This is a genomic window from Ruegeria sp. CDSB022, assembly GCF_059611145.1.
Genome location: NZ_JBXWOZ010000006.1, coordinates 112498 through 168246, shown reverse-complemented (window position 1 = coordinate 168246; position 55749 = coordinate 112498). Strand labels below are relative to the sequence as shown.

Sequence of the window (55749 nt, the reverse complement as noted above, 5' to 3'; positions counted from 1 at the left end):
TTCGTTCAGTCGATCCAATGAGTCAAATCACATGATCAATATTGTTCCATTCATATGTGGATGAAACGCACAGAAATATTTTGTTTCCATACCTTTAGTAACCTCAACTTTGGCGCTGACACCGTTTGGGATCTCCCCAGTGTCCCATCCGAACTCATCGGCTGTGGCCGTATGTGGTGCCAGATCTTCATTGGTCCATTGAATGGTATCACCAACAGACACGTTCAGAAGCTTTGGCGTGAATGCGAATGCTTTGATCCTAACTTCGTGGACTACGGGTTCTGCCGCCCGGGCTCGCGTTCGGGTTAAAGCGAGAGCGGCCGCCGATGCGACCGCTCCAACCATTATGCGACGGCGTGAATGGGCTTTTCCCATCACTGCAGTGCCTCGACCATCATTTCGGCGTGGCCTTCATGGGCTTTAAAGATCTCAAGTCCCTGCTCGAACAGAGCCTTCACCTCGGCATTGTCGATATTGGGGATCATTGTGTTCTCCACCAGATCATTCACCGCCTGGTGATAGGCCAATTCATTGGCTGCATAAGCGGCATCAAACTCTGCTCCACGCAGCTTGACGAAGCCATCGATGATCTCTTCGGCATTGGCATTCAGCGTTTGGCTGAACGCATTGTCCTGCGCTGACACGCCCAGTTTTTCGAGCAGGCCCAAGGCCGCTTCATTCACGGCAGTATGGTCGCGGATCATCGTGTTTGCGAATTCATGGATGTCGGGGTTCGACGACAAAGCTAGCGCCAGATAGGCATACCGAATGTCGATGTTATCGGCCGTATAGGCAATGTGAGCGTATTCGAGATCGCTCATCTCGGCGACGTCCTGCGCAGAGGCTTGAGCGCCAGTCATGGAAAGTGCCACAGCAAATGCGGAAATCAGTTTCTTCATTTTGGAGACTCCACTGAGTGTTACGATGGCAATAGGAGTAATCCGAACCGGGAAGTGAGATATATGCGGGAACGTTCGATTTTCTGTGCAGATCGTTCAAGCTGCTGTACAAAAACGCCAAATAATGCCATGAAAATGCATGCTTGATTTGCTTAGCGATATCCTTACGAAACTGTCTGTTCAAGGCGCGCTCTATTTTCGAACTTCGTTGACCACCCCTTGGGGGATTGAAGTTCCCAAGTTCAATAACGTCGCCCGATTTCATTTTGCTCATAGGGGCAATTGCCTGATCGAAGTTGAAGGATATGAAAAAGTGGTGGGGCTGGAGCAGGGCGATCTGTTGATTGTTCCGCATGGCGCGTCACACAAGTTGTACTGCGCGGCTGAAACAAGAGATGCAGTTTTGCCGCTGGACACGGTAATCGAGCGGTCGGGATACACTGGAACTGGGGTTCTGGTTTACGGCGGCGACGGCGATGAACGTGACACGCAACTTATCTGCGGCCATTTTTCATTCGACCCTCATGCAAAACACATACTGTTGGAACGCCTTCCACCGATCATTCACCTAAGGAATTACGGGGAATCCGCTGGAAAATGGATGGAGGCGACACTGCGCATGATCGGAGATGAGGCCGGGGGTCTTCGCCTCGGTGGCGATCTCATTGCTTTGAAGATGTCAGAAGCCATTCTTGCGCAGGCAATACGTTCGTTTGTGGAAAGTGACGAATCCTCGAGGTGGGGCTTGAACGGATTCTCTGATCACCATCTGGCTCGGGCTCTTGACGCGTTTCACAAGGATCCAAGCGCATCCTGGACGATAGAAACAATGGCGCGCATTGCAGGCATGTCACGAACAAACTTTGCGGTTCAGTTTCAGAAAAAGATGGCGATGTCGCCAATGCAATACGTAACAGCTTGGCGGCTGGAGATCGCGAAACGCTGTCTTACTGACCCATCAAGTTCTGTTTCGGATGCGGCAGAACGCGCTGGATACGCATCGGATTCTGCTTTTGCACGCGTTTTCAAGAGGGAAATTGGGCTCTCACCTGCCGGCTTCCGTCGGCAGATCACATTATCATCGGCGCAATAAACCGGACGGGATCTGTTGCGAAGTTTTAACTTGCCACAGTGATATCTTTGTACCGGCGGACTAAGCCGCCAGCTCCGTAAATTGCCGAAACGGACAGACACCGGGCGTGATTTGCCCTTTGCGGATTATGTGCACCACTTCTATTCCGTCGAGCGTTTTGCCGTGGTTGTCGACGGCTGGGTAAAGATAGACCCACGCGCCTTTCCCCTTGATGTTGATCACACCATTCACGCTATAATAGGTATTGACAATACCTATTATAGCACACAGATAGTGAGGCGTATCGTTAAGGTAGATCCGATGACTCGTACCATGCCAATTCGGCCACATATGTTTGACATCACAGCGGATGAAATCGCGACTTTGGTCAACCAGTTCTATGCGCGCATCAGAGTGCATCCTGATCTGGGGCCGGTATTTGACAGGGCAATCGAAGATTGGCCGGAACACGAAGAAAAGATCGCAGCCTTTTGGCGCGGCGCCATTCTACGAGAGGCAGGCTATTCGGGTAACCCGATGCAGGTTCACCTGGCGAACTCTGAAATCCTACCAGAACATTTTCGCCTGTGGCTCGACCTGTTCGAAGACACCGCAAAAAAAGCCCTTAAACCTGCAACCGCCGAAGCGTTCTCTCATTTGGCCACCAGGATCGGTAAGGGCTTGTCATTCGGAATTGAGAACTTTCGTCGTGAGGCTGACACTCCACCGGTGTTGTCATGACGGTCTCTGTCTATACCAAAGCTCAGGTCATCTCTGATCCTCCCGCACGCGTTGTCAAACGTTGGCTGCAGGCGGGCTGGGGCGACGTGAAACGCAACCCGGGATATTCCTTGCTTTACGGTGGTTCACTCGTAGTTCTGGGGTGGATTTGCATTGCGGCCCTGATGCTCAACGATCTTGGTTGGGTTTTGTTGCCTTTGCTAGCTGGCGGCGTTTTGGTCGGACCACTTGCAACGATTGGTCTTTATTCCGTAGCAAGCGGTAAAACAGGGCTCAGAGCGGCCACGGGTCAGATTACGTTGGTGGGCGTCATACTGATGGTTTTTGCTCTCATCTGGATTCGCGCGGCCACAGTTATGTTCGCCATAGTCTACGGGCTGCGCCCATTCTCAAGCTTCGCAGATACGCTGCTTTTGCTGATTACTACGCCATCAGGATGGGCGCTGTTAATCGCAGGATCATTGGTTGGCGGGCTGTTTGCGGCATTAGGGTTTGCGGTGTCAGCGTTTTCATTGCCAATGCTGATCGACCGCAAGATCGATGGCTTCTCGGCTATGGGGCTCAGTTTCAACGCCACCACTCACAACTTCAAGCTTTGCTTGTGCTGGGGAGCCATCATCACTCTTTTGACTTTGGTTGGAATACTGTCCGGGCTACTGGGTTTGGTCGTGGTGTTCCCATTGCTCGGGTACGCGACCTGGCATGCTTATGCCGAGCTTTTTCATGGAGATGCATAAATGACTGAAGCGCTTCCAAAAGGCGTGGTGCACTATGCGACCTCGCGGTTCACGCATGAGACATTGCCAGAAAAGCTGCGCAAAGATCACAGCACCAAAGCGGGTGTTTGGGGTCAATTGGCTGTGCAACATGGGCAACTTCTACTGAGCCGGGATGACAAGGGTGATCTGGTTCTGGGCGTTGGGGCCACTGCTGTGTTCGCGCCACAGGAAACTCATTCGGTGAACCCGATTGGCGAAGTTGAGTTTGAAGTACGCTTCCACCGGCAGGAGGCGCCCGATGCAGCGTGAGAGTTTTCTTGAGGATGCTGCCGTCCTGTGTGCCCTTGCTTTGATCTTTGTCGGTGGCGTAGCCATACTTGGCTGGGGGGTTCCTACCGCCTACGTGCTGCACGGTTGGTTGATCGCAATAGCCGCTGGTTGGGGGTTGATGTGGATGATCAACCGTTTGAGCGAGGCCCCAAAGGACATCCCTTTAGAATACAATGACAAGGTCATTCGGTTTGGTGTCATCGCCGCGCTGATTTGGGCAATCATAGGGTTCACGGTTGGCGATATCCTCGCCTGGCAGTTGGCGTTTCCAGCACTGAACGGTGATATGTTCTGGTCGAACTTCGGCCGGTTGCGCCCGGTTCATACATCTGCCGTGATTTTTGGTTTTGGTGGCAACGCGTTAATCGCGACGTCGTTTTATGTGGTCCAACGTACCTCGCGCGCCAGATTGGCCAGTGAATCGCTGCCCTGGATGGTGTTCTGGGGGTACAATCTGTTCATGGTCCTTGCGGCGACCGGCTACCCCTTGGGGATCACCCAATCGAAGGAATATGCCGAACCGGAATGGTATATGGATCTGGTTTTGCTGATCGTCTGGGTTGGTTATCTAGGTCTGTACCTAAAGACGCTCTCTCGCCGGGCCGAACCGCATATATATGTGGCTAACTGGTACTACCTGGCCTTCATCGTCGTCATCGCGATGCTGCATACGGTGAACAACCTCTCGGTTCCGGTTTCCATTGCCTATCCCAAAAGCTACTCGCTGTTTTCCGGCACACAGGATGCAATGACGCAATGGTGGTATGGGCACAATGCTGTTGGCTTCCTGCTGACCGCCGGGTTCCTAGGGATGCTGTATTACTTCTTGCCCAAAGCTGTGAACCGGCCAATCTACTCTTACCGAATGTCAATTGTTGGCTTCTGGGGGATCACCTTTCTGTATCTTTGGGCTGGCTCACATCACCTTCACTACACGGCGCTACCGGACTGGGTTCAGTACCTTGGCATGACCATGTCGATCATCCTGCTGGTCCCCAGCTGGGCCTCTGTGTTCAACGGAATCCTTACGATCAACGGGGCTTGGGATAAGGTCCGGACGGATCCGGCGGTCCGGTTTATGATGGTCGCGATTCTGTTCTACGGACTGTCGACATTCGAAGGGTCGTTCATGGCGATCCGTCCGGTCAATTCGCTGAGCCACTACACGGATTGGACCGTCGGCCACGTACATGCCGGCGCGTTGGGCTGGGTCGCCTTCATCACCTTTGGTGCCATGTATAAAATGGTGCCCTGGATTTGGAAACGAGATGGCGTGTATTCATTGCGGCTGGAGGCATGGCACTTCTGGCTCGCCCTGAGCGGGACGCTGATTTACGTCGGCGCAATGTGGAACAGTGGCATCACACAATCGCTGATGTGGCAGACCTATGATGCGGATGGTGCGTTTCTTTATTCCTTCCTCGACAGTGTGATCGCAATGCATCCTTACTATGTCGCCCGTGCGATCGGGGGGCTGCTGTATCTGATCGGAGCGTGCATCGGTGCATACAACATCTACATGACGGTCAGTGGGCCGCGGCAAACCGAGACCAGGCAATCCGGACCTTTGGTCCAGCCGGCGGAGTAGCAGCCCATGAGTACACAACACCAAAAGCTCGAACGCCACTCACTTGGCTTTGCCATGGCCATCCTGCTGGTTGCATCAATCGGTGGCATTGTTGAAATCGCCCCTTTGTTCACCATCGAAAACACGGTGGAAGAAGTCGACGGTATGCGGCCCTACACTCCGCTGGAACTGGCCGGGCGCGATATTTATGTGCGCGAGGGCTGCTATGCCTGCCACAGTCAAATGATCCGCACCCTACGGTCGGATATCGAACGCTATGGGCACTACAGCCTCGCCGCCGAAAGCATGTATGACCACCCGTTCCAATGGGGCTCGAAACGTACAGGGCCGGACTTGGCGCGAGTTGGCGGTAAATACTCTGACGCATGGCATGTGGTGCATCTGGAAGCGCCACGAGAGCTGGTGGAAGGCTCGATCATGCCTGGTTATGCGTTTTTGTCTGACGCGCGGCTGGAAACAGGCCACCTGCCTGCCTCTTTAAGAGCCCTTAGCCGCGCCGGGGTGCCTTACACAGATGCTCAGATCGAAAATGCGGAAAAGGATGCTGCATGGCAAGCAGATGCCGAGCAATATTATGAAGGTGAACTGCAAGAAAGTTACGGTGAAAACGTTCAGGTCAGGGATTACGACGGGCACCCGAGTGAGTTGACGGAAATGGATGCCCTTGTGGCCTATCTGCAGGTTCTTGGCACATTGGCCGATCTGGATTCGGTAGATCACGAGGAGATTAATCGATGACACATGATACCGTTCTTGTCTTCTCCAAGACCTGGGGTGCAATCTACCTGCTGGTCGTCTTCCTTGCCGCAGTTGTCTGGACCTACTGGCCCTCACGGCGAAAAGTCTACGATGACGCTGCGCAATCTCCGCTGGACCATCAGGAGGATCAGCCGTGGCGCTAAAGGGAAAGGATCCGGTTTCCGGTACTGATCTGACCGGCCACGAGTGGGACGGTATCAAAGAGTTGGACACACCTGTTCCCTGGGCGGCCCGATGGGCTTTGTGGATCAGTATCATCATCGCAGCACTGTTTTGGGTGTTCTACCCATCCTTCCCAGGTGCGCGCGACTATGCAAAAGGGCTGTTGGGGTATTCATCCCGATTAGAGGTTGTTGCAGAACTTCAGCAAGCGAATGCTGATCGTGAAATGACATTTGCGCCTTTTGCGTCACAGGATCTCGAAGAACTGGCCGCAGACCCAACACTGGAGGCAAGGTATAGAGCGTCGATTTCCAAGCTTTACGCTGACAATTGTGCCGCTTGTCACCGGAATGATCTGAAAGGGCAGCCTGGTTTTCCCAATCTGGTAGACGGACATTGGCTGTGGTCAGGCGCACCAGAAGAGGTTGAGGCGACCATACGCTATGGGATCAATGCGCAGCATGACGATACACGGATTGCACAGATGCTGGCGTTTGGCGCAGACGGCATGATCGAAAAGCAGCAGGTTGAAGAGGTTACAGAATTTGTCTTGGCCCTCTCTGGAAAGCAGCATGATGCGACGGCGGCTGGCACCGGTAGATTGATCTTCGAAGAAAACTGTGCGGCCTGTCATGGCGATGACGGGCGCGGGGGCTATGAAATCGGCGCGCCCGATCTGGGTGATGAACGCTGGATCTATGGAGGCGACCGGGATGAGATTTACCATAGCATTTATCACGGTCGGCAAGGTGTGATGCCTGCGTGGGAAGGACGTCTGAGCGACGCCCAGATTCGAATGCTCACGTTGTATCTACTGTGGAATGCAGAAGATGCACCAAGTTGAAGAAAATCCACGATTCCGAAGGGCAATGTATCTGATGATACTGGTCCTTCTTGTCGGCTACATCGGGTTCAAGGCATGGCACCTTTCCATGGCTTTCGAGGCATGGGAAGGGCAGGCGATTGAAAAGGCTGTGCCTGGCGCGGCCAAGTAACAATCAAATTATTATAGGACTACAGTTTGCGTATTAATCGCTTGATGCCAGCGCATGACTGACTTCCAACGCTCGGATCAGGTTTTTCATGCCACGGTTTCCTTCCAATACGTCCTGTAAAGTCTTGGTGTCCAAGGCAGCAAAAAACGCCTCCTGAGCTTCGTTCAGAATTGGCAACAATCCACAAGCGGGCGTCATTACGCAACAGCCGCCGTCTTCCTTCATGCATTCCACCAAAGGTGTGCCGCGTTCGGATTTTCGTAGTAGGCCGCCAATCGATATCGCATTGGGAGGTAGGGCCATACGCATGCCACCGTTGCGCCCACGCATGGATTCTACATAGCCCTCGTGTGTAAGCCACTGCGAGATCTTGGCCAGGTGATTAAAGGGCAAGTTTTGCATAGCCGCGATCTCACGCGTCGACATCAACCCTTCTTCGTGGGTGGCAAGATGGATCAGGATGCGCAGGGCATAGTCGGAGAACTTGGTAATTTGCATAGTTATTCTTCCCATAAAAAATAGGCTTTGAAAATGCCTATTTTATTGACATCTTTTTCTTACCTTTATATTAGGTATTTATAATACCTAATATGGGAGATGGCTCATGCAGCCCGTTGTGTTATTGATCTCTCTGATCCTGATGGCAGTGCTGTCACTTGTCTTCTGGTTGGCCGTGCGGGCTTCTGATGGGCCGGAACCCGGACCCAAGGCCAACTCGAAACGTTCGGGCTTGATCTGGGCAATGACGATTGTCGGCGTAATTGTTGCGGTTGGCACATTGCGACCGTGGCCACATGCCGTAGCCAGCACAGACGACGCCTTGACCGTCTCTATCACCAGCGGGCAGTGGTGGTGGGATATCGACACCGTCGAGATTCCCGTTGGAATACCCATAAATTTTAGCGCCACGACCGAAGACGTTACCCACGGATTGGGCATTTACACCTCAGACCTTCGCCTTCTGACGCAGGTCCAGGTGATCCCGGGCTACACAACCGAAGTCACGTATACGTTCGATGATCCGGGCTCCTACCAAATCCTGTGCATGGAGTTCTGCGGAGTGGCGCATCAGGACATGGTCAACGAATTCGAAGTCGTCGCGGTGGAGGACTGAATGAGCACTGCATCTGAACCTTTTGCGGGGAAATCAATCGCCGCTGAACCTCAAACCGGAGCAGTCAAGCTCACGATGATCCTTTCAGGCGTGGTTTTTGCCTTGATGATGGTCTTTGGCCTGATCATGCGCGCCGCGCAGGGTCAATGGATCGAAGTGGATCCGGCATTGTTCTATCAGCTCCTGACGGCCCATGGTGCCGGAATGGTCGGTACAGCGGCGCTGTCTGGCGCCGCGATCATGTGGTATTTTTGCGGACGTCACATTGTCCTGACAGCTGTAATTTTCTGGGCTTTCCTTGCCCTGTTCCTGTTGGGTGTTGTCCTGATCCTAGGCTCGATCTTCATCGGCGGATATGGCGGCGCATGGACATTCCTGTTTCCCTTGCCCGCGATGTCCGGCGGAGCGTGGGAAGCGGATGCAGCTGCAACGTTTATGCTGGGTTATGTTTCAATTGGCATTGGTTTTCTGCTTTATTACCTCGAGCTTGGCCGCCAGATCCATGCCCGCTATGGCAATCTTGTCCGGGCGCTAGGTTGGAATCTGATCCTCGGACGTGAGGACGACAATCCTCCACCACCAACCATCGTTGCAGCGGCGGCGGTGACCATATTCAATTCGATCGGGATCATCCTGGGCGCAGCGGTTTTGGTGGCAAGCCTTGTCCATCTTCTGGTACCGGGATTTGAAGTAAATGCGCTGCTGGCCAAGAACCTGATCTATTTCTTTGGCCACGTTTTCATCAATGCCTCGATCTATATGGCGGTGACTGCGGTTTATGAAATCCTGCCGGAATACACCGGCAAGCCTTGGAAAACGAACCGACTGTTTGCGATAGCCTGGAATGCCGTACTGATATTCGTGATGGCTGTATACTGGCACCATCTGCTTCAGGATGTGGTCATGCCACCCTGGATGCTGGTGGTCGGGCAATTGGTCTCGTACTTCAGCGGCATTCCCCTCATAGCGGTCACGGCATTCTCTGCTTTCCTCTACGTGCGCGGCTCAAAAATGACCTGGGATCTGACGTCCTCGCTGCTGGTTCTGTCCGTGGCAGGCTGGGCGGTTGGCTCAATCCCCGCGTCGATCGATGGAATGATCAGCGTGAACAAGGTGATGCACAACACTATGTGGGTCCCGGGGCATTTCCATACCTACCTGCTGCTGGGCGAGGTGGCGATGGCCTTTGGTTTCATGGCCTGGCTGGTACGTGGCAAAACGATCGCCCAGATGAGCGGGTTGGACCGTGTCGCCTTTGTGACCTACCTCGCGGGTGCCGCAGGGTTTGTGACAGTGTTTCTGTTCTCTGGCGCGGCTTCGATTCCCCGCCGTTGGGCGGTACACTACGAAGAATGGCTGACCCATGACCGCATTGGCACTTTGTTCAGCGTGCTTGTTGTGTTGGGAACGTTGCTCTTTGTTCTGCGCTTTGTGCTGCGTCTTGGGCGGAGTGACAGCTGATGATGGTCCGCGCTCTTCCTTCGGTTCTTGTCGCAAGCATAGGCATGGGAACACTCTGGCATGCCACTGACGGAGTGCAGGCATTCACTAGCGAAGCCGCGCGGAGACTGGATGTGGAACGCGCTCCACGTCCAGTTCCAGCCCTGCAACTGGAAGATATGTCAGGTCAGTTGCTGCCTCTGTCGCCGCAAGGGCAAGAGGTGGTTCTGGTCGAGTTCATCTACACTGTCTGTGGCGACATCTGTCAGATTGCAGCAGCGGATTTTGCCGAGATCCGGGATCAACTGGAGCTGCGTGAAGTGCCCGTCCGGATGATCTCGGTCAGCTTCGATCCTGAGCGGGATACTCCAGAGCAGATGGCGACTTACGGAGAGGTTCATGAAACGGACGGCAAAATGTGGACCATCGCGCGGCCGAGGTCAGAAGATTTACCGGCATTGTTGAAGCTGTTTGACGTGACCGTCATCCCGGATGAATGGGGTGGGTTTCAGCACAATGCCGCAATCCATGTGATTCACAGAGACGGCCGCTTTTCGGCGGTGTTTGACACTGATGCGATTGACGCTGTTCTGACCCATTTGGAGGAGCACAGCTCATGAAGTTGCTTTGCCTTGCATTACTCGCGGCTGCCGAAGCTGTCGCACTTCGTTATGCGGTCATTGAAAGCCCGATCCAGCATGACTTGGTTCAGATGCCATTGCTGGTTCTTGCCGGGGTCTTGATCGTTTGGAACAGGCAGGTTCGGCGCGAATGGGCGGTTCCATTGCTCCTTGTCGCCTTAACCGTCTTTCTGTTCTGGATGCTTCCGCGAAATGTCGATTGGGCGCTGACATCGACGGGCGAAATTGCCAAATACCTAAGCTTGCCACTGTTGTTGGGCGTTCCTCTAAGGGTGTCCTGGCCCAGGCTGGGCCCGGTCCTGAGGGGGTTTCTGAAGGCGAATGCGCTGTCGATGCTGGGCGTGTTGGGATTTCTGTACACGCATGCACCTGTCAGGATCTGCAACTCCTATCTGGTCTCGGCTCAGAAGGATCTGGGCATGGCCTTTCTCTACCTCGCTGCTGGCTTGGCCTGTCTCTGGGCTATCCCGATCCTGTTTGGAATTCCAAGGGGCCAAAGGTCGAACGCGACCGGCTGCGCAAGCTGTGGAGTGTAATACGAAATGACCTATGCTGACACAGTCATTGGGTTCGCAGAACTGGCGCAAAAGAAAGGCGTCAACCTGCGAGCAGATCCAATTGCCTTTCTGATCCTCGCTGTGAAAGCAGGTGCGTTTGTTGGGGCGGGCATCTTGCTGATCTTTTCTGTTGGGCAAGGCGTGGACCCATCCATCCGTCCCATCGTCATGGGGGTTAGCTTCGGTATCGCCTTGACCCTTGTGGTCTTTGCAGGGGCCGAGCTGTTCACCGGTCACACCATGTACATGATGCATGGATTGCTGGCCAAAAGTACTGCGTGGTCGGATGTGCTGCGGTGCTGGTTCGTCAGTTGGGCAGGAAATCTGATCGGGGCCATATTGTTGACGTTGCTGTTCGTCGTAGGCGGTGGCGGACTTATCCTGGGAGCAGGAGAAGACGCTTTGCTTTACAAGGTAGCCGCCAAGAAGATGCACGGCACCGAGTTGGAGCTGTTCGCCAAAGCGATCCTGTGCAATTGGCTGGTTTGTCTCGCCTTGTGGTGTTCGGCGCGCGCAAAAGACGATGTTACCAAATGCATCGTCATCTTCTGGTGCCTGTATGCATTTATCGCCGCCGAGTTTGAACACAGCGTTGCGAACATGACCGTATTTTCACTGGCGCTGCTCTCTGATCATCCCGACAGCATCACTCTGGCTGGAGCCGCCCACAATTTGACGTATGTCACCTTGGGCAACGCATTCGCCGGTGCCGGGATCATGGGCTACGGCTATTGGCGAGCAGCGTCGAAACCCACGGTCAAGGGTGTCGCGACGCCCGCGTCAACCAGACATCCTGTCTAGTGAGGGCGTGATCATGCGCGTGATACAACTTGCCAATATCCCCGTCTCCAAAGACCGATAAGCAAATGCCGGGCCTGTGTCTGGGGCCGAGCAACTCAAAAAGGTAGGATCACTCACAATCTCCAACTGGATGTATTCGCTGGAAATCGCATACTTTCTTGTTAGGGTGCAGCCGGTGCAGAATTCAATCTGCAGCCGTTTGCACAGCGTTTATTGGAGCTGCCATTTGATCATTCCATTTCATGTGCGAGAGATGCTGCGGCGCATCAAAATGCGATATGATGTTGAACGCACGCCACTGCAGATGGCCCCAAGCGATGAAGTGTTTTCGCCTTTACGCTCCTCTCGCAAGGCTGACCGTAAGACAATTGCGCGGTTCTGGGATCATCTAAAGCCCAAGGCAAGCGGCGCAGATCAGGCATTGATTGCGGATCCTGCAACAGTCGAGGCATCTGAAACCTACAGCGCCAATATTGAAAACTTCATTGGAACTGTGAAAGTGCCAGTTGGCATCGTCGGGCCTTTGCGCTTGAACGGTATGAACGCCAACGGGGATTTTTATGTGCCTCTGGCGACGACTGAGGCCGCGCTTGTTGCCTCTTATGCGCGGGGGGCCTTTGCAGCTGGCCGGTCTGGTGGGGTCAGCACAGCTGTTTTGTATGAAGGTGTTTTGCGTACGCCGGCCTTTGTGTTCGAAAGCCTTTTGCAGGCCGGTCAGTTCGTGGATTGGGTGGTCAGCAATGTCGATGAACTCCAGGCGGCGGCTGATGCCACAACCGGGCATGGTAAACTTGTCTCGCTGGAGCCTTTCATAGACACAAATATCGTCTTTCTGATTTGCCGCTACACCACAGGTGATGCGGCCGGTCAGAACATGGTAACTATTGCAACGGATGCGCTGTGCTGCACCATCACCAAAGACTGTCCAGTTCCAATTGAGAACTGGTATATTGAGGGAAATTTTTCAGGCGACAAAAAAGCCTCGGCGCTTGGATTGGTAACGGGTCGTGGCCGAAAGGTTAGCGCGTCGGTAACCTTGCCTGCGGACGTCGTGGAAAAGACGCTTGGCACCACCGTGGATGCCATGCTGGCTTATGGTCGGGTCGCCAATCTTGGGTCACATCTGTCGGGTCAGCTTGGAGCTCAGGCCCATTATGCCAATGGGCTTGCGGCCTTTTACATAGCAACTGGGCAGGACGCGGCCTGTGTCGCTGAAAGCGCGATGGGGGTGACGCGGATGGAGCCCAGAGGGGATGATCTTTTCTGCTCGGTGACGCTCCCGAACATCCTTGTCGGCTCCGTGGGCGGTGGTACCGGTTTGCCCAGCCAGTCTGCGGCACTGAACATTCTGGGATTGAAAGGCGCCGGCCACGGCACGGCGCTGGCCGAAGTGGCTGCCGCCATATGCCTGTGCGGAGAAATATCGATTGTCGCTGCAATCGCTGCGGGGCATTTCACGCGAGCCCATGAAAGTTTGGCCCGCCAAAGATGACTTTGCTGGCTCGACTGTGGATATATCAATCCGAACGCTTCCCACTGAAGAAAACCGTTCCGCTTTTGCTGGTGTTTTCAGCAGCAAGTATCTGCGTATCGGCCCGGCTCGCTGATCGACCATTGCCCGAGTGGTCTGCCTTTGTGGTGGGGTTCGTACTGGCGATGGCGCTGTTTTTCCAGATGCGCGTTTGCGACGAATTCAAGGATGCCGAGGACGACCGCCGCTACCGGCCCGAGCGACCGATACCCCGAGGGCTGGTGTCCCCGGCTGAGGTGCTTGTCCTTGGCTTGCTGACCCTACCCATGGCCGCCGCCGCTGCATGGTTTTGGTACCTCCCGGTTCTGTGGTGCCTTTTTTTGGTTTGGGTATGGCTGGCGGCAATGACGGCCGAGTTCGGGGTGCCAACCTGGTTAAAGGCGCGCCCAGTTCTTTATCTCGTCAGTCATATGGCGATCATGCCGCTGATCGACTTGCTGCTGACCAGCATCGAATGGCTTCCGGCCGGAGGGGCCGCATCAAAGCTGTGGTTGTTTCTAGCGTTGTCTTTCGTGAATGGCTGCGTTCTTGAGATCGGTCGCAAGCTATGGTCGCCCGAAAACGAAATTGACGGGGTGGACACCTATTCCGATCTTTGGGGGTATCGCCGCGCCGCTATCATTTGGCTGTGCTGCGTTGTGCTGTCATTCGTGTTTCTGGTTGGCACGGGGTTTGCGTCTGGAGCTGGTTGGTTAACCGTATTGGTCGGGGCCGCTGCGTTCGTACCTTGTGGTCTTGCGGCACGCAGCTATGTGAAGGCTCCAACACCCAAGGCACAGGACAGGATGGACGCAATCGCGGGACTATGGGTATTTTTCTGCTATGCCACTGCGGGCTTTCTGCCGTTCCTGATCGGAGGCTTTAGATGACCCTTATCATCAATCAATCCGATGCGACTGACCCAACAGTGGTCGGAGGAAAAGCCGCTGCGCTATCAAACCTCGCTCGTCGCGGATTCAATCCACCTGCGTTTTTTGTTATCACCGATGCCGCATTCCGTGCAGGTAAGACAGGGCCTGTCGCAGCACGTGGGTTGAGTAAGGCGCTTGGCGCTGCATTGGATGCGTTGGGTCCGGCGTATTATGCAGTGCGTAGTTCCGGTCGGGCCGAAGATGGTGTCGAACACAGCCATGCAGGTCAGTTTGATACGGTTTTGAATGTCACCGGTAGCAAGGTCATACAGGCGGCAAAACAGGTTTGGCAATCGGGGTTTGCGGATACAATCGCCACTTATCGCTCGGTCAAATCCGGGGGCGAGGCAGAAGCGCCCGCGATAATCGTACAGCGCATGATTGATGCGACGACCGCGGGTGTTGCTTTTTCGGCCGATCCAGTGACCGGGCAGCGAAACACCGTTGTCGTGTCTGCCATCAAAGGTTTAGGCGATGCGCTGGTAGCAGGTGAGGTTGATGGTGAGGATTGGATTATTGATCAAGCCAAACAGCCCGAGTGCGCGCAAACCACGCCTCAGGTTTTGACACCGGATCAGGTGCTGCAGGTCGCGATGCTGGCGCGCAAAGCGGAAGAGGCTTTTGGCGTCCCCCAAGACATCGAATGGGCGTTCGATGCGGATGGGCTGCACATTCTTCAGGCTCGGCCGATTACGACCGAGCTGCGACCAGTGGCGGTGCCGGATGATGTACTTACCATTTTTGACAATTCGAACATCGTCGAAAGCTATCCGGGCATGGTCAGTCCACTGACCTATTCTTTTGCCCTGCACGTCTACTCACGGGTTTATCGCGCTTTTGTGCGGCTTCTGGGCGTTTCGAATAAAACTGTCGCGCAGAACTCAGCCATATTCGACAATTTTCTTGGGCGTATTGATGGGCGTGTCTACTACAATCTGGTCAACTGGTATCGGGCGCTGGCGTTGCTGCCGGGGTTCTCGCTGAATCGCGATTACATGGAAACGATGATGGGTGTGTCCGAACCCATGCCCCGCGAGATCACAGATAGCATTGGGCCTGCTCCTGCCAGAGGTGCGAGCAAGATACTGGAATACGCCAAACTAGCGACGGTAGCGGGCAGTCTGATCTGGCAGGCCGTGCGTTTGCCGCGCACGCGGCGTAAATTCTATGTCAGGCTGAACGATGTTCTGGACCGTGGTCTGGACATAGAAGCTGCGAATGCAACCGAACTGGCCGCCGAGTATCGTCAGATCGAAAGCACCCTACTGGATCGCTGGGATGCGCCGCTTATCAATGATTTCCTTTGCATGATCGCGTTTGGGGCATCGCGCAACTTGCTGCTCAAGTGGTTGGGTGAAGACGGGCTGTTGCTGCATAACGACGTCATGATTGGTCAGGGTGATATCGTCTCAGCCGAACCGGCGCAGCGTATTGCCCGCATGGCCGGCTTGGTCCGCAAGGCCGGGATTGCTGATCAGCTAGGCGCGAAATGCCGGTTGGAAACCCTTGCTCCTTACCCTGAGATTGAAGCCGAGGTTCGGTCATATCTCGATAAATTCGGGGATCGATGCACTGAGGAGTTGAAGCTGGAGAGCATTCCGCTGCGCGATGATCCCACCAGCCTATTGATGGCCGTCGCAGCCAGTGCCGCCCGTCCTGAGGGTAAGCGACACATCGGCACCGAGCCGGATTGGAAAACCCTGTTTCCCGGCAATCCGCTGAAACGCTACCTATCCAAATGGTTCGTAGGCTGGGCCAAGGGCCGCGTACGTGACCGTGAAAACCTGCGCTTTGAACGCACACGTATCTTTGGCCATGCCAGACGTGTTTTTCTGGGAATTGGTCGAGAGTTTTCGGCAAGGGGGCTGCTTGCAGAACCCCGCGACGTATTTCATCTGACGACGTATGAAGTCTTGGGAGCCGTCGAAGGGTTCAGCCTATCGCCTGATCTGAAAACCATAGTCGCGCAGCGTCAGCGCGAAGAATCCGCTGCGTCCCAGCGTCCGGATCCGCCAGAACGTATAGAAATTCGAGGTCCCGCCATTGCTCCGATTTGGGCGGATATAGAAGAGGTCGACAGCGATCCGGAGCGGATTAAATCCGGCACCGGCTGTTCAGCTGGACAGGTTATCGCAAAGGCCCGTGTGATCCGTGACCCGCGGACTGAGGCGCTGCAACCTGGTGACATCCTCGTGGCGCGTCACACCGATCCGGGCTGGATCGCAGTATTTTCGAACGCCTCGGCCATTGTTGTGGAACGGGGGTCACTTTTGTCGCATTCCGCAATAGTGGCGCGAGAGTTGGGAATCCCATGTGTGGTCGGTCTGAAAGGGGCCACTCAATGGATCAAGGATGGCGAAACTCTGTCGGTCGACGGGGCAAGTGGCAAGGTGGAACGGTGCGATGGGGCATAGTGAAATCGAGGGCAAGGCTGATTTTGATCACATCCGCTATGCACAGCTGTGGGAAGATGCAGACGTTTTGACCGACGCGCTGGGCGATTGTGCCGGGGGAACGCTGGTATCCATCTGCTCGGCCGGGGATAATGCGCTGGCTATGTTGACACTCGATCCAGCGAAAGTTGTGGTTGTCGATTTGTCGCCAGCACAAATCGCCTGCCTAAAGCTACGAATTGGCGCTTTCCAGACCCTGACACATCCCGAGTTTCTGGAGCTGACAGGATCGCAGCCCAGCAAGAGGAGAGCAGCACTGCTGGCGCGAGCTTTGCACGATACCGACCCTGAAACCCGAACCTTCTGGAGTGGTTTTGTCCCTGACGTGGAACGTTACGGGGCAGGCGGGGTTGGCAAGTTCGAGCGGTATTTTCGCATCTTCCGCACCCGGCTTTTGCCGTTTGTGCATTCCCGACGTACGATTGATGACGTTTTTACGCCCCGGTCACCTGAGGCGCGCGAGGTTTTTTTCGATACGCGCTTTGACACCTTCAGATGGCGGCTGTTGTTGAATGTGTTCTTTTCCCGCTTTGTGATGGGGCGCATGGGCCGCGATAAGGCGTTTTTCGATCACGTCGAGGGCAGCCCGGCCCAGCATGTGGCTCGTCGCATTCGCCATGCGGGCGTTGATACCGACCCGTCACAGAATCCCTATTTGCACTGGATTCTGAAAGGCACGCACGGAGACGCGTTGCCGATGGCATGGCGGCCCGAGCATTTTGATACGATCCGCACCCGCTTGGATCGTCTCGATATCCGTCCGGGATCATTAGAGGCTTTTGTCTCGACCGGTGAAAAAGCCAACGGGTTCAACCTGTCTGACATTTTCGAATACATGTCGCCCGATGTATTCGAGCAAGTCTATGGCTCGATCCTGTCAGCTGCCGCGCCCAAGGCACGTCTCGTGTATTGGAACATGATGGCACCGCGCCGCGTGCCTGCGCGATACAGGAGCGAAGTTGAAACACATCGGACGACTGAGGATCGACTGAAGTCACGCGACATGGCGTTTTTCTACTCGGATTTCGTCGTGGAAGAGGTGCTTTCGTGAGCATCCAGGCCCAGATCTTACTGGCCTTGGCGTCTGTTGCGGCCCTGTTGGGATTGATGGCAGTTGTCCGATGGCTGGCGCAAAAGGTCGGCTTGAGCGCAGAAGTGCAACGTAAACTGATGCATGTTGGAACCGGACTCTTTACACTGGTTCTGCCGTGGATTTTTCCGGAACGCTGGCCAATATACATGTTAATCGGGGTAACGCTGATCGTCATGCTGATCTTGCGCCTGCCCCGGTTCTCACAAGGTCTGGGCGCAACCCTACACAGCGTCGAGCGCACGTCATACGGCGATTTCCTGTTGGCGCTATCCGTTGGGCTTTGCTTGTTGCTGGCCGGGGAAAACACCCTGTATTATGTGCTTCCGATCGCCGTTTTAACTCTGGCTGATGCTGCAGCCGCACTTGCCGGGACCACGTACGGCACCAAACGCTATGTGGTCGAAGATGGCGAAAAAAGCCTAGAAGGGTCAGTGGTGTTTTTTGTCGTAACGCTATTGGTTGCGATCATCTGCTTCTTGTTTTCGTCGAAACTCCCACCGTCCAACATCATGATGCTGTGCCTTATGGTTGCGGCCTTTGGCACATTGGTCGAGGCACAAAGCTGGCGGGGGTTTGACAACTTGTTCCTGCCGCTTGGCTTGCTGATTTTTTTGAAAGTTCACTACTACAGCTCCTTGGCAGAGCTGGCGTTGCTGGCCATTTTGTTCTTTGCCGCACTTGCCAGTTTTGGGGTGGTGGGAACCAAGCTGGGCCTGACCAAACATACGACCCGTGTGTATGTTGTTGCGGTTTTCCTGCTGCTAGCGACCGCGAAACTGCAAAATACAGTACTGCCGATCATGGTTCTCGCGGCACACGGCTGGGCGCGTACTGCTTCTCCTTGTGACAGTAAGTTCCCCGATTTGGACATCGTAGCCGCCTTGGGGCTAATAGGGTTCGGCTGGCTTGCAGCGGGAAATGCAACGGGATGGGATGCAATATCCTTTTTTGGACTGAGTGCAATGGGGTTGGCCATGGGGCTCACAGCTGTGGCGCTGCGTGCCATTCCTATTGCGATACCGATTGCTGCCGCCGTCCTGTTTCTAATCCGTACCTGGGCGGTTTCCCTGAATTCTGTCCAATCAAACTGGGCCGAGCCTTTGACCGCGCTCTCACTTGTATCACTCGCATTTATGGCGATTGTGCCTTTGGTGCTTCCGCATTTGCTCCAAAAGAACCGCGTTTCGAGGCTCACGCTTTTGGCGCTGTTACCTCCGCTTGCCTATTACATCTGGTCCGTAGCAAGGTCTATTGACGGCGGGATTGTTGCTGGAGTTGTATCATGACGAAAGAAAACATTCAGACCAAAGGCGCCAAACTATCTGTTTATCTGCAGGGCCCTGATTGGGATGGTGCCCCAGCGGCAACAATAGGCGACTTCTCGTGCGAGACCCCAGAGGCCGGTCTGGAGTTACTACAAACGGCTATTGGACGGGTCCGGTACGCTGGGGTTGATCGGATTATTGGACCTATGTCTGGTGATACATGGCACAGTTATCGGTTTGTATCGGACAGTGATGGATCAGCACCCTTTTTAATGGAGCCGACGCACAAGTCACATGAGCCCGATGTGTTTAGGGCGGCAGGATTTGCCGCCATCAGCAAGTATTTCTCGGCGCGAGTATCATTGGCGCAAACGGCCAATTCGTCTTTAGCTGCAGTTGATGGGTTCGACGTAGAACCCTGGGACGGAACCAACCCTGAGGAGTTGTTCCGGCAGGTGTATCAACTATCTGTCGAGGCTTTTTCCCGAAACGCTTTCTATAAACCTATTTCTGAGCGCGATTTTCTTGCAATGTATATGCCTGTCGTTCCGATGTTGAAGCGCGAGCTTATCTTTTTTGCCCGCCGTCCCGACAGCTCATTAGCGGGCTTTCTGTTTGGTATTCCGAACTATGCTGAAGGCCCAAAACCAACAGCCGCGATCCTGAAAACTTATGCAAGCCTTGAGCGTGGTGCGGGTCGCCATTTGGCCAGTCATTTCCACAAGTCTGCTCTGAAGCTAGGCTTTGTTTCCGCTATCCACGCGCTGATCCATGATGACAACCAATCCGCGGATCGCAGTGTTGTTGAAGGGGCCACCGTATTTCGACGGTACAACCTGTTAGGACTGCGCCTGGATGACTAACTTGTTGGATCAATTTGCCGTAGCGGTTGATAGACACCCGGACCGGACGGCCATTGTTGAAGGCAGCGGTCGCGAGGTCACCTTTCGTGATGTGCAGATACGCGCGCAGCAAATGGCTAGAAAGTGGAGACGTAAGGGGATTGGGCGCGGCGACCGCGTTCTTCTGGCGATGCCGGTCAACGCTGATCTCTACGCTAGTCTTGCGGCCTTGTGGTCGTTGGGCGCAACGGTGGTTTTGCCTGAACCCACGATGGGACTCGCGGGGCTGCGTCATGCAGCGAGAACGACCCGACCCAAGGCTTTTTGCGCTTCGGGTTATTTTGCGTTGCTCAGGTTTGTTGTGCCGGAACTCTTGAGGCTCCGCCTTTTGCTACCAGGCACCGCCCGGGGTGACCTGAGCGTCGCGCCTGTTCAAGACGGTGACACGGCGCTCATTTCCTTTACATCCGGCACTACAGGTCAGGCCAAGGCCATCCCCCGCAGCCACGCGTTTCTGATGGCACAACATGATGCCATTGCGCCGCTTCTGGACAGTGATGCAGTTGAACGGGATCTGGTAGCGTTTCCGGTGTTCACCCTGATCAACCTGGCGGCTGGGCGCACGACAGTTCTGCCGAATTGGAGAATGAGCAATCTGGATCGACTATCCTCCGAACAGTTTGCGGGCTGGATATCGAAGCAGCAAGTGACCCGTCTTTTGATCCCTCCGTCGTTGTGCGAAAAACTTGCACAGCGTAAAGATACGGGCCGGCTGCACACAGTCTTCACCGGCGGCGGTCCGGTATTCCCTGACCTGATTGAAAGGCTTCTCGCTAATTCCGGTCTGGACGTGGTCTGTGTCTATGGGTCAACCGAAGCTGAACCGATTGCGCATCTTGATGCGCGGGAAATCACCGAAGTTGATCAACTTGAAATGGCGGCGGGCAAGGGGCTTCTTGTTGGGCATCCGGTTTCGCAAATCAAACTCCGAATTCAGGACGATGAAGTTCAGGTGGCGGGCGATCATGTAAATGATGGCTATCTTGATCTCGCACACTCCAAGGAAAACAAAATCAAAGACGGCACTACGATTTGGCATCGAACCGGCGACGCGGGTCGGTTAGATGATCAGGGGCGTTTGTGGCTGTGGGGCAGACTGGGGAGCGATGTGACAACCCCGACTGGTCAAACCTTTCCTTTTGCAATCGAAGTAGCTGTCCGGCAATGGCCGAGCGTGACGAACAGCGCGCTCATGAGCGTCGATGGGAGCCCGACTTTATGCATTGAAGGTGACGCGGATCAGCTTTCAAACTGGAATAGCCTGGCGCAGGAATTCGGTGTTGCCAATGTGACCCATGTGAAAAAAATGCCTATGGACAAACGGCACAGATCCAAAGTTGATCGGAAAAAACTCACCCACTTATTGGGTTATTAAATCACAGAATTTTCACCTTAAGAGCTCTAACGGAAAACCGTAGTCGAGCACACTTTTTGCCTTCCAACCGAAAGGCAGGAAAGTCCGGGTGCTTATGAAAAACCAGTGCCAGCATAGCTGCTCGCTGCATGAATGACCATTTCTCCCACTGCAAGTTGGCTGTGAGAAAACGCAAGGGACAGGTTGGGCTCATTTGAGACATTCATCGCAGCGTCGATGAGGGGTTGCTGTTCGTTCTGGGTTAGAAATGCTTGGGTTTCGGTCAGAATTGAATGAATCAAACCCAACCGTCACAGTTGGACTAGAAATGTGATGAACGTTCGACGTCAGAAGGCGCCTCAATGTAGGGCATCAGCCGAATTTGATCTTTGGGTGGCGTTGTTGATGGCTTAAAAAACATCACATTGGCACATTGCGATGTCATCAGGAGGAGGCACCCACGTCATCAGCAAAGCCTATCCCAACCTTGGCTGGTCTCGTTCTAGGCCTTTCCGTTCAAATATCGCGTCATATCCGGAGCGGCCATAAGCGTCTGAATGAAAGTCCCGAAATGTTCAAGCGACCCTGCGCGCGGGTCGCTGTCGCGCCATGCCAGTCTGATAGAACGGCCAAAGATCCCATCAGCAATGGGATGTGTCGTTGCCAAGCCGCCGAAACGATCAGGGCCACTCACAGACAATGCCGGAAACAGCGCACAACCCTCTCCGAGTGCGACCATTTGCCGGAGCATTTCAAAGCTGCTCGCCACCCGCTGTCCAGGTCGGTCAATCCGGTCGCAAAATGCTACGGTCTGATCCCTTAGGCAGTGCTCTTGAGAAAGCAGAACGAGCTGAGAGGACAGAACCTTGGACCAGCGAACTTTCTCATTGGGTCTGAAGTTCAGATCCTTGGGGCAGGCAAAAACAAATGGTTCGTGAAACAACGGAAGCGCTCTCAGTACAGGCTGTTTCGGGGCCGTCGCAATCAGTGCAGCGTCCAGCGTCCTCCTGACGAGCATCTCTTCAAGAACGTGAGTGGGTTCTTCGAACAATGACAACTGGAGATTGGGGTACGCATTTTTGAGAGACTTGAGGATAAGCGGCAGCAAGTAAGGCCCAAGTGTTGGAAGTACCCCAAATTTCAACTCTCCCTCCAGATTGTCACTTAGGCTCAGCGACAATTCCAGCAGTTCACGGGCCTCTGTCAGAAGGATTTCTGCTTTTTGCAGAACTATCTGTCCATTTTGCGTCAACGAAATATGCCGTCCGTGGCGTTCGAATATCGAAAAGCCAAGGCGCGCCTCCAGCTTGGATACCTGTTGGCTGATTGCAGGTTGTGAAACCCCACAGATATCAGCCGCCCGGCCAAAATGACCTTCTTCGGCAATGCTTTGAATGTACTCAAGATCTCTGAGTGAAAGGCCGGCGACTGAGGTTCTTCTAACCATGCATCACCTCTGATTATCGATCGGATAATTTATATAAGTTGGAGTAACTTGGCGGATTTCGGTTTTCTCCTTTTCATACCAACACAGGAGATTGACATGACGAGCAAATCGAAGCTGACCACCGCATTTGGCGCGCCAGTGCCTGACAACCAACACACACTGACGGCGGGGCCGCGTGGACCTGCGCTGCTTCAAGATGTTTGGTTTCTCGAGAAGATGGCCCACTTTGATCGCGAGGTGATCCCCGAACGTCGGATGCATGCCAAAGGATCCGGCGCTTACGGCACATTCAAAGTGACCCATGACATCACCCAGTAAACGCGTGCCAAAATGTTTACTGATGTTGGCAAGAAGACGGATCTCTTCCTGCGGTTCTCGACCGTTGCAGGGGAACGCGGCGCAGCGGATGCAGAACGGGATATCCGCGGCTTCGCTATCAAGTTTTATGCGGAAGAGGGCAACTGGGATCTTGTGGGCAACAACACCCCTGTGTTCTTCCTTCGCGATCCGCTGAAGTTTCCCGATCTCAACCATGCCGTCAAACGCGATCCGCGGACGAACATGCGCAGTGCGGATAGCAATTGGGATTTCTGGACCAGCCTTCCCGAAGCCTTGCTTCAGGTGACGATTGTTATGTCTGACCGGGGGATTCCGGCCACCTACAGACACATGCACGGCTTTGGCAGCCACACGTTCAGCTTTATCAACTCGGACAACGAGCGGTTCTGGGTCAAATTCCATTTCAAAACGCAACAGGGGATAAAAAACCTCACCGACGAGGAAGCAGCACAGATCATCTCCGGTGACCGTGAAAGCCACCAGCGTGATCTTTTTGACGCAATTGAAAACGGCGATTTTCCTAAATGGACGCTTTATGTCCAAGTCATGCCGGAGAAGGATGCGGGTACATATCACCTCAACCCGTTTGATCTGACCAAGGTTTGGCCACATGGGGATTATCCGTTGATTGAGGTTGGCGAGCTGGAATTGAACCGGAACCCTGAGAACTACTTTGCCGAGGTTGAACAAGCAGCCTTCGCCCCCTCTACAATCGTGCCTGGTATCAGCTTTTCGCCGGACAAGATGTTGCAAGGACGTTTGTTTTCTTATGGTGACACTCAGCGGTATCGGTTGAGTGTCAACCATTCCCAGATCCCTGTGAATGCGCCTCGTTGCCCGTATCATTCCTACCATCGGGATGGCGCGATGAGGGTCGACGGCAATGCCGGATCTCGGATTGGCTATGATTCCAACATGCATGGCGAATGGTCCGAGCAACCGGATTTCTCTGAACCACCTTTGTCCATCGAAGGTGCTGCGGATCATTGGAACCACTGCGAGGATGATGACTACTTCTCGCAGCCTGGTGATTTGTTCCGCTTGATGACGCCAGAGCAGCAAGAAGTACTGTTCGAAAACACTGCCAGCGCAATCGGGGTTGCACAAAGAGAAATTCAGATCCGCCACATATCGAACTGTCTCAAGGCAGATCCTGCATATGGTGCCGGTGTAGCAAGGGCTCTTGGTTTGACCGATGAAAGTGGGTTCCCCGCGTAAAGACAACTGGCAAGCCCCCGATCTTCGGGGGCTTGCCTGATACTGCGGGGTATTCGACGGCGGGCACCGTTTGGTGTGATCGAGTATTCCGTCGCTGCGTGTGGCTAAACAGCCTTTTGGCGACGACCTTGGGGAAAGACGGTTTCCATACGCGGGCGCATTGGCCGGCTCACACATTGCAGCTACCTGATGCGCCTTCGTTTTGATTGACGGTGGCGGGATTGCTTGTGACCGATGCGGCCCCTCGTGTCAGAAGACTGCCAATCTCAGACCCCAATTGCAGTTCTGAGACCTGTCCAAGGTGATGCACAACGATCCGTCCCGACTGATCCAACAAGACAAGGCTTGGTGTACCGCGCATGCGAAAGCGGGACATCGTGTTTGGCAATTGCCCCACCCCCTGCCTGTCCACGCCGACAGGGAAGGTGATGCGATATTCATGCAGGAAGGCTTTCAGAGACACCGGTGTCATGGCGTCGTGATGCTCGAACACAGTATGCAAGCCAATCACGGCTACCTTTTCTTCAGGAAACGTTTTTTGAATTGATTGCACCAAGGGAATACCATGCAGGACGCATCCCGGGCACAACATTTGAAATGCCTCAATAACAACAACCCGTCCCCTTAGACCACCTAAGGTTAGGGGTGTGTCTGTGTTAAACCATTCCGAAACGTCTAGTTCTGGTGTTTGCATTTTCATTGCCCTCAATAACACGCAGCCGTCTTGGGTTCGGCGGCTGCGTAGTCGAATGTCAGTGAAGCTTCCCCGGCAGGCTCAGGTCGCCGGATGCGACGTCGAAAACATCTGTGACGCACAGCAAGGGCGCATGGATGTTAGCGTTCACTCGCAATGCAGAAGTGACACCATCGTAAGCGACACCATCCAGTTCTACTTTGCTGGCAAAGCCGGCATTCACCGAGATTTCGGGCCCGTCGAACAAAGGCGTAAACCCAGGGCTGTCCAGAAAGATCGGGAACCCAGGCCATGTCGCAGGTAGCTTGGGCGAGGAACCCTCGGGGATGTCACGTACGGCAAGCGCGTCGGGTCCGCACGCTTCGGTCGGGGTCAACACAACCCAGTGGCTGTGCCATTCGATGCCGTCATTCGCCGGATCTCCGTCGCCGTTCTCGTCAAAAAGCGGTGTGTCATCAAAATCTGGATGACTGGTTGCGGCCATTGCAAGGATGCCTGTGCCGCCTTCGAACCCAACGACCGAAGGGTCCAAAGAAGTAGGCCAGACATATGACCAGACATCTGATCCACCAACCTCTCCGGTTGCCACCGGAACCGAGGCGCCAGCCGCTCCATTCGTTGTCATGTGAAAAGTGACCGTGTTTCCATTGCGATGCGCATGCGCTGCCAGAATGTCAAAGTCCACGACTTTACTGGCGTCCGGCGAAGATATGATGGCGCCATCTTGATGGATGGCATGGTTCCCATCTGCAAGAGCTGTGCTGCCGATGACCAAGGCCAGAGTGGAAGTGAGCATTAAGAGTTTCATGGGTGCCTCCAGTTAAAAGATAGCGAGTCGCTACTATAATGAAAAATATATTGCAACAATAATTTCGAGTCGCTACTAAAAGTGTTATGAACACAGAACATCGCATACGCACTCTGATCAACCGTCTGGCCCGTATTGATGGTTCCGAAGTATGGGCGGGAGATTTGAACCCGACTCAGAGGATGGCGCTCGAGTACATCGCAGAGGCGAACATGTTTTCGCGCTCGCCGTCGCAAGTTGCAGAGTATATCGGAACAACCCGTGGAACGATGTCACAAACGCTCAAGGCTTTGACGCGCAAGGGCTATGTAGAAGAGCATCGCAAAGAGCTTGATCAACGGTCGATCTCTTATGACCTGACCAAGGAAGGGGTCAAAATTGTACGTCAGCCGAACCCTGTTGCACAGGCAATTGGAGATATGCCCGTAGAAAACCAAGTCATGCTTGAACAGGGTCTGATGCAAAGCCTCAGTCTGGCTCTGGCCGCAAATGGAGGCCGATCATTCGGCCAATGCAAATCCTGCACATACCATGATACCACGACGGAAAACGGTTTCTGCAAACTGTTGGGTGTATCATTGGACGTCGGTGAAAAAGACAAGATCTGTATCGAGCACGAGGAAGCCAGATGAACCATTTTGATTTATCGGCGAACATCGACGGCATATTTGTCGGAGCGGTCAAAGATTGTTGGGAAGGCAAACCTCCATCGGCCATTCAAAAAGACAGGGTGGACGGGCGGCAGTTGATTACCTCGCTCGGATTTTCCGAGGATGCACAGGCAGATTTGACCGTGCATGGAGGCGAAGACAAAGCCATCCATCATTATGCTTTTGATCACTACTCGGCTTGGCAAGCAGAGGGCCTAATAGCACCCGGCACACTGCCAGTGGCGTTCGGTGAGAACATTTCAACAACGGGGCTGACCGAGGAAAACCTCTGCATTGGCGACATCCTGTCACTGGGTACGGCGGTTGTTCAAATCAGTCAGGGGCGGCAACCGTGCTGGAAACTCGGGCTACATACGGGGCACAAGGAAATGCCTTACCAGTTTCAGAAGACGGGCCGAACCGGATGGTACTATCGTGTGCTCGAACCTGGCGAAGTTGGTTCCGGTGATCGGATTACCTTGGTTGAAAGGTTAAATCCCAATTGGTCTGTATTGGCCGTCACACGTGCAAGGTTGACTCGTCGCATTCTGCCAGAAGATGCCGAGGTGTTGTCTCAGATGAAAGAACTGGCTCAAAGTTGGCGACAAGCGTTCTGCCGAATGGCGGAAGGCAACGCCATAGAGGATACATCGGCGAGACTAGGTGCCTGAGGCATTCTATGAAGCATTTAAGCCGTGATTAGCGATAACGCACCTTCCTCGAACCGAAAACAATCGAGAATACGAAAGCAGCCAGCCGCCAAATATCAATCCTTTGGCAAACCGAACTCAATTGAGACATAAGCCTTAGCTTCGATGAAAGTTAGTAGCCTTGGGGCAGAACTACTTTACGTTAGGGTCAGAATTGAATGACGCAAACTGCTCATTGCTTGAGGACACCCTCTGATGGGCATGTTTCTCATATCACGTCGCGGCGAGGTCACCCGCCGCTTGAGCAAGAATCCAGTCAATCCCACGCAGAAAATCGTTTATTGTCAGGGGGTTGTTTTCTCCGCTCGAGGCTGAGAGCACAAACCCATGTGCATAGTCGATCAGCACGTGAACAAGAACATCACCGCCATCGCTGTTTTCGAGTTGGTCCGTGCTGACCTTTAATTCCTCGGCCACGTTCATGAGGTCCGCGCTCATGAGCGTTACATCGTCTAGGATTGCACGGAGTAGATTGGCGTTCTTCAAAGCACAACCATAGTAAGTCGCCATAATGCAGCGGGCGCGTTTGACCGGGTTGCCACCATTCACTCCATCCAAGACGCCTGCAAAGGCAAGTTCTACCAGATCGGACAATAGTTGCTTCTTGCTACCTGCGTGATAGGTCACGGCCATCGGAGTGACGTCAAGCTGATCGGCAAGTATGCGAAACGATAGCGCATCAACACCTTTGCTTTGGGCGATCGGCAATGCGGCCTGCAGGATCACTTGCTTCGAAAGGCGCTGTGCAGCCTTTGACGGTCGTCCTGGTGGAGAAGCTTTCGTCACTTGGTTTTCAGTCTGTAATCGAGATCTACCAGACCGGAGGAAAAGCTGCTAACCGAAACCAATTCCAGATCAACGTCACCTTCTGTTTCACCAAAGATCCGAATGCCTTCACCGATCAGAATGGGAACCAAGGTAATCCGCATGTCCTCAATCAGCCCGGCTTTGAGGAAGGATTGGATGATTGCACCGCCATCCACATAAACTCGATTGTAACCACGCGCGCCAAAATCCTCCATCAAATCAGTGGGTGTTTTGTCTGAAACTTCAACTCTATCGCGCAGTTCATCTGGAATGCCTGAGGGTTTCATTGAGCGACTGAGAACCACCACCGGTTTCTTGTAAGGCCACTCCCCAAATCCCAGAACTGTCCGGTACGATCCGGACCCCATCACGATCACGTCGACGCTACTCTGAAACGCGGCAAACCCGTGATCTTCGTCTGCAGTGGGTTGCTTTTCCAACCAGTCCAGCCTGTGATCTGGCCTTGCGACAAAACCGTCTAGGCTCATTGCCATCATGATATGTCCTGTGGGCATCCTCTGGCTCCCTGTAATTTATTTATATGCCGTATAATAACGGCTCTGAGGATACTCAAGGGGAAGGAATGTTACGATTGACCCAGAATCCAGTCCAAGAAGGACTGTACTGCGCCGGTTGGTGCGGAGCTATGCGGTTGAACCAAAAAATACCCATAGTCGGGCAGATCGGTTTCCGACAACCGAAACAGTCTTTCAGCATTTAGATCGTCTCGAACCAGATCATCCATCAAAGCTATTCCCTGTCCGTCGATGACTGCTTGCGCCCGGACATTTGGGTCAGGAACGATTAGCGCATCTCTCCTTGATTGTCGGGGAAGCTTTGCGACGTTCAGCCAATCAGACCAGGCGTTGCTGTCATCACGATCTCTCAGCAGCGTAAGATGCGATATTGCCTCTTTCATTCCTAATTCTATCACTAGGTCAGCTGCCGCCCGGTCACCCACAGGATAGGGCGGCATGGGCATGAACGGAGTAACGGTGCCGCCGATCCAATTCCCGCTACCCCACCTGATTGCAAGATCCACATCCTGCATCTCAGCTTCTGAAAACTCGATCATCGGTTGAATGCGAATCTGCACGTCCGGGTGGCTTTGCATGAATGACATCAGGCGTGGCGATAGCCAGCGCGCAGCGAAATAGGTCGAGACGCCAACGGTTAGAGAACGCGTTGAAATCCCCTTTAATGCATGAATTTCAGCTTCGATTTCTTCGTATCGGGTCTGGCAGATCGCGAGCAGTTTTAATCCTTCACCAGTGAGTGTGACACCACGCGATGTGCGCTGGAACAGGATCATCCCAAGATCGGCTTCAAGCGTTTTGATCTGATAGCTGATGGCGCCCTTTGTCATATTGAGCGCCGATGCTGCCGTCGAGAAGCTGGAATAACGAGCAATCTCGGCAAATAGCCTGAGTAAGTCATGGTGATGAAATCGGGTACTCATATTCTTAGTGTACAAATTTTCTAAACGCTAAGAGTAGTTTTTTTCGATTTTCAAACATGTTTTTAAGGTCGACAACCGCATTCAAGCTCGTGGAGCGATGAAATGAAGTTGGAATCGTTGAACGCAAAAGCAGAAACACCGACACCGGCGGGGCACCGCGGCCGCGCGCGCAGACGCCGCTTGGCCCGTAGTATTGCCCCTTCTGAGAGCACACCGTTCACGGGTCGCAGGATACCTGCATACAATCTACTAAGTGAAACGGTATTGGCCCGGATCGAAGATCAAGCCGACTGGATTCTAAGAAAAATTGGCGTCGAGTTTCGGGGGGATCGAACGGCACTGGATCACTTCGCCCAAACGGGTGCCCGCATCGATGGCGAACGCGTGCGGTTTGAACCGGGTCATGTCCGTGCGCTTTGCGCTACGGCCCCAAGTGAATTTCAGTTGCATGGCCGAGACCCGGTCAGAACGGTGACACTTGGCGGTGACAACGTTGTGCTGATGCCGGGATACGGCTCTCCCTTTGTCAGCGATCTGGTGAAGGGCCGACGATATTCGACGCTGAAGGATTTCCGCAATTTCGTCAAACTGGCCTACAGTGCGGCTGCCTTGCATCATTCCGGCGGCACGGTTGTCGAACCGACAGATGTGCCGGTGAATAAACGGCATTTGGACATGATGCTGGCGCATCTGACACTCTCAACCAAGCCCTTTATGGGCTCTGTTACGGCACCCGAGCGCGTGCGTGACAGTATCGAGATGGCACGCCTCGTCTTTGGACGCGACTTCATGGAGCACCACGCGGTGATGCAGGCCAATATCAACGTCAATTCGCCATTGATTTATGATGATACCATGTCAACGGCTCTGCGTATCTATGCGGAGGCAGGCCAATGTGTCTGCGTCTCCCCTGCGATTTTCGCGGGTGCCATGGGGCCGCTTTCGCCGGCGGCTGTGGCGGCGCAAACTCTGGCAGAAGCGATGGTTGGCATTGCGCTTGCGCAACTGGTGCGCCCCGGTTGTCCGGTGGTGTTCGGCTCGTTCCACTCCACAATGAACTTGCGCACGGGCGCTCTAACCTTTGGATCGCCCGAGGCGAACATGACCACGATGGCGCTGACACAATTGGGACGAAGGCTTGGCGTACCTGTGCGCTCTGGCGGTGGGCAGATCACCGCCTCCAATGCGCCAGATGGGCAAGCGATGCAGGACAGCACCGGTGCCATGTGGTCCACGCTTTTGTCCGGAGCCCATCAGGTCTGGCATGCGGCAGGCTGGCTCGAAGGTGGGCTTGTGATGTCCTACGAGAAATTCATCATGGATCTCGACCACTGTGGCGCGATGCTGAAACTGCTGCAGGGCTTCCAAACGAATGAGGAGGCATTTGGCCGTGATGCCTATTTTGAAACGGGCCCGGGCGAAAATTTCCTGTCGACCAAACACACGCTGCGCCACTATGCGGCAGCAAATTATGAGCCACAAATTTCTGACGCAGGGCCATTCGAGACTTGGTCTGAAAATGGTGCTCTCACGTCAGATCAACGCGCCACCGCGCGGTGGCATCAGATGTTGAACGATTACCAGCGTCCTGAAATGAAACCCGGCATACAAGCCGCGCTTGAAGACTTCGTGTCAGAACGCAAAGCGCGAATGCCGGATGAATGGTACTAGAACGGAATACCCAATACCTAAGAACTCTGCCGGGATTGCCAACTTGCTTGAGCAAGATTGAAGAACGTCGGCGCCTATGTCGTCAGGAGGACATTTCGCGGGCATAGCTGATCCAAAACTGGAAGGCATCTGATCGGGCATGGTGGTATAAAGCTGAAGTAAGTTGATAGCGGGGAGACGGGAGCTGATGGTGATCTGGTCATGGGCAACCAGAAATCTCTGAGTCTGCCAGAGTGACTTGTCGGGACCGATGATCTTTTCGCGTTTTCGGGTTGATTGGTGGGATCCTTCAATCCGGTTACTTAGACCCTTGTGCACTGCGCAGTGCTGGGCTCAGGTTTTGGAAGACACTGAACAATTTCAAAATTTGATTTCGAGAACGAACTCACTTCGGTGTTTCCAGTCGCCTTTGTTCTCGCTCTTTTCTTGTCTTCGCATTGAGACCGGCTCGGGCCTATTCAGCAATTTCGTTGATCAATCGTGTCTCGAGAAGTTGACCGTTCTGGTATAGGATCGGGTAAGCAATCGATGCAATATGACTGTTGAACTCCCGGAAAGCCCGCAATGTCTCTAGATGAATATCACTGGTTTCGAAGCTTTCCGTTGTTCCATGCTGCAACCGGCGCAGGTGACGCTTGCGGCTTTCACGTTCCACGCGTTTGATTTCGGTTTTCTCAAGGCTGAGAAGCCGGGCGCTTTCCAGATCGTCTGAAACAAGTACATTTGATGCCAGTTTCATGTTTGCAAGAATACCTTCATGCATCTGAACAAGTTCGGACCAGCCATCTTGCGAAAAGCTTGAGCCTTTGGCCCGCATTTCACCGGCCAATACAGTCAGGCGTTTGGCAACAACGTCACCCGCCGTTTCAAGCCTGATCGCAAACTCCATAAGGTCGCGTGCGGTTTTAGCATCGTGTTTTTCATATAGCTCAGGGGGTATCGCGGCGACGAAGGCTCGAATACCCGAGAGGCACCGGTTTACGTCCTCGTCAATGGCCTGAACTGACCGGATCTGTTCTTTGTCTCCGCTGCGGTAAAGTTCAAGAGCAGGACGGAACATGGTTTCGAGAAGGTCGCTCATCCGCAGCAGCTCACGCTTGAGGCTCGGCAAGGCCTGATTGGGATTTGCCACATCTTCCATGTCCAATGCGCTGACCGGTTGTGCGGGTTGCGACTTCTGTACTTTCTGCTGGTCTGGCAAGAGCCTTTCGAGCAAGTTCTGCCAGTGTCCACAAAACGGAAGGGCTAAAACCAAAAGCGACAGGTTGAAAGCAAGATGCACGTTGACTAGCATTTGCCCCCCTTGCGGGTCGCCCAAAAGCCCGGTTCGTAGGGCAAAATTAGCTGCAAACAAACTAGCCAACGCCCAACTGCCTCGCAGCGCCAAATTTGCATAGGGTATTCGTCGGGCAGTCACTGGCATTCCTCGGGTTAGCCATACCGGAATGAAGGCCGAGCCAAAGTTCGCGCCAAAAACCAAAGACATTCCGGCGGCAAATGGGATCGCTCCAATTTGCACAAGTGTCACACACATAAGGATGGCCGCAACCGAGGAATGCATGACGAAGGCTAAGGCACTCCCGACAAGAAATGCAGTGATATAGTCGCGCGACAAGTAATCCGCGACTGTGGGTAAAAATGCACTGTCCCGAATTGGGTCCATCGCCTCACGAAGGAACCGAAGTGAGATCAGGATAAAGGCAACGCCCATCAGAATGCGCCCTAGTTGTCGGGCTTTTTTGGCTTCGGTCTTGACGAATAGATAGCCTCCAATCGCCAGCAGCATTGGAATAAGCCAGTCCAACCGGAACGTAAGAATCTGGATGATCAGTGCTGAACCTAGATCGCCTCCGAGCACAATCGCCAGACCGGCAGGAAAACTCAACATTCCACTGGCAGCAAACCCAGAGGTCAACAGCGCCACTGCCGCCGAACTTTGCAGTACAACCGCCATCATCAGACCCACAAGTGAGGCCTGCAGGTAACTGTGCTGTCGCGTCAAAACGCGCTGGAACGACGCTCCATAGCTGCGCTCAATTCCAGTGCGTACCATTCGAACTGCAAAAAGTAGCAACATCGTCGCGCCAGCAAGGCTGATTAAAAAGCTGACTATCGCCATGCTCTACCTCACTCCCAGGGTTTGCTTGGAATAACAGGGTGCGCTGCAATCCTGCCAACCAACGACCGGAGACCGACCCGGTGATTTTGCGGACGAGTAATTTCGATAAAACGCTCAGCGCCCGAGTTTGCTGAAAAAAATCGGACGCGCCTGTTCCACCGGGAAAACGCATTCACTTTCTTGGTGGTAGGCAGTGGCCCTTGGCGCCATAATTGAGAATTGATCTCCACGTCCATTGACCACTGTTTTCCTGGAAGCAGAGAGAGCAACGGCGTGTTTTGCTCTAAAGGTATGGCCACAAAGATTAACATTCGTCCTTAATCGCGTTGACAACAATGTCGATTGCACAGTCGAGATCCTTGCGCGTGATCGTTAGCGGCGGTGACAATGTAAGCACACACCCCTGACTGATTTTGTAGCTTAGGCCAGCTTCCAAACAAGCATAATAGATCCGCTCGGCTCGTGCATTTCCAGGTGTCTTGTCGGCACGGTCATCGACAATTTCGACACCAAACATCAGACCACGGCCGCGAATGTCACCGACGATCGGGATATTCTGAAGCTCACCCATCAGACGATCCATAGCGTGCTCGCCCAACTCAGCCGCCCGGTCAACCAACCCCTCATCTTCGATGATTTGTATTGTGGTAAGCGCGGCGCGTGCAGTCACCGGGTTTTTTTCGTGTGTATAATGTCCAATGGCAAAGTCTCCGCAGACGTCCAGTTTGGTTCGCGCGATACAAGCTGCAATCGGCAGGATGCCTCCGCCAAGTGCCTTACCCAAGGTGACGATGTCAGGGATAATCTCGTCATGCTCAAAGGCAAACATCTTGCCGGTCTTTCCAAGCCCCGTGGGAATCTCGTCCATGATCAAGAGAGCCCCGTGACGATTACACGCCTCCCGCACAGCTTTCCAGAAGCCCGGTGGCGGCACATAAGGCACCGCGCGCATAGGCTCAGCGATGACCGCAGCTACGTCTCCCTCGCGTTCTAGAACGAACTCGACCATTTTTGCACAAGCCAACCCACAGGTATCTGGGCCGGCGTGATTGTACGGGCATCGGTAACAGGCAAAAGGTGCCACGTGCTCTGCACCCGGGAGAAGCGGGCCGGCTATATGGCTGCGAAATGTCGCCTCGCCGCCGACGCTTGCGGCGCCAAAACCGGCACCGTGGAAGGCATCCCAGAAGCTAATTGTTTTGAACCGACCGGTGGCAGCGCGCGCTATCTTGAGAGCGACCTCGTTTGCATCAGAGCCGCCGGTCGTAAACAGCATTTTCCCAAGGTCGTCTGGCGCGATTTCGGCGAGCTTTTCGGCCAATTCAACCGCGGGATCATTAGTGAAGCGACGGGGTGCGAAAGACAGGTCATCCAGTTGCGCCTTGATCGCGGTGATCAAACGGGGATGTCCGTAACCGATATGATGCACTGAATTGCCATGGAAATCCATGTAACGGCGGCCGTCCAGGTCTTCGACCCAAATCCCCTCAGCTTTGGCAATGGTGCTAACGCATGGCGAGGACAGTGACTGGTGGAGAAACGCGTTAGCGTCGCGTTTCAGCAAGGGTGAAGATTTAGGCCCTATAGATTCCTTCATCCATGCTTTTCGCGCGCTGGAAGTATTGGATTCGCCTTCCGTGTGGACGATTTGTGACATGCTTTTTCCTCAACGCCGCTTGTGAAAAAATGCGGACCTCGCAAAGTCCGCCAGTACCAGGGAGGAACTTGTGGTGCCCCGACCCGGGTCGGGACGGGGCACAAAAACTAGCGTGGCCAGGGCAGCGAGTAAGTTTTTACGTTAGTAAAAAACTTCATTGCCTCGATGACACCTTCTTTAACCCCATTACCGCTGTCCTTGATGCCTCCGAAGGGGGACATTTCGATACGGTATCCGGGTTGTTCCCAAATGTTGCAGGTGCCCACGTTCAGACCGTTGATAAAGGCAATCGCACGGTTCAAGTCGTTCGTACAGACGCCTGAGCTGAGGCCGAATTCGGTACCGTTCGAAATACGCATCACCTCGTCGTCATTGTCCGGAACCCGAACGATGGGCACAATGGGGCCAAAGGTTTCTTCCATCACCAGCTCGCTGTCATGGGGGACCTTATCGACCACGATGGGCGGCAGTAGTGCACCCTGACGGCCCGGATGATAGAGGATTTCTGCGCCGTCGGCCTCGGCCATGTAAACGCGTTTTTCGAACAGTTCAGCTGCCTTGTCATGGATGACACAGCCCAGTTCGGTCTCGGGGTCTTGTGGGTCGCCGAACTTGATCTTCTTCGCCTTTTCCAGAACCAATGGCACAAACTTGTCGGCCACGCTTTCTTGCACCAGAATACGTTTGATCGCAGTGCAGCGCTGACCCGAATTGCCGGTGGCGCCTGCCACAGCAATGGTCGCGGCCTTCTCAAGGTCCGCGTCAGAAAGATCGTTCAAAACGATCAGAGGGTCATTGCCCCCCAGTTCCAGAGCTTGCCGCTTGTAAACGCCTTTTTCGGCGATCATCTTACCCACCGGCACGCCGCCGGTGAATGTGATGATGTCGATGTTTTCATTGGTGATCATCTCGTCGCCAATGTCACCTGGCCAGCCGGTAACCACTTGGAACATCTCGGGTGGTAGACCCGCGTCGTAGAGGATGTCAGCTAATGTCAGCGCCGTCAGTGGCGTCAGTTCCGTCGGCTTACACACCATGCAGTTGTTGGTCGCGATTGATGGCGCGATCTTGTGGCTGACCATGTTAAGTGGATGATTGAATGGTGTGATTGCCGAAATCGCATTCACCGGCTCGCGCATGGTGAATATTTTTCGATCTTTGCCATTATGGGTCAGGTCGCATGAAAAGATCTCGCCATCATCCTTCATCGCCTCAGCGGCGGCGAACTGATAGACATCTTGCGCACGCTTGGTCTCATAAATCGCATGCTGGTGACAGATACCCAGTTCCAACGTCAGCCATTTGGCAAGGTATTCACGACGTTCACCAATCAACTCGCCCGCACGCTGCAGGATCTGGCTGCGCTCATACCGTGTGAGCTTTGGAGTGTAATTCGCCGCGACTTCGAACGCTTTGCGCGCATGTTCTGCCTTGCCGGCGGGTACATGCCCGACAATCTCGTTTGTGTATGGGTACAGAACCGGCACCGTTTCGTCGGTAAAGACGATCTCGCCCCCGATGCGCATTCCTTCATTGCGGATTTCGATTTTAGACATGGTTTGATCTTTCATGGATTACTGCGCCGCCGCTGTAGTTGCATAGAAAAACGCATCAAAATTGCGCAACTCGGGCGCAGTCCCCAAGTCGATAACCCGGTTTACGATGAATGGAACTTCCTGCTCGGTCAGTCCACCGTGGCTGCGCAGCGGCTCGTTGAGAGCGGCCAGATCGTGGCGGTCTTCAGAGGTACCGATACAGATGTTTTCACCCGAGACCATCACGATATCACCAATGCGGTCACCGGGCAGTTCAAAACGCTTGATCGCTTCTTCCTTGGTCAACACGTGGGTGATGCCGGGTGTAGCTTTCAGTTTGCCGATGATGTCGTTGCGATCCGCGTCTTCGGGCAGATAGCAGGTGGCAAACGACCCGAGCGCGCCGTGGTGCACCACATAGGGGTCCGTGATCGGCAAGATGACACGGGCCGCGTCCTTGCCCAGCCATTCATCCACCAGATCCTGCACATATACTACGCTGGGCGAGCCATCGGCGTGGTGCTTGGGCTTCATGCCGTGGTCGGCGGTGACCACGATGGCAGCGCCCATGGCGTCCAGTTCGGTTAGATATTTGTCAAACATCTCATAGAATGCCTTGGCCTCGGCCTGATCGGGTGCGTATTTGTGCTGCACGTAGTCGGTGGTGGTCAGATACATCACATCTGGTTTCCACTCTTTCAGCAACTTGACACCCGCAGCAAAGACAAACTCGGACAACTCTGCCGAATAGACCTCGGGTTGGGCCATGCCCAACCATGCGCTTGCTTTCTCCTGACCATGCTCAGCCTGGGTCGACGTGTCGGACTTTTCCGCAGAGAAGCATTTGGCCCGGTCGTCGTCGAACTTCAGACCCGCCCCCAACAACGCGCGCAGCTTGTCCTTCGCGGTGACTATGGCCACCTTGGCGCCAGCGTCATAGAACTGCTTGAACACGGTCGGTGCACGCAAAAAGCGCACATCGTTCATCATCACTTCTTCACCACTGTCCGGATCAATCAGATAGTTTCCACAGATGCCGTGCACGATAGGCGGACGGCCAGTCGCAATGCTGAGGTTGTTAGGGTTGGTAAACGACGGGATCACCGAATGGGCCAGCCGGTCAGTGCCGGTTTCGCGCATTCGCTTGAGAGTCGGCATCAGACCGTCAGCAATAGCTTTGTCCAGGTATTCTGGCTCACAGCCGTCAAGGCAGATGGCAATGGCGGGCACTTTGGGCATCGGGTAGACACGCTCGTTGGCTTCAACAGGGGTGTGGATGGTCATTTGGTTTGTTCCTTGATCCTTAAGCGGCCAGTTTGGCGCGTTCTTCTAAAGCTTGGAGAGGAGGTGTGGCACTCGACACACCCATTTTTTCCAAAGTTTCCTTTGCGGCAATTACAACTTTCCGCATAACCTTGTCGTCCATCTGACCGATGCACCCAACGCGGAAGCTGTCGACGACGGTCAACTTGCCGGGGTAAATGATGAAGCCTTTTTCTTTCATCAGATTGTAGAACTGATCAAAGACAAAGTTTTCATCGGCCGGGCAGAAGAATGTTACGATGATTGGGCTCAGCCAGCGATTGTCGAGCAGAGTTTCGAAACCCAGCTCACGCATGCCGGCGACCACAACATCCCTGTTGCTGGTGTATCGGGCTCCGCGACCGGAAACGCCGCCCTCAGCCGCATGTGCCCTGAGGGCTTCGATGAAAGCGGCAACCACATGGGTGGGCGGCGTAAATCGCCATTGACCGGTTTTGTTCATATGCGCCCACTGCGCGTGAACGTCCAGAGACAGCGAATGACTGTTACCCTTGGCATCCTCAAGCTCGTTCTTGCGCGCGATTATGAACCCAAACCCCGGAACACCCTCAATACACTTGTTGGCGGACGAAACCATTGCCTCATAGCGGACTTCCGTAGGCTTCAACTCGATCGCACCAAAGGCTGACATTGAGTCGACAAGAAGCTTGCGACCAGCGGCGTAAACCGCCTCCGATATTTCCTCTACCGGATTCAGAATGCCCGAGCTTGTTTCGCAGTGGATAGCAACGACATGGGTGATCGCGGAATCATTCGCCAGAATCTCGGCAACTTCTGAGCCACGCGGCGGCAGATAGTCGCCCTTGTCCAAAACAACATGATCGCGTTCCAGATACTCGAGCGTTTGCGCCGAGCGCTGACCGTAAGCGCCATTGGCCAGCACCAATGCCTTGCCATCGCGCGGAATGAACGAAGCCAGCATTGCCTCTACTGAAAACGATCCGCTCCCCTGCATCGGTACGCAGTCAAACTCATCGGCGCCCTCGCCAAGCAATGCCAAAAGACTGGAGCGCAACTCCTGGGTCATACCCCGAAAGTCATCATCCCAGCTTCCCCAATCCCTCAACATGGCTTCTTTCACGGCGTATGACGTGGTCAAGGGGCCAGGAGTTAGTAGATAGGGCTCGCCGAGACGCGGTTGTTCAATTTGAGGAAAAGAAGACGTCATAACCAAGCTCCAGATCAACGTTTCAAAGACACAGTTGCAGCAACCGCAGCTATATGTGAAATTGCAAATATCAATCTAATTATAAGCTCAGCCTATGCTCGAACCTTCAGGAGTTTGAAATGCGACATAGCCAGCTCAAAGCCTTTCATTTCGTGGCCAAATATGGTGGGTTTTCGCGTGCTGCGGAGGCGCTTTTTTTGACGCAGCCAGCAATCTCAGAGCAGGTTCGCAAACTTGAGCAGGATCATGATTTGTTGTTGTTCAAGCGTGAGCGAAAAAGAGTGAACCTAACCCCGGAGGGGACGCAGCTTTACCGGTACACCAAACAGTATTTTGAGATCGAGGATCAGATTGAGGACTATCTGTCAGAAACGAGGGCTGCGATCGACGGCGAGCTGCGGATCCTTGCCGATTCCGCGCACCACTTGACCGACTTTCTGGGACCGTTCCGAGAAAAATATTCGAACATTACGATTACCGTCCGCGCTGGCAACACCGAGGATATTTTGGAGGAGCTCAGATCTTACAATGCGGAAATTGGTGTTGTTGGCAGCGTGTCTCCCGGCAAGGACATGAGCGTTCTTAGCCTCGGTTCGACCGAGATCGTGGCATTCACGGCCCGCAGTTTGCTTCTCGCCTCAAAACCTACATTGTCCCTCGCAGAGTTGGCGGAGTTGCCTCTCATCTTCAGGGAACAGGGATCAAAAACACGTCAAAAGCTCGAAGATGAAGCCAGTAAACGGGGGGTGCCGCTGAAACCGGCGATTGTGGCCGAAGGAAGAGAGGCCGTCAGAGAGTTGGTGGCATCAGGTGCAGGTATCGGGTTCGTGTCCCAGGCAGAATACGGTCACGACGACCGTCTCAGACAAATCAAGCTGCAAGACGTCGACCTGCAAATGGGAGAAAGTATGATCTATCTCTCCCAACGGCGTGAGGTGAAGACCATTCGCGCCTTCATGAAATTCGCCAATTCTGTTCTAGAAGAAAAACAAAACCCCACCAATCAGTGATCGGTGGGGAGATACCTAAATGGGTTTTCTTGTCAGCGGGTTCGCCAGGCTTGCGTGCGACCGAGGACGCCTTTGGAAGCAATCAGGTGGATGATCCGCGCTGCGGCGTTTGTGTAGAAGATCATCATCCCCATTGCGGCAGCTGGCGCAATATCGCCCGCATCGTCCATGTTTAGCACTGCAATAGATGCCAACGTGGTTTTGGGCGAGTATAGGAACACAACCGCAGATACCGTCGTCATTGCGTTTACGAACAGATAGATTGATATGTCCAGCACGGCTGGCAGGCAAACAGGGACCGTGACACGGGCAAACAACTTCATCGTCGGTTGCTTGAGCGAGGCTGATACCGACTCGAATTCTCTGTCCATCTGCTTGAGCGCTGTCACTGCCGTCAGGTGCGACACAGTATAGAAGTGTGTCACCGTACAGATCACCAAAATTGCCATTGTTCCGTAGATACCGTTCAGCGGATTAGACGGGCTATTGAAGAAGAAGATGTATGACAGGCCCAGTACCATGCCCGGGATCGCCATTGGCAGCATCGCGAACATCTGAAAGATCGATCGACCTGTTCTAAACCCGTTCGACTTTTCAACCAGATAAGCACCAAAGAAGACGACTGAAGTACCGATCACCGCCGTCAAAAGCGCCAGCTTGATCGAGTTAATGTAGGAGCCCCAACCGCCACCATCCATCTTGTTGAAATCGTAGTTCTTCAGGCTCAGGCTCAGGTCGTAGGGCCAAAACTTGATTAGCGCCGCGAATTGGCACACAGCCAGCAGCCCAACGATGAACAAACCGATCAGACAGCAATAGACTAGAAAGAACCGATCTGCCTTTCGATTTGGGGTTGGCTGGTACGGGACCGACCGGGCCGACAATAAGGCAACCTGCTTTGATTGCACCATGCGGTCGATCGCGAACGCCAGGATTGCCGGGATCACCAGAACGACCGAGACTACGGCACCCATTTCAAAGTTCTGCTGGCCGATCACCTGCTTGTAGATATCAACCGCCAGAACGTTGAACTGACCTCCAATCACTTTTGGCAGACCAAAATCAGTTATGACCAGATTAAATACAACGAAAGCGGCCGAGATCAGACCATATCGCGCGCCGGGAACGGTGACCGTCCAAAAAGTACGCCACGGCGTTGAACGCAGGCTGACTGCAGCTTCGTATAGTCGTGCATCAGAGATCGCCAGCGCCGTTGAAATGATCAGGAAGGCGTGCGGGAAGGTGAAGAACACCGAGCCTATCACGATGCCAATCGGACCATAGATACTGGCGCCGAACAGCAACTCTTTTATCATGCCCTGATTGCCGAACAGATAGACCAGCGCGATCCCGGGCAAGAGCGAAGGCACCAGGATCGGAGCCATCGCAATCAGACGAAACACACCCTTGAACCGCATGCAACTCCGGTTCAGCGCATAAGCGAACCAGAACGCCAAAGTTACTGTGACAATGGTGCTAATTACAGAAATCCAAAGGGAGTTCTTGATAGAATTGAACAGTGCCGGGGTTGAGAAGTAGTTGACGAAATTTTCCAAGCCTCGCGATTGAACTGGCCTCAGCTGAACCCGCCGGAACTGATTGGAATCGAGCGTGACCCAATCCGTATTGTCTTGCAGCGTAGAACCGACAAGAAACCGCCCGGTGTCGCTCGTGTTACGGATTTGGTACATGACCGGACTGCGAAAGCTGAAATCGGGAAAAAGCTCGGTTACCGATAGCCGCCCGTCTGAGCCGGTAGACAGTTCGGTGCCTGAAAAAGCCCCGATTTGTTCGTTCAGTGTGTCGGCTGACAGGATGGTTCCGTCAAATTGCCCCGCCTCGTCACTGACCTGAAACTCGTATTGCGACAACTCCATCCGATATGTCGAGAATGACTTGGAAAGCATCGTGTAAAGCGGCAGGATCAACGTCGCGACCAGATAGAGTGCGATCACGAACATGCTGCCGCGCATCAGGATGTCATCCCTGCTGAGCTTGGGTTTGATGTCAGGCCCGGCTGGAAGAGTCCCCGGGTTGGTTGAAATCTCGCTCATGCTGCCGTCTCCGGAACATCAAAGGCCATTAGCCGGTTTTCGGGCAGTTCAATCACCATGGTCCTACCCTCTTCCAGTTCTAGGCGGCGCACGGCATTGATCGAAAAATCTGCGATCAGTTCCGAAGATCCAAATCGCTCGTTGCTTAAGCGGCATCGCCAGAATGACCCGAGGAATTCCATTTCATCGAGAGTGACGTCGATGCAGTTCCTGTTGCCGCCGGTATCGAGATAACCAGCCTCATGCGGGATGATATCCTCGGGTCGGATCGCCGCAATCGCTGGCATTCCGTCGTTGAACGTGTGGCTGAGGCACGCAAAGGTCTTTTCGCCGACGCTCAGTCGACCACCCTTGGTGACCTGAGACTGGATCTGGTTCATTTCTCCGATGAAGTCGGCGACGAACAAGTTTGCGGGTTCTCGGTAAATTTCTGTAGGTGACCCCACCTGCTCGATAACCCCATGATTCATGACCACGATCCGGTCCGCCATCGCCAGCGCTTCTTCCTGATCATGCGTAACCATCACAGTAGTCACACCCAGTTTGCGCTGCAGCTCTTTGATTTCGTGACGTAGATGGACGCGCACCTTTGCGTCCAATGCCGAAAGCGGCTCATCCAGCAACAAGAGACCGGGGTTGGTCGCAATGGCGCGGGCCAACGCAATCCGCTGCTGCTGGCCACCGGACAATTGCGCAGGATACTTTTTACCCTGTTCAGGCAACCCAACCAAATGAAGCAGTTCGCTGACACGAACGGCAATATCCGATTTGCTGCGACCAGTGTTTTCCAAGCCGAAAGCAATGTTCTTTTCGATCGTCAGGTTCGGGAACAAGGCGTAAGACTGAAACACAATTCCGAAATCACGCTCTGACGGCGGCAGATTTGACACATCTTTGCCGTCTTGCATGACAGTGCCCTTGGTTTGCAGATCGAGACCCGCAATCGCCCGGAGCAAGGTTGTTTTGCCGCAACCCGACGGCCCCAGAAAGCAGACAAATTCGCCTTCGTTGATTTCGAGGGATATGTCCTTGAGTGCAAGAAAGCTGCCGAACGCCTTCCACAAATTCTGGATGCTTAGATACAGTTCACCGGGTGGGGTTTTCTGAAGCACGGGAGCGGTCCTCATATCTGCACCTCGGGAACGGCCGATCTGGGCCGGTTGAAGCCGGGCGCGCTGGTCGCGTTGTTTGGAAAAATAGAGTGGTGTGCAGAAGAGGTGCTTACACCTCTTCTGCAGGTTGGTTTACTTCGCTTCAGACTTCCCGTCATAGCGAGACTGCCATTCTTTCAGTATCGCCGCGCGGTTGTTGGCGGCAAATTCAAAGTCGTTGTCGATCATCGCATCCAGAAGACCTTCAGGGAAGTGCTCGACCGGTTTTGCGACGCCAGGATAGGCGACAACGGCGTACCCTGTGTTGTACATCTCGTTGGCTTCCTTGGTGACGGTGAAATCAACCAGTTTCTGCGCGGCTTCGAGATTTGCAGTACCGGCAACAATAGCGGTCGCTTCCATGTCCCAGCCGACACCTTCTGACGGGACAATAATCTCAAGCGGCGCACCATCAGCTTTCGACTTAGCACCACGGAAAGCAAAAGAAATGCCAATCGGGATCTCACCTGCAGCAGCCAGTTTGCACGGCTTTGAACCAGAGTGGGTATATCGCGCGATGTTCTCGTGCAATCCGTCCATGTACTCCCAGCCGCCTTCTTCGCCGAACATCTGCAGCCAACTTGAAACATCAAGGAAACCAGTGCCCGACGAGTTCGGATTTGGCATGATCACCTGATCCTTATACATGGGGTCTGTAAGATCCTTCCACGATGTCGGCGGCGTCAGTCCCGCTTTCTCGGCCTCGACGGTATTGTAGCAAACTGCCGCAACCCAAGCGTCCATGCCAACCCACGCCGGAGGATTGTCGCCATCGACAAATTTCGCGTCTAGGTCGCCAACACCCGCAGGCGCGTAAGGCTCCAGCATACCTTCGGACTTGAGCAACAACAGCGAAGTGGCTGCGAGACCCCACACGACGTCTGCCTGAGGGTTGTCCCTCTCGGCCAACAGTTTGGCGGTGATGATCCCGGTCGAATCCCGCACCCAGTTGATTTTGATGTCCGGATTGCTCGCATTGAACGTCTCAGCGTAGCGCGCCAGGTCTTCAGCTTCGACGGCTGTGTAAACTGTCAATTCGGTTTCAGATAACGCAACTGTAGCAGTCAAGGAGCTTACGGCCAGGGCTGCAAGAAATTTGGTCTTATGTTTCATCGTGATCCTCTGTCGGTTGATTATTTTCGGGAACGCCATTCTTGAGCAGCGCTTATTTGCAGTTCCATGCCCCGGCAGTGTGACAGATAAATAGATCAAGAAAAATCGATTATACCTTCCACATCATAAGCAAAACCTATGTAAGGCAATCCGCCCTAGCGCTCGGAATTGAGTGTCATACCCCATTGATATGAGATAGGAACTCTCCCTGCACCAGTCACCCAAGAGTTCCGTTCAAATCAGTACGCTTCGGCATTGGCCCATCGAACGGGCGGTGGGCTACGAAATCCGAGGCTACATACTGCTACCCGCAAGCACTATTCAGCGGAAGAGAAGATCAGGATCGTTCTGGACAGGCTCTAGGGTGAAGACAGCATTGCGGCGCTGTGCTGCCGGGCAGGCATCGCTCAGAGTCTGTACTATAGCTGGTCCAAAGAACTCCTTGAAGCTGGCAAGAAGCGCCTCGCGGGCTATAAGATACGTGCGGCGACCTTATCCGAAGTTAAAGACCTGCGCCTTGGACTCGTTATCCCGCAACTTCCTTCTCCTTAGTCCAACTTGTACGTCATCTTGTTAGGGCCAGAACCACAATTCCAACTGCCACGATTATCGCCGCCAGGAGCCTGTTGGATTTTGGACCCTCTCCAAACCACATCACACCAATTATTGAAGCGAAGATGACCGAACTTTCTCGGAGCGCCGATACGACACCCAACGGTGCGAAACTCTTAACATAGAGCACCAGACCATAGGCTAAGCCGGAAATGATTCCTCCTGCTAAGCCTGACCAGACATATCTCTTTGGAAGTGCGATGAGGCGTTCCCATCGGGTCGAGAAGATGAACCCCGCCACGAAGATCTCGGCCACGAACAATACCGTGATATATCCAAGCGTATTCCCTGACAATCTCACGCCAATACCGTCAACCAAAGAGTAGGAAGCAATCATCAAACCAGTTCCGAATGCCGCCGCGATGCCTACCCAGTTCGTGCCCTTTCCAAGTCCGCCAAAAGACAGGCAACCGATGCCGGCCGAAATGCAGACAATACCGATCCACGCGCCTGGAGGAAGGAATTCACCGGCAAGAAAGACCGCTCCCAACGCCACTAATATGGGCGTTATCCCGCGCGAGATGGGGTACACCACCGATAAATCGCCGTAAAGGTAGGCGGTGTTGAGAAACCAGTAGTATCCCCAATGAATCAAGGTGGAACCAATAATGTATGGAATTGCAGCCATTACTGGAAAGCCCGTAAAAGGAAGCACGGCAAGCGCAGGTATGGCATGCCCGATCGAGATTAATCCCAACATAATGGCCTTGTCAGGCGCGCCCTTTACGACCGCATTCCACAGCGCATGAAGGAAAGCCGCAAACAGTACGATGAGGATCGCATGTACTGTCATTGCTCGTCGCAATCAGCGAAAACGCCTTGTAGACACATATGATTTTGCACCTCTATGCGCTCTGCTTCATGAGCTGATCGACTGGTGTTCTACCAAATCTTCGCTTGTATCGCTGCGAAAGCGTCGTACAGGAAACAAATCCACAGGCCAATGCAATTTCTGTCATATACAGGTCAGTGAATTCGGCGATGGCATGAGCCTTCTCCAACCGCTCTGCCATATAGTTTGGCTTTGAGTTCGTCATGGTTCGTAACGAGGTTAGGCATTGATTGGCGGTCAAAACTGTCCGGCTTCCGTGTCTTGAGAGAATTCAATCAGAATTGAAGAAAACGTATTATATGCGAAATGAACGCCGCAGGGCCCTATACCCGCCTCAAGGCCAAATCCGTTAACCATATTCAACACGCCAGCAGGCAGGATATCCGCGATCAGTTCACAGAACACCATGATTGTCGCTGGCGTTGCTTGGCCGAATTCAGGACCACGCAATAGCCTGCAGCTCCAGATTGTCTTCCAGCTTTTGCTCTATCCGCATGAGAACATTCGCGCGCTCGGCCACGCTGGTCGAACCTCAGGCATCGGCAGCCGAATGCGCTGGGTCCAGCGCGGCCTCAACGACTGAAGCATCAGACCGTGCGATCTGGTCAATGGGCTGGCCGGTGATCGGACTTAGATTCTCAAATTACCTGCCTGCCTTTGGCTTGCAAAAGTCGCCTCCGATCAAATTGCCATAGCGGGATGCAGGGGGCGAGATACTCGCTACCGCCTGCAGATTGGTCATCTCATTTATTGATTTTCTCCATAAGTTCACGGTCGGGGCTTTTGATATCCCGCGCATCGGCTGATGCAGCGGTGTGGAACCCGGCCTACCGTTCTTGTTGTACGGCGACTTGGCTAACACGATGAATTTTCAGAATGTATCCGACCATAATAGTATTACTTTGGTCGCTGCTTGGGGTCTTCCTGTCCGCAATCGCCGAGAGCGCCAAAAAATGCGCCTCAATGTAAGCGCTTGCACGAATCAAATGTAAGCGCTTACAGTGTCGCTCAGAACTGCAACCTTTTCGGATCCTGTTTTATGTTCCTTACCGCCTCGCTGATCGTCTTTGTCATCTACTTCGCCAACGTCGCTCTGGGGGCCTTTGCAGCAAGCGCATTCCTTGGGGACGTGGGCGAAATGCTGGTTCTGTTTGCCGCGTCGATATTGTTTGTCGTCGCCATTCTTCAAAAAGAGGCTGACCGAAACAAAAAGAACGGCAGCTAAGGATTTCTGGGAGGAAACATAATGGACAAAGATCGCAAGGACCTTGCGTCGGCAGCACGCCGAAATTTTCTGAAATTGACGGCAACAGGCGGCTTCACGGCGGCCATGGTAGCTGGTGCTGCGGGGACGTTGTGGTCAACTGAAGCTGCAGCGCAAAGTGCCAGCGAAGAGCGCGACCGTGAGGCTGCCGCGGACCATATCATGGTTCTGGCAACTGCCTATCCAGTCGGTGCGTCGCGTGGTTATCCAATCATGCAGCTGGACCTGAAGGAAAACATCCAGAACGCGACCAACGGCAAGATCTATGTCAAACTCGCGCCTGGCGGGCAGCTGGGTGCAGGCGGCGCGCTGGTGCAGGCGGTGCAGGGTGGCACAATTCAGGCAGCACAGCATTCGCTTTCGAATTTCGCGCCGTTTGCGTCGACCGTTGACCTGATCAACATGCCGTATCTGTGCGGATCGAACCAGCGTTTCACAAACCTCGTCAACTCGCAGTTCTGGAAAGACTCGGTCGAGCCGAAGGTCGAAGAAAACGGCTTTAAGGCGCTGTTTTACATCAATATCGACCCGCGTGTCGTCGCCATCCGCAAGGGCGGCCCCGGACCGGTCCTGACACCCGGCGATCTGTCCGGCGTCAAGTTCCGCGTTCCCGGCTCGAAGATGCTGCAGCAATACTATCGCATGGTTGGTGCAAATCCGACGCCTGTGGCCTGGGGAGAAACCCCGTCTGCGATCAAACAGGGCGTCGCTGACGCGCTTGACCCGTCCGTGGGTGCGCTCGAAGTCTTTGGTTTCAAAGATATCCTGAGCCATGTGACTTTCACCCAGGCCGTGCCAGACAGCCAAGTTTATTCGTGCAACCTGGAATGGTTTAACTCAATGCCCGCCGACGTGCAGGAAGGGATCATGTGGGGGTCCGAGATGACCTCGCACCAGAACCTTGCCAAAGTGCCATCGGCCCGCGCCTACGCTATGGCCGAACTGATCAAAGCAGGTGTCGAATTCCACTCGCTCAGCGAAGAGCAACTGGCCGAATGGAAAGCCGCTGGTGGCTACCAACGGTCCGAATGGGACGAGTTCAAGATCGATCTGGCCGGGTCCATGGACAACTTCGCCAAGATGGAAGAAGCCGCAGGTACCCAAGGCAAGTACTACGTGCATGACGCTTAACAGTCGGGTCGGGCGTGCCTCCACGCGCGCCCGATCACCAATATTCTCCCGCCTCAGTAAAATCCAAACGCTTCAGCGCGGTTCGTTTTGCTAGGCAAATCAGCAGGTTCTCACATGAGCTTTTTGCGCCGAATTGATAGAGACGCCGAGCGCTGGTTGCTTCTGGTCTTCTACGTGATGCTTGTCATCACCATGGCGATCGAGGTGCTGCGCCGGGAAATATTCTCTTTTTCCTCGATCTGGGGCGAAGAAATTGTGCGGTACTCCTTCATCTATCTCGCATGGATTGGTGCTGCGGCTGCAGTGAAAGAGCGCGCGCATATCCGCATTGACGTGCTGATGCACTACCTTGGGCCGCGTCCGAAGGCTTTGCTGTATATCTTTGGCGACCTGGTGATGTTCGGTGTTGCTGTGATTGCCCTCTATTGGTCCTACGAAGCCGTGCATGTGTCTGCCAAATTCGGGTCGGTCACGGACGGGCTGCGCATTTCCAAAGTATGGTTCCTGATGGCGGTTCCATTGGGGTTCGGCCTGATCATATTGCGGCTGATTCAATCCCTACTGCGCGACATCCATTCTCTCAGAACGGGCAAACCCGTTTTTGAGGGCGACACACTCTTTGATTGAGGGATGAATTGAATGCTTTGGCAAACCTTTGATCAAACCGTCGAGCTGGGTTGGGATTTCTATCTCCCCGTTATCATATTCGTCTCGCTGATTGCACTGGCGGTTCCGGTTTGGGCCGCCATCGGGACTTCGGCGATCCTGATGCTGGTCATGTCCGGCGACCTTCCCCTGAGCCTTGTTGGTGAAAAGCTGTTCACCGGCATTGACGCCTTCGCGCTGACGGCGGTGCCGCTGTTTATCCTGACAGGGGACGTGCTGGTCCGAACCGGGCTCAGTCGAAAATTCCTTGATGTTGCCGAGGCATTGACGTGTTTCACCAAGGGTGGTTTCGGGTCTGCCACGGTTCTTGTCTGTGGCATGTTTGCGGCCATTTCGGGATCGGACGCAGCTGGTGCGGCCGCGGTCGGACGTATGACTATCGCACGCTTGGTCGAAAGCGGCTATCCGCGCCCCTATGCCTGCGCTCTGGTGGCGGCAGGCGCCTGTACCGGCATTTTGATCCCACCGTCGATCGCCTATATCATCATCGGCCTTGTTCTGGGGATATCCGCATCGACCTTGTTCCTTGCGGCCTTGATCCCGGGGATCGCGATCCTGTTGTCGATCCTGATCACGAACCTGATCGTGAACCGCATCTACGCCTATGAAGGTGGCGGACAGATGACGATGGCCGAATGGTTGGGTAATCTGGGCCGTGCTCTAAAATCCGGTTGGTATGCGTTTATCGTGCCGGGCATCATCTTTTACGGCATATTCTCGGGCCGCTTGACACCAACAGAAGCGGGTGCAACGGCCGTAGTCGTGACAATCATCATGGGCTTTATTCTGCGGACGCTGTCCCTTGCGGATTTTCCCGCCATGCTGGTCAGTTCGGCAAAGGTGAACGGCGTCATCCTTCCCATAATCGCTTTCTCGGCTCCGCTGGCCGAAGCGCTGGCCATCATGGGCGTGCCGCAAGGTTTTGTGACATCGGTGACCGGGCTGACGGATGAACCATGGTTACTGATCCTGCTGATGATCGGAATCCTGATCGCCGCCGGTTGCGTTATGGAAACCACGCCGAATATCGTGATCCTTGCGCCTATCCTGAAACCACTCGCGGACAACATCGGCATGAACGAGATACAGTTCTGCATCATGATGATCACAGCTCTTGGCGTAGGCTTCATCACGCCGCCATTGGGGCTCAACCTGTTCGTGGTGTCTGGCATAACCGGGGAATCCATCCTCAAGATTGCCGCCCGTGCCGTTCCCTTTGTTCTTTGCATGTTCTTGGTTGTGTTGCTGATTGCTTATATGCCAGCGATTTCGACTACGTTCTTGCCCGAAATCTACAAGTAGGACCTCGCTAAGATGAAACGTGAATACCTGAAAAAAGCGACCCTAACCGCTAAATCGGATGCTTCCGAAGTCCACGAGACGGTCAGGACAATTCTGGCTGATATTGAGGCAGGCGGAGATGCAAAGGCTATGGAATACGCCGCCAAGTTCGATCAGTACGAGGGCAATGTCCTTTTGACTGCCGAAGAAATCGAGGCGGCAGGAGCGCTTGTGCCGGAGAGGCTGAAAGCGGACATCCGGTTTGCGCATGACAACGTCAAACGGTTTGCCGAGGCGCAAAAGGCCACAGTATCCGATGTCGAGGTTGAAATCGTACCGGGCATGATTGCGGGGCAAAAGGCTATCCCTGTTGATGCGGCGGGCTGTTATGTGCCCGGCGGTCGCTATAGCCACATTGCTTCGGCCATCATGACTGTGACAACGGCCAAAGTTGCAGGTTGTCGCCACATAACCGCCTGTTCGCCACCCCGTCCCGGTGTAGGAGTTGCCCCGGCCATCATTTATGCCGCGAACCTGTGTGGCGCGGACAAGATTATGGCACTTGGTGGCGTTCAGGGTGTGGCTGCAATGACGTTCGGACTGTTTGGCCTGCCCAAGGCCAACATCCTCGTGGGCCCCGGCAATCAGTTTGTTGCAGAAGCCAAGCGCATTCTTTTTGGCCGTGTCGGGATCGACATGATCGCGGGCCCAACGGACAGTTTGATCCTTGCAGATGCAACAGCTGATCCGCATATCGTGGCAACGGATTTGGTAAGTCAGGCCGAACATGGCTACAACTCGCCTGTTTGGCTGGTCACAGATGACCGGGTGTTGGCCGAAAAGGTGATGGAGCTTGTGCCTGCCCTGATTGATGATCTGCCCGAGGTGAACCGCGACAACGCCTTTGCCGCTTGGCGTGACTATGCCGAAGTGATCGTATGCTCAGATCGCGAAGAAATGGCTGTTTGCTCCGATGATTACGCGCCCGAACACCTGACAGTGCAGGCCGAAGATCTGGATTGGTGGCTTGAGCGGCTCACATGTTACGGCTCGCTGTTCCTTGGGGAAGAGACGACCGTTTCCTATGGTGACAAAGCGACGGGTACCAATCATGTGCTGCCAACGTCAGGGGCCGCCAACTATACTGGCGGTTTGTCGGTCCATAAATACATGAAGATCGTCACTTGGCAGCGCGCCACACGCGAAGGTGCCAAGCAGGTGGCCGAAGCCACAGCGCGCATTTCCCGCCTTGAAGGGATGGAGGGGCACGCCCGTGCTGCGGATGTTCGTCTGGCCAAGTATTTCCCGGATGAAGCATTCGACCTGACCGCAAATGGCTGATCCAAGATCTCTGTTTGACCTGACTGGCCGCGTGGCCTGTGTAACCGGCGCCAGCTCCGGCCTCGGGCGGCGTGCGGTCATCGCACTGGCAAGCGCCGGGGCCCGCGTGGTGGGCGTAGCCCGGCGCGAGGACGCCCTGCAGCGCTTGCAAAACGAGGTCGGCAAAGATGTGGGTTACGTTGCAGCGGATGTCGCCGACCGTGATGCACTCTCACACTTGGTAGAAGCGGTCAGCGCACCGTTCGGAGCGCCAGACATCATTGTGCACGCCGCTGGCATCAACATCCGTCAGACGGCGGATGACGTGACCCCGGAAGGCTGGGATCAGACCGTGGCGCTGAACATCTCGGCTCCGTTTTTTCTGAGCCAGGCACTGGTGCCCGCGATGAAGGCCAAGGGGTGGGGGCGGATCGTGAATTTTGCCTCGCTCCAAACCACGCGCGCTTTTCCCGGTGGCATCGCCTATGGGACGACCAAGGCGGGCATTGCCCAACTGACCCGCGCTATGGCCGAGGCGTGGTCGACCTATGGCATCACAGCCAATGCGATTGGGCCTGGGTTTTTTCCGACAGAACTGACCGAGGCCGTCTTTGCCGATCCGAACCGAGCCACGCGCAATGCCGTCCAGACCTGCATCGGACGCAATGGCCGTTTGGAAGACATGGACGGCCCCGTGCTGTTTCTCTGCTCGGACGCGTCCGGTTACGTGACCGGACAAACCTTGATGGTCGACGGAGGGTTCACAGCAAAATGAAAGCGTTGGTCTACGAAGGTGTCGAAACGCTTGGTGTGCGCGAAGTCCCCAACCCGACGGTCGGCCAGGGCCAGTCGCTGGTTCGTATCGAGGCCTCGGGCATCTGCGGGTCGGACATGCACGCCTACCTCGGCCATGACGACAGGCGTCCTGCGCCCTTGATTCTGGGCCATGAGGCTGCGGGTGTGATTGAGGGCGGCGCGCGTGACGGCGAACGGGTCACGATCAATCCGCTGGTCAGCTGTGGCACTTGTCCCGCATGTCGGACCGGCCGAGATAACCTGTGCCCGGACCGTATGATCATCTCTATGCCGCCGCGCGAAGGGGCCTTTGCTCAATATGTGGCAATGCAAGGCAGCAATCTTATCGTGGTGCCGGATCATGTTCCGTTGCAAAAGGCTGCACTGGCCGAACCTCTGGCCGTCAGTTGGCATTCCATACGGTTGGGGCTGACGGCGCTTGATCCGGGTGCCAGCCGCACCGCGCTTGTACTGGGGGGCGGGGCTATTGGTCTTGCCGCGGCCCTTGCCCTCAAGGCGCAGGGGGTCGATGACGTAACTGTTGCTGAACCAAGCGACAAGCGACGCACATTCCTGGAAGATCAATGCCTAGTGAAATCTGTACCCGCAGGGGCAGGGCAGTACGGCATCGTGGTCGACGCCGTCGGATACGCGGCAACACGCGCGGCAGCTTCTGCCATGGCTGAACCGGGGGGTGTCATTGTCCACATCGGCCTGGGCGAAGACACGGGTGGCCTCGATATCCGGCGGATGACCTTGCAAGAGGTGACGTTCATTGGAACCTATACCTACACACCGGAGGACTTCCGGGATACCTGCACCGCGCTTTTCGATGGTGCGCTTGGCCCGCTAGACTGGGCAGAACATCGCAGCCTGAATGATGGACCGCAGGCATTTGCCGATCTACGATCGGGAGTGGTTGCAGTCCCCAAGATCATCCTCGACCCGTGGGCCTGACACTTATGATCACCAACTAAATGGAGACACTTCATGTACCATAAAATCCTCGTCCCGATGGCGCTGGACCATGGCGTGTCGACTCATACACTTGAGATAGCCAACGCGCTGCGTGCAAAGGATGCCCAGATCTTCGCCCTTCACGTTCATGAGGCGCCCCAAGGCTCTGTTAGTGCGTATCTGGACGAAGAGATGGTTGCCGCCGGGTTTGAAAAAGCGCGTGCTGATCTTGAGGGCAAATTGTCTGGACATCCCGGTGTCACGCCTGTGATTGTAAAAGGACATTCGGCCCGCACTATCATCGACTATTCCGAGGCGCATGGCATCGACTGCATCGTGCTTGGATCCCACAAACCTGGTCTGAGAGATTATTTCCTGGGCTCCACAGCTGCTCGCGTCGTGCGGCACGCAGGCTGTGCCGTCCATGTGCATCGCGCGTCCTCTTGATGACGCTCTCCTCTCCTTTCAAGAAAGGCCCTTCTGCAACATGAACATAGACAAGAAGATCACCGATGATCTTGTCGCGAATGACATCTCGTTCGTGACGACGGTGCCCTGCAAACAGCTTGCGGGCGTTATCGAGGAAATAGACCAACACCCCGATATCTTCCATATTCCGTCGAACAAGGAAGACGAGGGCATGGGCCTGTGTGCCGGTGCGTGGATGGGTGGAAAACGCCCTGCGATCATCATGCAGAACACAGCCATTGGGGTGACGATCAACACTCTTGCGACGTTGATCCAGTATTACCGGATGCCGCTGCCGATGTTGATCAGCTACCGCGGAGAGCTGCGTGAGCCCGTGGCTTGCCAGGTGGAAATGGCGGTGCATACCAAGGCGCTGCTGGCGCAGATGAATATCCCCACCTACCACTTCCATCACCAGAAGGATGTGGAAGAGCTCGATATGATCCTGAAGTATACCTTTATGTGCAACAAACCCGTGGCAATCCTGACCGATGCCAATTTCTGGGGAGGCTATGGCGACCAATGATCCGTTCTGAAATCCTCAAGGAAATTGCACCTCAACTTCGTGATCAACTAGTGGTCTGCAACATTGGCATCCCCAGCCAAGAACTGCATGCCATCGACGATCAACCAACGAATTTCTACATGCTGGGCACGATGGGCCTTGCCTCGTCCATCGGGCTGGGTTTGGCGCTGGCGCAGCCTAAAACCGTGATCTCCATTGATGGCGACGGGTCGGTGTTGACCAATCTGGGCACTTTACCGACCATCGGGAACAATATGCCTCCGAACTTTATCCTGATGATCATCGACAATGGATCATATGGATCAACCGGTGATCAGCCGACCTATACCGGGCGCAAGACCGACTTGGCGGGCATGGCGCGTGCGGCCGGATGTGACAATGTCGTTGAAGTGCAGGATGTTGATACCGGGAAAGCATTGCAAGAGGCGATGGACGCGCAGGTTGGCACCGTCATGATCGTGAAGTGCGACAGTGGAAATGCCAAGATGCCGGTCATCACGATGGACCCGGTGATCATCAAGGATCGCTTTATGAAAGCAGTGGCTGGTTGATGAACCGCGCCGCGCGAATTCATTCCAGTGAGGATGCGCGGCGTTTGGCCAAGGCACGTCTGCCTTGGATGGTGTTTGACTATATCGATGGGGCCGCAGGGTCAGAAACGGGGGCTGCGCGTAACCGCGCTGCTCTGGATGGCATTTGCCTTGAACCCCGGATACTGAAAGATGTCAGCCATCGGTCTTTGGACATGCCGCTGTTTGGCAAGATTGCCAAGCGGCCCTTTGGCATTGCGCCGATGGGGATGTGCAACCTGTCCAGACCTGGTGCCGATCTGATGCTAGCGCGGTTGGCCGCGCGCGAATCCGTGCCTTTGGGGGTCTCGACCGTGGCCTCAACCCCGCTGGAAAAAATGATCGAGGTTGCCGAAGGGCACGCGTGGTTCCAGCTTTATTTCAGCGGGGACGGAACGGGGTCATTCAAGCTGGCAAAGCGTGCGCAAGATGCCGGTTACGACACCCTGATCGTCACGGTTGACGTGCCCGAGGTTGGTCGCCGACCGCGTGAGTTGCGCCATGGTTTTACCATGCCATTCCGTATCGGACCCCGCCAATTTCTGGACTTTGCCCTGCACCCGCAATGGTCGCTTATGTCACTTGCCGCAGGTCGTCCGCAGATGGCAAATTTCGAGATGCCGGGCTTTGAGTTCGACCGCACCGAAAGCCGCGCGAGGGCGACTTGGACAACATTGAAGGCTCTGCGCGATTTGTGGCAGGGCAACCTGGTAGTAAAAGGCGTGACCAACGCCGAGGATGCGCTGCAGCTGAAATCCGAAGGCGTTGACGCCATTCAAGTGTCAAATCATGGCGCACGGCAACTTGAAAGCGCACCCGCTGCCGTTCACGCGCTGGGCCGGATACGAGACAGCGTTGGTGCGGATTTTCCGCTATTTTACGACAGTGGCTTACGATCTGGCGAAGACGTTCTGAAAGCCCTCGATCAAAGTGCAAATTATGTGTTCTTTGGCCGCGTATTGCAATTTGCCATCGCCGCGGCCGGCGAAGAAGGTTTGCATAGACTGTGGAACATCCTCAGCGAAGAGTTGTCCAGTGCACTTGCTCAGGTTGGTCGGACGAAACTGA

Annotated in this window: 56 protein-coding genes and 3 pseudogenes (1 of these 59 only partly in view); 39 read left to right on the top strand and 20 right to left on the bottom strand. The window is 54.4% G+C overall.

Translation table 11 applies throughout. The features are described from left to right. Nucleotides 1-27: 27 nt before the first annotated feature. The gene (locus AC2FIZ_RS12410) at nucleotides 28-345 is read right to left on the bottom strand and encodes a cupredoxin domain-containing protein (RefSeq protein WP_496791088.1); all 318 of its coding nucleotides are present in this window, start codon (nucleotides 343-345) and stop codon (nucleotides 28-30) included. A 29-nt stretch (nucleotides 346-374) separates the two neighbouring features. Beyond that, nucleotides 375-899: a DUF4142 domain-containing protein gene (locus AC2FIZ_RS12405; protein WP_142637641.1), complete on the bottom strand. Its 525-nt coding sequence runs from the start codon at nucleotides 897-899 to the stop codon at nucleotides 375-377. Between the two features lie 139 nt (nucleotides 900-1038). Here AC2FIZ_RS12405 and AC2FIZ_RS12400 point away from each other — a divergent pair, with 139 nt between their 5' ends. Further along, the gene (locus AC2FIZ_RS12400) at nucleotides 1039-1992 is read left to right on the top strand and encodes an AraC family transcriptional regulator (RefSeq protein WP_142637643.1); all 954 of its coding nucleotides are present in this window, start codon (nucleotides 1039-1041) and stop codon (nucleotides 1990-1992) included. A 60-nt stretch (nucleotides 1993-2052) separates the two neighbouring features. On the opposite strand, the pseudogene AC2FIZ_RS12395 reads toward AC2FIZ_RS12400, so the two are convergent. After that, a pseudogene (locus tag AC2FIZ_RS12395) lies at nucleotides 2053-2151 on the bottom strand (IS6 family transposase); the annotation flags it as partial. A 141-nt stretch (nucleotides 2152-2292) separates the two neighbouring features. Between AC2FIZ_RS12395 and AC2FIZ_RS12390 the strand changes: the two are divergent. The 8 genes from AC2FIZ_RS12390 to AC2FIZ_RS12355 are packed head-to-tail and all read left to right on the top strand — an operon-like array spanning nucleotide 2293 to nucleotide 7265. Further along, a complete protein-coding gene (locus AC2FIZ_RS12390) occupies nucleotides 2293-2712 on the top strand; it encodes a group III truncated hemoglobin (protein WP_281973920.1) in 420 nt (139 codons plus the stop codon). After that, nucleotides 2709-3449: a DUF2189 domain-containing protein gene (locus AC2FIZ_RS12385; RefSeq protein WP_142637647.1), complete on the top strand. Its 741-nt coding sequence runs from the start codon at nucleotides 2709-2711 to the stop codon at nucleotides 3447-3449. Before AC2FIZ_RS12390 ends, AC2FIZ_RS12385 begins: the two co-directional genes overlap by 4 nt. Beyond that, nucleotides 3450-3740, top strand: a complete 291-nt coding sequence (locus tag AC2FIZ_RS12380; protein WP_142637649.1) for a TehB-like domain-containing protein — start codon at nucleotides 3450-3452, stop codon at nucleotides 3738-3740. Beyond that, a complete protein-coding gene (gene ccoN, locus AC2FIZ_RS12375) occupies nucleotides 3730-5349 on the top strand; it encodes a cytochrome-c oxidase, cbb3-type subunit I (RefSeq protein WP_142637651.1) in 1620 nt (539 codons plus the stop codon). Before AC2FIZ_RS12380 ends, ccoN begins: the two co-directional genes overlap by 11 nt. Before the next feature lie 6 nt (nucleotides 5350-5355). Next, nucleotides 5356-6087 (top strand): cytochrome-c oxidase, cbb3-type subunit II, encoded by a 732-nt coding sequence (gene ccoO, locus AC2FIZ_RS12370; protein WP_281973919.1) that lies wholly within the window; start codon nucleotides 5356-5358, stop codon nucleotides 6085-6087. Further along, nucleotides 6084-6251, top strand: coding sequence for a cbb3-type cytochrome c oxidase subunit 3 (locus AC2FIZ_RS12365; protein ID WP_281973918.1), 168 nt, complete (start codon nucleotides 6084-6086; stop codon nucleotides 6249-6251). The genes ccoO and AC2FIZ_RS12365 overlap by 4 nt, the downstream gene beginning before the upstream one ends. Then, nucleotides 6242-7114 carry a cytochrome-c oxidase, cbb3-type subunit III gene (ccoP, locus tag AC2FIZ_RS12360; protein WP_281973917.1) on the top strand — a complete coding sequence of 291 codons (873 nt, stop codon included), beginning with the start codon at nucleotides 6242-6244 and terminating at the stop codon, nucleotides 7112-7114. Before AC2FIZ_RS12365 ends, ccoP begins: the two co-directional genes overlap by 10 nt. Before the next feature lie 25 nt (nucleotides 7115-7139). After that, entirely contained in the window at nucleotides 7140-7265 is a 126-nt protein-coding gene (locus AC2FIZ_RS12355; RefSeq protein WP_271949891.1) for a hypothetical protein, read from the top strand. A gap of 33 nt (nucleotides 7266-7298) precedes the next feature. Here AC2FIZ_RS12355 and AC2FIZ_RS12350 read toward each other — a convergent pair whose 3' ends face one another. Continuing rightward, nucleotides 7299-7763, bottom strand: coding sequence for an RrF2 family transcriptional regulator (locus tag AC2FIZ_RS12350; RefSeq protein WP_281973916.1), 465 nt, complete (start codon nucleotides 7761-7763; stop codon nucleotides 7299-7301). A gap of 106 nt (nucleotides 7764-7869) precedes the next feature. On the opposite strand from AC2FIZ_RS12350, the gene AC2FIZ_RS12345 reads away from it, so the two are divergent. The 12 genes from AC2FIZ_RS12345 (at nucleotide 7870) to AC2FIZ_RS12290 (ending at nucleotide 21348) form a co-directional block, all read left to right on the top strand. Then, complete coding sequence (locus AC2FIZ_RS12345) at nucleotides 7870-8379, top strand: cytochrome C oxidase subunit I (protein ID WP_281973915.1); 510 nt, start codon at nucleotides 7870-7872, stop codon at nucleotides 8377-8379. Then, entirely contained in the window at nucleotides 8380-9840 is a 1461-nt protein-coding gene (locus tag AC2FIZ_RS12340) for a cbb3-type cytochrome c oxidase subunit I (RefSeq protein WP_281973914.1), read from the top strand. A gap of 44 nt (nucleotides 9841-9884) precedes the next feature. After that, nucleotides 9885-10439 carry an SCO family protein gene (locus AC2FIZ_RS12335; protein ID WP_281973913.1) on the top strand — a complete coding sequence of 185 codons (555 nt, stop codon included), beginning with the start codon at nucleotides 9885-9887 and terminating at the stop codon, nucleotides 10437-10439. Continuing rightward, a complete protein-coding gene (locus AC2FIZ_RS12330) occupies nucleotides 10436-10996 on the top strand; it encodes a hypothetical protein (RefSeq protein WP_281973912.1) in 561 nt (186 codons plus the stop codon). Before AC2FIZ_RS12335 ends, AC2FIZ_RS12330 begins: the two co-directional genes overlap by 4 nt. A gap of 6 nt (nucleotides 10997-11002) precedes the next feature. Beyond that, entirely contained in the window at nucleotides 11003-11818 is an 816-nt protein-coding gene (locus tag AC2FIZ_RS12325) for a formate/nitrite transporter family protein (RefSeq protein WP_281973911.1), read from the top strand. Nucleotides 11819-12044: 226 nt separating this feature from the next. After that, a complete protein-coding gene (locus tag AC2FIZ_RS12320; RefSeq protein WP_496791085.1) occupies nucleotides 12045-13310 on the top strand; it encodes a hydroxymethylglutaryl-CoA reductase in 1266 nt (421 codons plus the stop codon). Beyond that, nucleotides 13307-14218, top strand: a complete 912-nt coding sequence (locus tag AC2FIZ_RS12315) for a UbiA family prenyltransferase (RefSeq protein WP_282027736.1) — start codon at nucleotides 13307-13309, stop codon at nucleotides 14216-14218. Before AC2FIZ_RS12320 ends, AC2FIZ_RS12315 begins: the two co-directional genes overlap by 4 nt. Then, complete coding sequence (locus tag AC2FIZ_RS12310) at nucleotides 14215-16674, top strand: PEP/pyruvate-binding domain-containing protein (RefSeq protein WP_496791083.1); 2460 nt, start codon at nucleotides 14215-14217, stop codon at nucleotides 16672-16674. Before AC2FIZ_RS12315 ends, AC2FIZ_RS12310 begins: the two co-directional genes overlap by 4 nt. Then, nucleotides 16643-17764 carry a BtaA family protein gene (locus tag AC2FIZ_RS12305; protein WP_496791082.1) on the top strand — a complete coding sequence of 374 codons (1122 nt, stop codon included), beginning with the start codon at nucleotides 16643-16645 and terminating at the stop codon, nucleotides 17762-17764. Before AC2FIZ_RS12310 ends, AC2FIZ_RS12305 begins: the two co-directional genes overlap by 32 nt. Next, a complete protein-coding gene (locus tag AC2FIZ_RS12300) occupies nucleotides 17761-19092 on the top strand; it encodes a hypothetical protein (protein ID WP_496791080.1) in 1332 nt (443 codons plus the stop codon). Before AC2FIZ_RS12305 ends, AC2FIZ_RS12300 begins: the two co-directional genes overlap by 4 nt. Next, entirely contained in the window at nucleotides 19089-19934 is an 846-nt protein-coding gene (locus AC2FIZ_RS12295) for a hypothetical protein (RefSeq protein ID WP_282027732.1), read from the top strand. The genes AC2FIZ_RS12300 and AC2FIZ_RS12295 overlap by 4 nt, the downstream gene beginning before the upstream one ends. Continuing rightward, nucleotides 19927-21348, top strand: coding sequence for an AMP-binding protein (locus AC2FIZ_RS12290; protein ID WP_282027731.1), 1422 nt, complete (start codon nucleotides 19927-19929; stop codon nucleotides 21346-21348). Before AC2FIZ_RS12295 ends, AC2FIZ_RS12290 begins: the two co-directional genes overlap by 8 nt. Nucleotides 21349-21829: 481 nt before the next feature. Here the strand turns inward: AC2FIZ_RS12290 and AC2FIZ_RS12285 are convergent, their stop codons facing one another. Beyond that, complete coding sequence (locus tag AC2FIZ_RS12285) at nucleotides 21830-22774, bottom strand: hydrogen peroxide-inducible genes activator (protein WP_496791079.1); 945 nt, start codon at nucleotides 22772-22774, stop codon at nucleotides 21830-21832. A 96-nt stretch (nucleotides 22775-22870) separates the two neighbouring features. On the opposite strand from AC2FIZ_RS12285, the pseudogene AC2FIZ_RS12280 reads away from it, so the two are divergent. Beyond that, nucleotides 22871-24331, top strand: a pseudogene (locus AC2FIZ_RS12280) (catalase). Nucleotides 24332-24500: 169 nt separating this feature from the next. On the opposite strand, the gene AC2FIZ_RS12275 reads toward AC2FIZ_RS12280, so the two are convergent. Together AC2FIZ_RS12275 and AC2FIZ_RS12270 are read right to left on the bottom strand one after the other, a co-directional pair. Then, the gene (locus tag AC2FIZ_RS12275) at nucleotides 24501-25025 is read right to left on the bottom strand and encodes a redoxin domain-containing protein (RefSeq protein WP_496791078.1); all 525 of its coding nucleotides are present in this window, start codon (nucleotides 25023-25025) and stop codon (nucleotides 24501-24503) included. A gap of 58 nt (nucleotides 25026-25083) precedes the next feature. Continuing rightward, nucleotides 25084-25833, bottom strand: coding sequence for a hypothetical protein (locus AC2FIZ_RS12270; RefSeq protein ID WP_496791076.1), 750 nt, complete (start codon nucleotides 25831-25833; stop codon nucleotides 25084-25086). A gap of 86 nt (nucleotides 25834-25919) precedes the next feature. Here AC2FIZ_RS12270 and AC2FIZ_RS12265 point away from each other — a divergent pair, with 86 nt between their 5' ends. Both AC2FIZ_RS12265 and AC2FIZ_RS12260 read left to right on the top strand, forming a co-directional pair. Further along, entirely contained in the window at nucleotides 25920-26465 is a 546-nt protein-coding gene (locus tag AC2FIZ_RS12265; protein WP_282027729.1) for a MarR family winged helix-turn-helix transcriptional regulator, read from the top strand. Next, entirely contained in the window at nucleotides 26462-27154 is a 693-nt protein-coding gene (locus AC2FIZ_RS12260) for an MOSC domain-containing protein (protein ID WP_281973215.1), read from the top strand. The genes AC2FIZ_RS12265 and AC2FIZ_RS12260 overlap by 4 nt, the downstream gene beginning before the upstream one ends. A gap of 252 nt (nucleotides 27155-27406) precedes the next feature. On the opposite strand, the gene AC2FIZ_RS12255 is transcribed toward AC2FIZ_RS12260, so the two are convergent. The 3 genes from AC2FIZ_RS12255 to AC2FIZ_RS12245 all read right to left on the bottom strand — a co-directional run bounded on the left by AC2FIZ_RS12255 (nucleotide 27407) and on the right by AC2FIZ_RS12245 (nucleotide 29459). Further along, nucleotides 27407-27979 carry a TetR/AcrR family transcriptional regulator gene (locus tag AC2FIZ_RS12255; RefSeq protein WP_281973214.1) on the bottom strand — a complete coding sequence of 191 codons (573 nt, stop codon included), beginning with the start codon at nucleotides 27977-27979 and terminating at the stop codon, nucleotides 27407-27409. Beyond that, complete coding sequence (locus AC2FIZ_RS12250; protein WP_281973213.1) at nucleotides 27976-28515, bottom strand: dihydrofolate reductase family protein; 540 nt, start codon at nucleotides 28513-28515, stop codon at nucleotides 27976-27978. Before AC2FIZ_RS12250 ends, AC2FIZ_RS12255 begins: the two co-directional genes overlap by 4 nt. A gap of 71 nt (nucleotides 28516-28586) precedes the next feature. Further along, on the bottom strand, nucleotides 28587-29459 hold the full coding sequence (locus tag AC2FIZ_RS12245) for a LysR substrate-binding domain-containing protein (protein ID WP_281973212.1): 873 nt from the start codon (nucleotides 29457-29459) through the stop codon (nucleotides 28587-28589). Nucleotides 29460-29561: 102 nt separating this feature from the next. Between AC2FIZ_RS12245 and AC2FIZ_RS12240 the strand changes: the two genes are divergently transcribed. Then, nucleotides 29562-31130 (top strand): trimethylamine methyltransferase family protein, encoded by a 1569-nt coding sequence (locus AC2FIZ_RS12240; protein ID WP_281973211.1) that lies wholly within the window; start codon nucleotides 29562-29564, stop codon nucleotides 31128-31130. A gap of 454 nt (nucleotides 31131-31584) precedes the next feature. Here the strand turns inward: AC2FIZ_RS12240 and AC2FIZ_RS12235 are convergent, their stop codons facing one another. The 5 genes from AC2FIZ_RS12235 to AC2FIZ_RS12215 all read right to left on the bottom strand — a co-directional run bounded on the left by AC2FIZ_RS12235 (nucleotide 31585) and on the right by AC2FIZ_RS12215 (nucleotide 38932). Next, nucleotides 31585-33249 (bottom strand): Na/Pi cotransporter family protein, encoded by a 1665-nt coding sequence (locus tag AC2FIZ_RS12235; RefSeq protein ID WP_281973210.1) that lies wholly within the window; start codon nucleotides 33247-33249, stop codon nucleotides 31585-31587. Between the two features lie 304 nt (nucleotides 33250-33553). Further along, entirely contained in the window at nucleotides 33554-34906 is a 1353-nt protein-coding gene (gene pbfA / locus AC2FIZ_RS12230) for a (R)-1-hydroxy-2-aminoethylphosphonate ammonia-lyase (RefSeq protein ID WP_281973209.1), read from the bottom strand. 107 nt (nucleotides 34907-35013) lie between these two features. Further along, nucleotides 35014-36477, bottom strand: coding sequence for a phosphonoacetaldehyde dehydrogenase (gene phnY / locus AC2FIZ_RS12225; protein ID WP_271949908.1), 1464 nt, complete (start codon nucleotides 36475-36477; stop codon nucleotides 35014-35016). Nucleotides 36478-36480: 3 nt separating this feature from the next. Next, nucleotides 36481-37725 carry a phosphonoacetate hydrolase gene (gene phnA, locus AC2FIZ_RS12220; RefSeq protein WP_271949911.1) on the bottom strand — a complete coding sequence of 415 codons (1245 nt, stop codon included), beginning with the start codon at nucleotides 37723-37725 and terminating at the stop codon, nucleotides 36481-36483. 19 nt (nucleotides 37726-37744) lie between these two features. Next, the gene (locus AC2FIZ_RS12215) at nucleotides 37745-38932 is read right to left on the bottom strand and encodes a 2-aminoethylphosphonate--pyruvate transaminase (protein WP_281995490.1); all 1188 of its coding nucleotides are present in this window, start codon (nucleotides 38930-38932) and stop codon (nucleotides 37745-37747) included. 119 nt (nucleotides 38933-39051) lie between these two features. On the opposite strand from AC2FIZ_RS12215, the gene AC2FIZ_RS12210 reads away from it, so the two are divergent. Continuing rightward, the gene (locus AC2FIZ_RS12210; protein ID WP_142637687.1) at nucleotides 39052-39942 is read left to right on the top strand and encodes a LysR substrate-binding domain-containing protein; all 891 of its coding nucleotides are present in this window, start codon (nucleotides 39052-39054) and stop codon (nucleotides 39940-39942) included. Nucleotides 39943-39974: 32 nt separating this feature from the next. On the opposite strand, the gene AC2FIZ_RS12205 is transcribed toward AC2FIZ_RS12210, so the two are convergent. The 3 genes from AC2FIZ_RS12205 to AC2FIZ_RS12195 form a co-directional block, all read right to left on the bottom strand. Continuing rightward, on the bottom strand, nucleotides 39975-41996 hold the full coding sequence (locus tag AC2FIZ_RS12205; RefSeq protein ID WP_282027725.1) for a putative 2-aminoethylphosphonate ABC transporter permease subunit: 2022 nt from the start codon (nucleotides 41994-41996) through the stop codon (nucleotides 39975-39977). Beyond that, on the bottom strand, nucleotides 41993-43108 hold the full coding sequence (locus tag AC2FIZ_RS12200; protein WP_281973207.1) for a putative 2-aminoethylphosphonate ABC transporter ATP-binding protein: 1116 nt from the start codon (nucleotides 43106-43108) through the stop codon (nucleotides 41993-41995). Before AC2FIZ_RS12200 ends, AC2FIZ_RS12205 begins: the two co-directional genes overlap by 4 nt. 132 nt (nucleotides 43109-43240) lie before the next feature. Continuing rightward, the gene (locus AC2FIZ_RS12195) at nucleotides 43241-44260 is read right to left on the bottom strand and encodes a putative 2-aminoethylphosphonate ABC transporter substrate-binding protein (RefSeq protein WP_281973206.1); all 1020 of its coding nucleotides are present in this window, start codon (nucleotides 44258-44260) and stop codon (nucleotides 43241-43243) included. A gap of 255 nt (nucleotides 44261-44515) precedes the next feature. Between AC2FIZ_RS12195 and AC2FIZ_RS12190 the strand changes: the two are divergent. Then, a pseudogene (locus AC2FIZ_RS12190) lies at nucleotides 44516-44776 on the top strand (transposase); the annotation flags it as partial. Between the two features lie 49 nt (nucleotides 44777-44825). Here AC2FIZ_RS12190 and AC2FIZ_RS12185 read toward each other — a convergent pair. Beyond that, nucleotides 44826-45665, bottom strand: coding sequence for a DMT family transporter (locus AC2FIZ_RS12185; protein WP_281973205.1), 840 nt, complete (start codon nucleotides 45663-45665; stop codon nucleotides 44826-44828). A gap of 52 nt (nucleotides 45666-45717) precedes the next feature. Then, on the bottom strand, nucleotides 45718-45885 hold the full coding sequence (locus AC2FIZ_RS12180; protein WP_425595601.1) for a helix-turn-helix domain-containing protein: 168 nt from the start codon (nucleotides 45883-45885) through the stop codon (nucleotides 45718-45720). Nucleotides 45886-46198: 313 nt separating this feature from the next. On the opposite strand from AC2FIZ_RS12180, the gene AC2FIZ_RS12175 reads away from it, so the two are divergent. The 12 genes from AC2FIZ_RS12175 to AC2FIZ_RS12120 all read left to right on the top strand — a co-directional run. Continuing rightward, the gene (locus AC2FIZ_RS12175) at nucleotides 46199-46399 is read left to right on the top strand and encodes a hypothetical protein (RefSeq protein WP_281973204.1); all 201 of its coding nucleotides are present in this window, start codon (nucleotides 46199-46201) and stop codon (nucleotides 46397-46399) included. A 344-nt stretch (nucleotides 46400-46743) separates the two neighbouring features. Continuing rightward, nucleotides 46744-46929, top strand: coding sequence for a hypothetical protein (locus tag AC2FIZ_RS12170; RefSeq protein ID WP_142637697.1), 186 nt, complete (start codon nucleotides 46744-46746; stop codon nucleotides 46927-46929). A gap of 21 nt (nucleotides 46930-46950) precedes the next feature. Next, nucleotides 46951-48099, top strand: a complete 1149-nt coding sequence (locus AC2FIZ_RS12165) for a TRAP transporter substrate-binding protein (protein WP_496690041.1) — start codon at nucleotides 46951-46953, stop codon at nucleotides 48097-48099. Nucleotides 48100-48213: 114 nt separating this feature from the next. Beyond that, nucleotides 48214-48726, top strand: coding sequence for a TRAP transporter small permease (locus tag AC2FIZ_RS12160; protein ID WP_281973202.1), 513 nt, complete (start codon nucleotides 48214-48216; stop codon nucleotides 48724-48726). A gap of 12 nt (nucleotides 48727-48738) precedes the next feature. Continuing rightward, complete coding sequence (locus AC2FIZ_RS12155; RefSeq protein WP_142637703.1) at nucleotides 48739-50067, top strand: TRAP transporter large permease; 1329 nt, start codon at nucleotides 48739-48741, stop codon at nucleotides 50065-50067. A gap of 12 nt (nucleotides 50068-50079) precedes the next feature. Continuing rightward, nucleotides 50080-51387, top strand: coding sequence for a histidinol dehydrogenase (gene hisD, locus AC2FIZ_RS12150; RefSeq protein WP_142637705.1), 1308 nt, complete (start codon nucleotides 50080-50082; stop codon nucleotides 51385-51387). Beyond that, the gene (locus AC2FIZ_RS12145; RefSeq protein ID WP_496791075.1) at nucleotides 51380-52141 is read left to right on the top strand and encodes an SDR family NAD(P)-dependent oxidoreductase; all 762 of its coding nucleotides are present in this window, start codon (nucleotides 51380-51382) and stop codon (nucleotides 52139-52141) included. The genes hisD and AC2FIZ_RS12145 overlap by 8 nt, the downstream gene beginning before the upstream one ends. Then, nucleotides 52138-53118, top strand: coding sequence for a zinc-dependent alcohol dehydrogenase (locus AC2FIZ_RS12140; protein WP_281973200.1), 981 nt, complete (start codon nucleotides 52138-52140; stop codon nucleotides 53116-53118). The genes AC2FIZ_RS12145 and AC2FIZ_RS12140 overlap by 4 nt, the downstream gene beginning before the upstream one ends. A gap of 33 nt (nucleotides 53119-53151) precedes the next feature. Continuing rightward, on the top strand, nucleotides 53152-53565 hold the full coding sequence (locus AC2FIZ_RS12135; protein ID WP_281973199.1) for a universal stress protein: 414 nt from the start codon (nucleotides 53152-53154) through the stop codon (nucleotides 53563-53565). A gap of 40 nt (nucleotides 53566-53605) precedes the next feature. Beyond that, nucleotides 53606-54112, top strand: a complete 507-nt coding sequence (gene comD / locus AC2FIZ_RS12130) for a sulfopyruvate decarboxylase subunit alpha (protein WP_142637714.1) — start codon at nucleotides 53606-53608, stop codon at nucleotides 54110-54112. Beyond that, nucleotides 54109-54663, top strand: coding sequence for a sulfopyruvate decarboxylase subunit beta (gene comE / locus AC2FIZ_RS12125; protein ID WP_142637717.1), 555 nt, complete (start codon nucleotides 54109-54111; stop codon nucleotides 54661-54663). The genes comD and comE overlap by 4 nt, the downstream gene beginning before the upstream one ends. Then, nucleotides 54663-55749: the 5' portion of an alpha-hydroxy acid oxidase gene (locus AC2FIZ_RS12120; protein WP_281973198.1), read on the top strand. The gene runs 5 nt beyond the window's last position; only the first 1087 of its 1092 coding nucleotides appear in the window; its start codon is at nucleotides 54663-54665; its stop codon lies beyond the right edge, outside the window. The genes comE and AC2FIZ_RS12120 overlap by 1 nt, the downstream gene beginning before the upstream one ends.

What these genes read in the sequence shown, in the direction of transcription:
- AC2FIZ_RS12285 (WP_496791079.1), bottom strand. Translation starts at nt 22,774, where the DNA reads ATGGTTAGAAGAACCTCAGTCGCCGGCCTTTCACTCAGAGATCTTGAG.
- AC2FIZ_RS12400 (WP_142637643.1), top strand. Translation starts at nt 1,039, where the DNA reads ATGCTTGATTTGCTTAGCGATATCCTTACGAAACTGTCTGTTCAAGGC.
- AC2FIZ_RS12340 (WP_281973914.1), top strand. Translation starts at nt 8,380, where the DNA reads ATGAGCACTGCATCTGAACCTTTTGCGGGGAAATCAATCGCCGCTGAA.
- AC2FIZ_RS12155 (WP_142637703.1), top strand. Translation starts at nt 48,739, where the DNA reads ATGCTTTGGCAAACCTTTGATCAAACCGTCGAGCTGGGTTGGGATTTC.
- AC2FIZ_RS12250 (WP_281973213.1), bottom strand. Translation starts at nt 28,515, where the DNA reads ATGCCCACAGGACATATCATGATGGCAATGAGCCTAGACGGTTTTGTC.
- AC2FIZ_RS12405 (WP_142637641.1), bottom strand. Translation starts at nt 899, where the DNA reads ATGAAGAAACTGATTTCCGCATTTGCTGTGGCACTTTCCATGACTGGC.
- AC2FIZ_RS12205 (WP_282027725.1), bottom strand. Translation starts at nt 41,996, where the DNA reads ATGAGCGAGATTTCAACCAACCCGGGGACTCTTCCAGCCGGGCCTGAC.
- AC2FIZ_RS12135 (WP_281973199.1), top strand. Translation starts at nt 53,152, where the DNA reads ATGTACCATAAAATCCTCGTCCCGATGGCGCTGGACCATGGCGTGTCG.
- AC2FIZ_RS12345 (WP_281973915.1), top strand. Translation starts at nt 7,870, where the DNA reads ATGCAGCCCGTTGTGTTATTGATCTCTCTGATCCTGATGGCAGTGCTG.
- hisD (WP_142637705.1), top strand. Translation starts at nt 50,080, where the DNA reads ATGAAACGTGAATACCTGAAAAAAGCGACCCTAACCGCTAAATCGGAT.
- AC2FIZ_RS12270 (WP_496791076.1), bottom strand. Translation starts at nt 25,833, where the DNA reads ATGAAACTCTTAATGCTCACTTCCACTCTGGCCTTGGTCATCGGCAGC.
- AC2FIZ_RS12315 (WP_282027736.1), top strand. Translation starts at nt 13,307, where the DNA reads ATGACTTTGCTGGCTCGACTGTGGATATATCAATCCGAACGCTTCCCA.
- AC2FIZ_RS12390 (WP_281973920.1), top strand. Translation starts at nt 2,293, where the DNA reads ATGACTCGTACCATGCCAATTCGGCCACATATGTTTGACATCACAGCG.
- AC2FIZ_RS12145 (WP_496791075.1), top strand. Translation starts at nt 51,380, where the DNA reads ATGGCTGATCCAAGATCTCTGTTTGACCTGACTGGCCGCGTGGCCTGT.
- AC2FIZ_RS12380 (WP_142637649.1), top strand. Translation starts at nt 3,450, where the DNA reads ATGACTGAAGCGCTTCCAAAAGGCGTGGTGCACTATGCGACCTCGCGG.
- AC2FIZ_RS12295 (WP_282027732.1), top strand. Translation starts at nt 19,089, where the DNA reads ATGACGAAAGAAAACATTCAGACCAAAGGCGCCAAACTATCTGTTTAT.
- AC2FIZ_RS12235 (WP_281973210.1), bottom strand. Translation starts at nt 33,249, where the DNA reads ATGGCGATAGTCAGCTTTTTAATCAGCCTTGCTGGCGCGACGATGTTG.
- AC2FIZ_RS12140 (WP_281973200.1), top strand. Translation starts at nt 52,138, where the DNA reads ATGAAAGCGTTGGTCTACGAAGGTGTCGAAACGCTTGGTGTGCGCGAA.
- phnA (WP_271949911.1), bottom strand. Translation starts at nt 37,725, where the DNA reads ATGACCATCCACACCCCTGTTGAAGCCAACGAGCGTGTCTACCCGATG.
- AC2FIZ_RS12275 (WP_496791078.1), bottom strand. Translation starts at nt 25,025, where the DNA reads ATGCAAACACCAGAACTAGACGTTTCGGAATGGTTTAACACAGACACA.
- AC2FIZ_RS12215 (WP_281995490.1), bottom strand. Translation starts at nt 38,932, where the DNA reads ATGACGTCTTCTTTTCCTCAAATTGAACAACCGCGTCTCGGCGAGCCC.
- AC2FIZ_RS12385 (WP_142637647.1), top strand. Translation starts at nt 2,709, where the DNA reads ATGACGGTCTCTGTCTATACCAAAGCTCAGGTCATCTCTGATCCTCCC.
- AC2FIZ_RS12185 (WP_281973205.1), bottom strand. Translation starts at nt 45,665, where the DNA reads ATGACAGTACATGCGATCCTCATCGTACTGTTTGCGGCTTTCCTTCAT.
- AC2FIZ_RS12350 (WP_281973916.1), bottom strand. Translation starts at nt 7,763, where the DNA reads ATGCAAATTACCAAGTTCTCCGACTATGCCCTGCGCATCCTGATCCAT.
- phnY (WP_271949908.1), bottom strand. Translation starts at nt 36,477, where the DNA reads ATGAAAGATCAAACCATGTCTAAAATCGAAATCCGCAATGAAGGAATG.
- AC2FIZ_RS12210 (WP_142637687.1), top strand. Translation starts at nt 39,052, where the DNA reads ATGCGACATAGCCAGCTCAAAGCCTTTCATTTCGTGGCCAAATATGGT.
- ccoO (WP_281973919.1), top strand. Translation starts at nt 5,356, where the DNA reads ATGAGTACACAACACCAAAAGCTCGAACGCCACTCACTTGGCTTTGCC.
- AC2FIZ_RS12330 (WP_281973912.1), top strand. Translation starts at nt 10,436, where the DNA reads ATGAAGTTGCTTTGCCTTGCATTACTCGCGGCTGCCGAAGCTGTCGCA.
- comD (WP_142637714.1), top strand. Translation starts at nt 53,606, where the DNA reads ATGAACATAGACAAGAAGATCACCGATGATCTTGTCGCGAATGACATC.
- AC2FIZ_RS12160 (WP_281973202.1), top strand. Translation starts at nt 48,214, where the DNA reads ATGAGCTTTTTGCGCCGAATTGATAGAGACGCCGAGCGCTGGTTGCTT.
- AC2FIZ_RS12365 (WP_281973918.1), top strand. Translation starts at nt 6,084, where the DNA reads ATGACACATGATACCGTTCTTGTCTTCTCCAAGACCTGGGGTGCAATC.
- AC2FIZ_RS12245 (WP_281973212.1), bottom strand. Translation starts at nt 29,459, where the DNA reads ATGAGTACCCGATTTCATCACCATGACTTACTCAGGCTATTTGCCGAG.
- AC2FIZ_RS12290 (WP_282027731.1), top strand. Translation starts at nt 19,927, where the DNA reads ATGACTAACTTGTTGGATCAATTTGCCGTAGCGGTTGATAGACACCCG.
- AC2FIZ_RS12325 (WP_281973911.1), top strand. Translation starts at nt 11,003, where the DNA reads ATGACCTATGCTGACACAGTCATTGGGTTCGCAGAACTGGCGCAAAAG.
- AC2FIZ_RS12195 (WP_281973206.1), bottom strand. Translation starts at nt 44,260, where the DNA reads ATGAAACATAAGACCAAATTTCTTGCAGCCCTGGCCGTAAGCTCCTTG.
- AC2FIZ_RS12240 (WP_281973211.1), top strand. Translation starts at nt 29,562, where the DNA reads ATGAAGTTGGAATCGTTGAACGCAAAAGCAGAAACACCGACACCGGCG.
- AC2FIZ_RS12335 (WP_281973913.1), top strand. Translation starts at nt 9,885, where the DNA reads ATGGGAACACTCTGGCATGCCACTGACGGAGTGCAGGCATTCACTAGC.
- AC2FIZ_RS12165 (WP_496690041.1), top strand. Translation starts at nt 46,951, where the DNA reads ATGGACAAAGATCGCAAGGACCTTGCGTCGGCAGCACGCCGAAATTTT.
- AC2FIZ_RS12170 (WP_142637697.1), top strand. Translation starts at nt 46,744, where the DNA reads ATGTTCCTTACCGCCTCGCTGATCGTCTTTGTCATCTACTTCGCCAAC.
- pbfA (WP_281973209.1), bottom strand. Translation starts at nt 34,906, where the DNA reads ATGTCACAAATCGTCCACACGGAAGGCGAATCCAATACTTCCAGCGCG.
- AC2FIZ_RS12355 (WP_271949891.1), top strand. Translation starts at nt 7,140, where the DNA reads ATGTATCTGATGATACTGGTCCTTCTTGTCGGCTACATCGGGTTCAAG.
- AC2FIZ_RS12265 (WP_282027729.1), top strand. Translation starts at nt 25,920, where the DNA reads ATGAACACAGAACATCGCATACGCACTCTGATCAACCGTCTGGCCCGT.
- AC2FIZ_RS12180 (WP_425595601.1), bottom strand. Translation starts at nt 45,885, where the DNA reads ATGGCAGAGCGGTTGGAGAAGGCTCATGCCATCGCCGAATTCACTGAC.
- ccoN (WP_142637651.1), top strand. Translation starts at nt 3,730, where the DNA reads ATGCAGCGTGAGAGTTTTCTTGAGGATGCTGCCGTCCTGTGTGCCCTT.
- comE (WP_142637717.1), top strand. Translation starts at nt 54,109, where the DNA reads ATGATCCGTTCTGAAATCCTCAAGGAAATTGCACCTCAACTTCGTGAT.
- AC2FIZ_RS12260 (WP_281973215.1), top strand. Translation starts at nt 26,462, where the DNA reads ATGAACCATTTTGATTTATCGGCGAACATCGACGGCATATTTGTCGGA.
- AC2FIZ_RS12410 (WP_496791088.1), bottom strand. Translation starts at nt 345, where the DNA reads ATGGTTGGAGCGGTCGCATCGGCGGCCGCTCTCGCTTTAACCCGAACG.
- AC2FIZ_RS12310 (WP_496791083.1), top strand. Translation starts at nt 14,215, where the DNA reads ATGACCCTTATCATCAATCAATCCGATGCGACTGACCCAACAGTGGTC.
- AC2FIZ_RS12175 (WP_281973204.1), top strand. Translation starts at nt 46,199, where the DNA reads ATGAGAACATTCGCGCGCTCGGCCACGCTGGTCGAACCTCAGGCATCG.